48 protein-coding genes and 1 riboswitch (1 of these 49 only partly in view) are annotated in these 50240 nt (G+C 69.0%); of the genes, 22 read left to right on the top strand and 26 right to left on the bottom strand.

Annotation, left to right across the window (positions count from 1 at the left end):
* The first annotated feature begins 171 nt into the window (after positions 1–171).
* On the top strand, positions 172–789 hold the full coding sequence (locus ACFWV2_RS00410; protein WP_384399426.1) for a GNAT family N-acetyltransferase: 618 nt from the start codon (positions 172–174) through the stop codon (positions 787–789).
* A gap of 99 nt (positions 790–888) precedes the next feature.
* Here ACFWV2_RS00410 and trxA read toward each other — a convergent pair whose 3' ends face one another.
* The 7 genes from trxA to ACFWV2_RS00375 all read right to left on the bottom strand — a co-directional run bounded on the left by trxA (position 889) and on the right by ACFWV2_RS00375 (position 10501).
* Positions 889–1218, bottom strand: coding sequence for a thioredoxin (gene trxA / locus ACFWV2_RS00405; protein WP_360788182.1), 330 nt, complete (start codon positions 1216–1218; stop codon positions 889–891).
* 44 nt (positions 1219–1262) lie between these two features.
* Positions 1263–2228: a thioredoxin-disulfide reductase gene (trxB, locus tag ACFWV2_RS00400; protein ID WP_384399423.1), complete on the bottom strand. Its 966-nt coding sequence runs from the start codon at positions 2226–2228 to the stop codon at positions 1263–1265.
* Between the two features lie 149 nt (positions 2229–2377).
* The gene (locus tag ACFWV2_RS00395) at positions 2378–3313 is read right to left on the bottom strand and encodes a hypothetical protein (protein ID WP_384399420.1); all 936 of its coding nucleotides are present in this window, start codon (positions 3311–3313) and stop codon (positions 2378–2380) included.
* Positions 3310–4014, bottom strand: coding sequence for an RNA polymerase sigma factor SigM (gene sigM / locus ACFWV2_RS00390; RefSeq protein WP_384399417.1), 705 nt, complete (start codon positions 4012–4014; stop codon positions 3310–3312). Before sigM ends, ACFWV2_RS00395 begins: the two co-directional genes overlap by 4 nt.
* 25 nt (positions 4015–4039) lie before the next feature.
* On the bottom strand, positions 4040–5725 hold the full coding sequence (locus ACFWV2_RS00385) for a protein kinase family protein (RefSeq protein ID WP_384399414.1): 1686 nt from the start codon (positions 5723–5725) through the stop codon (positions 4040–4042).
* 117 nt (positions 5726–5842) lie between these two features.
* Positions 5843–8083, bottom strand: coding sequence for a murein biosynthesis integral membrane protein MurJ (gene murJ / locus ACFWV2_RS00380; RefSeq protein WP_384399411.1), 2241 nt, complete (start codon positions 8081–8083; stop codon positions 5843–5845).
* A 45-nt stretch (positions 8084–8128) separates the two neighbouring features.
* The gene (locus ACFWV2_RS00375; protein ID WP_384399408.1) at positions 8129–10501 is read right to left on the bottom strand and encodes a DUF6049 family protein; all 2373 of its coding nucleotides are present in this window, start codon (positions 10499–10501) and stop codon (positions 8129–8131) included.
* Between the two features lie 236 nt (positions 10502–10737).
* On the opposite strand from ACFWV2_RS00375, the gene ACFWV2_RS00370 reads away from it, so the two are divergent.
* Positions 10738–12204, top strand: coding sequence for a CCA tRNA nucleotidyltransferase (locus ACFWV2_RS00370; RefSeq protein ID WP_384399404.1), 1467 nt, complete (start codon positions 10738–10740; stop codon positions 12202–12204).
* Positions 12205–12291: 87 nt separating this feature from the next.
* On the opposite strand, the gene ACFWV2_RS00365 is transcribed toward ACFWV2_RS00370, so the two are convergent.
* From ACFWV2_RS00365 to ACFWV2_RS00355, 3 genes are all read right to left on the bottom strand, one after another.
* Positions 12292–13551 carry an MFS transporter gene (locus ACFWV2_RS00365; protein WP_384399401.1) on the bottom strand — a complete coding sequence of 420 codons (1260 nt, stop codon included), beginning with the start codon at positions 13549–13551 and terminating at the stop codon, positions 12292–12294.
* 76 nt (positions 13552–13627) lie between these two features.
* Positions 13628–14710, bottom strand: coding sequence for an inositol-3-phosphate synthase (locus ACFWV2_RS00360; protein WP_384399398.1), 1083 nt, complete (start codon positions 14708–14710; stop codon positions 13628–13630).
* A gap of 49 nt (positions 14711–14759) precedes the next feature.
* Positions 14760–15440, bottom strand: a complete 681-nt coding sequence (locus tag ACFWV2_RS00355; protein WP_360788152.1) for a helix-turn-helix transcriptional regulator — start codon at positions 15438–15440, stop codon at positions 14760–14762.
* Between the two features lie 372 nt (positions 15441–15812).
* Between ACFWV2_RS00355 and ACFWV2_RS00350 the strand changes: the two genes are divergently transcribed.
* Positions 15813–18578 (top strand): transglycosylase domain-containing protein, encoded by a 2766-nt coding sequence (locus ACFWV2_RS00350; RefSeq protein ID WP_384399395.1) that lies wholly within the window; start codon positions 15813–15815, stop codon positions 18576–18578.
* Between the two features lie 115 nt (positions 18579–18693).
* A complete protein-coding gene (locus ACFWV2_RS00345; protein WP_384399392.1) occupies positions 18694–20208 on the top strand; it encodes a glycosyltransferase family 87 protein in 1515 nt (504 codons plus the stop codon).
* Between the two features lie 15 nt (positions 20209–20223).
* On the opposite strand, the gene ACFWV2_RS00340 is transcribed toward ACFWV2_RS00345, so the two are convergent.
* The 3 genes from ACFWV2_RS00340 to ACFWV2_RS00330 form a co-directional block, all read right to left on the bottom strand.
* On the bottom strand, positions 20224–21255 hold the full coding sequence (locus tag ACFWV2_RS00340; RefSeq protein WP_073811701.1) for an alanine racemase: 1032 nt from the start codon (positions 21253–21255) through the stop codon (positions 20224–20226).
* Between the two features lie 82 nt (positions 21256–21337).
* Positions 21338–22456 carry a lipid II:glycine glycyltransferase FemX gene (locus ACFWV2_RS00335; RefSeq protein ID WP_384399389.1) on the bottom strand — a complete coding sequence of 373 codons (1119 nt, stop codon included), beginning with the start codon at positions 22454–22456 and terminating at the stop codon, positions 21338–21340.
* Positions 22457–22570: 114 nt separating this feature from the next.
* The gene (locus tag ACFWV2_RS00330; RefSeq protein WP_384399386.1) at positions 22571–22885 is read right to left on the bottom strand and encodes a hypothetical protein; all 315 of its coding nucleotides are present in this window, start codon (positions 22883–22885) and stop codon (positions 22571–22573) included.
* Positions 22886–23167: 282 nt separating this feature from the next.
* On the opposite strand from ACFWV2_RS00330, the gene rpsF reads away from it, so the two are divergent.
* The 4 genes from rpsF to rplI all read left to right on the top strand — a co-directional run bounded on the left by rpsF (position 23168) and on the right by rplI (position 24884).
* Positions 23168–23458, top strand: a complete 291-nt coding sequence (rpsF, locus tag ACFWV2_RS00325; RefSeq protein WP_015034882.1) for a 30S ribosomal protein S6 — start codon at positions 23168–23170, stop codon at positions 23456–23458.
* Between the two features lie 74 nt (positions 23459–23532).
* Entirely contained in the window at positions 23533–24126 is a 594-nt protein-coding gene (locus ACFWV2_RS00320; RefSeq protein ID WP_384399383.1) for a single-stranded DNA-binding protein, read from the top strand.
* 56 nt (positions 24127–24182) lie between these two features.
* Complete coding sequence (gene rpsR, locus ACFWV2_RS00315) at positions 24183–24419, top strand: 30S ribosomal protein S18 (protein ID WP_005315025.1); 237 nt, start codon at positions 24183–24185, stop codon at positions 24417–24419.
* 18 nt (positions 24420–24437) lie between these two features.
* Positions 24438–24884: a 50S ribosomal protein L9 gene (gene rplI, locus ACFWV2_RS00310; RefSeq protein ID WP_384399381.1), complete on the top strand. Its 447-nt coding sequence runs from the start codon at positions 24438–24440 to the stop codon at positions 24882–24884.
* A 143-nt stretch (positions 24885–25027) separates the two neighbouring features.
* Here rplI and ACFWV2_RS00305 read toward each other — a convergent pair whose 3' ends face one another.
* Entirely contained in the window at positions 25028–26365 is a 1338-nt protein-coding gene (locus ACFWV2_RS00305; protein ID WP_384399378.1) for an MATE family efflux transporter, read from the bottom strand.
* Between the two features lie 424 nt (positions 26366–26789).
* Between ACFWV2_RS00305 and dnaB the strand changes: the two genes are divergently transcribed.
* Positions 26790–28271 (top strand): replicative DNA helicase, encoded by a 1482-nt coding sequence (dnaB, locus tag ACFWV2_RS00300; protein WP_384399376.1) that lies wholly within the window; start codon positions 26790–26792, stop codon positions 28269–28271.
* Positions 28272–28332: 61 nt separating this feature from the next.
* Positions 28333–29715 (top strand): serine hydrolase domain-containing protein, encoded by a 1383-nt coding sequence (locus ACFWV2_RS00295; protein ID WP_384399373.1) that lies wholly within the window; start codon positions 28333–28335, stop codon positions 29713–29715.
* Between the two features lie 65 nt (positions 29716–29780).
* Here the strand turns inward: ACFWV2_RS00295 and ACFWV2_RS00290 are convergent, their stop codons facing one another.
* The 3 genes from ACFWV2_RS00290 to ACFWV2_RS00280 form a co-directional block, all read right to left on the bottom strand.
* Positions 29781–30233, bottom strand: coding sequence for a GNAT family N-acetyltransferase (locus ACFWV2_RS00290; protein WP_384399370.1), 453 nt, complete (start codon positions 30231–30233; stop codon positions 29781–29783).
* Between the two features lie 72 nt (positions 30234–30305).
* Positions 30306–30764, bottom strand: coding sequence for a MarR family winged helix-turn-helix transcriptional regulator (locus tag ACFWV2_RS00285; RefSeq protein WP_384399367.1), 459 nt, complete (start codon positions 30762–30764; stop codon positions 30306–30308).
* A gap of 120 nt (positions 30765–30884) precedes the next feature.
* Positions 30885–31748, bottom strand: coding sequence for a GNAT family N-acetyltransferase (locus ACFWV2_RS00280; RefSeq protein ID WP_384399364.1), 864 nt, complete (start codon positions 31746–31748; stop codon positions 30885–30887).
* Positions 31749–31848: 100 nt separating this feature from the next.
* Between ACFWV2_RS00280 and ACFWV2_RS00275 the strand changes: the two genes are divergently transcribed.
* The gene (locus tag ACFWV2_RS00275) at positions 31849–32502 is read left to right on the top strand and encodes an HAD family hydrolase (protein WP_384400298.1); all 654 of its coding nucleotides are present in this window, start codon (positions 31849–31851) and stop codon (positions 32500–32502) included.
* A 105-nt stretch (positions 32503–32607) separates the two neighbouring features.
* On the top strand, positions 32608–33777 hold the full coding sequence (locus ACFWV2_RS00270) for a globin domain-containing protein (RefSeq protein ID WP_384399362.1): 1170 nt from the start codon (positions 32608–32610) through the stop codon (positions 33775–33777).
* Between the two features lie 8 nt (positions 33778–33785).
* Here ACFWV2_RS00270 and ACFWV2_RS00265 read toward each other — a convergent pair whose 3' ends face one another.
* From ACFWV2_RS00265 to ACFWV2_RS00245, 5 genes are all read right to left on the bottom strand, one after another.
* Positions 33786–34265 (bottom strand): NUDIX domain-containing protein, encoded by a 480-nt coding sequence (locus ACFWV2_RS00265; protein ID WP_384399359.1) that lies wholly within the window; start codon positions 34263–34265, stop codon positions 33786–33788.
* A gap of 35 nt (positions 34266–34300) precedes the next feature.
* Positions 34301–35197, bottom strand: coding sequence for a LysR family transcriptional regulator (locus ACFWV2_RS00260; RefSeq protein ID WP_384399356.1), 897 nt, complete (start codon positions 35195–35197; stop codon positions 34301–34303).
* Between the two features lie 236 nt (positions 35198–35433).
* Complete coding sequence (locus tag ACFWV2_RS00255) at positions 35434–36573, bottom strand: cystathionine gamma-lyase (protein WP_384399353.1); 1140 nt, start codon at positions 36571–36573, stop codon at positions 35434–35436.
* On the bottom strand, positions 36570–36695 hold the full coding sequence (locus ACFWV2_RS00250) for a hypothetical protein (RefSeq protein WP_384399350.1): 126 nt from the start codon (positions 36693–36695) through the stop codon (positions 36570–36572). Before ACFWV2_RS00250 ends, ACFWV2_RS00255 begins: the two co-directional genes overlap by 4 nt.
* 9 nt (positions 36696–36704) lie before the next feature.
* Positions 36705–37082 carry a phage holin family protein gene (locus ACFWV2_RS00245; protein ID WP_384399347.1) on the bottom strand — a complete coding sequence of 126 codons (378 nt, stop codon included), beginning with the start codon at positions 37080–37082 and terminating at the stop codon, positions 36705–36707.
* A 51-nt stretch (positions 37083–37133) separates the two neighbouring features.
* Between ACFWV2_RS00245 and ACFWV2_RS00240 the strand changes: the two genes are divergently transcribed.
* The 4 genes from ACFWV2_RS00240 (at position 37134) to ACFWV2_RS00225 (ending at position 39400) form a co-directional block, all read left to right on the top strand.
* Positions 37134–37451: a cupin domain-containing protein gene (locus tag ACFWV2_RS00240; protein ID WP_360788105.1), complete on the top strand. Its 318-nt coding sequence runs from the start codon at positions 37134–37136 to the stop codon at positions 37449–37451.
* Between the two features lie 141 nt (positions 37452–37592).
* Positions 37593–37811, top strand: coding sequence for a DUF5326 family protein (locus ACFWV2_RS00235; RefSeq protein ID WP_384399343.1), 219 nt, complete (start codon positions 37593–37595; stop codon positions 37809–37811).
* Positions 37812–38048: 237 nt separating this feature from the next.
* Entirely contained in the window at positions 38049–38819 is a 771-nt protein-coding gene (locus tag ACFWV2_RS00230) for an IclR family transcriptional regulator (protein ID WP_384399340.1), read from the top strand.
* Between the two features lie 137 nt (positions 38820–38956).
* A complete protein-coding gene (locus tag ACFWV2_RS00225) occupies positions 38957–39400 on the top strand; it encodes an SsgA family sporulation/cell division regulator (RefSeq protein ID WP_360788096.1) in 444 nt (147 codons plus the stop codon).
* 98 nt (positions 39401–39498) lie between these two features.
* Here the strand turns inward: ACFWV2_RS00225 and ACFWV2_RS00220 are convergent, their stop codons facing one another.
* Positions 39499–40857 (bottom strand): YibE/F family protein, encoded by a 1359-nt coding sequence (locus ACFWV2_RS00220; protein ID WP_384399337.1) that lies wholly within the window; start codon positions 40855–40857, stop codon positions 39499–39501.
* A 71-nt stretch (positions 40858–40928) separates the two neighbouring features.
* Positions 40929–41063, top strand: a riboswitch (TPP riboswitch).
* Between ACFWV2_RS00220 and thiC the strand changes: the two genes are divergently transcribed.
* Positions 41057–42856 (top strand): phosphomethylpyrimidine synthase ThiC, encoded by a 1800-nt coding sequence (gene thiC / locus ACFWV2_RS00215; protein ID WP_384399335.1) that lies wholly within the window; start codon positions 41057–41059, stop codon positions 42854–42856. It overlaps the preceding riboswitch by 7 nt.
* Positions 42857–43005: 149 nt before the next feature.
* Here the strand turns inward: thiC and ACFWV2_RS00210 are convergent, their stop codons facing one another.
* Together ACFWV2_RS00210 and ACFWV2_RS00205 are read right to left on the bottom strand one after the other, a co-directional pair.
* A complete protein-coding gene (locus tag ACFWV2_RS00210; RefSeq protein ID WP_384399332.1) occupies positions 43006–43476 on the bottom strand; it encodes an NUDIX domain-containing protein in 471 nt (156 codons plus the stop codon).
* Positions 43477–43478: 2 nt separating this feature from the next.
* Positions 43479–44225, bottom strand: coding sequence for an XRE family transcriptional regulator (locus tag ACFWV2_RS00205; protein WP_384399329.1), 747 nt, complete (start codon positions 44223–44225; stop codon positions 43479–43481).
* Between the two features lie 152 nt (positions 44226–44377).
* Here ACFWV2_RS00205 and ACFWV2_RS00200 point away from each other — a divergent pair, with 152 nt between their 5' ends.
* The 3 genes from ACFWV2_RS00200 to ACFWV2_RS00190 all read left to right on the top strand — a co-directional run bounded on the left by ACFWV2_RS00200 (position 44378) and on the right by ACFWV2_RS00190 (position 46274).
* Positions 44378–44638: a hypothetical protein gene (locus ACFWV2_RS00200; protein ID WP_384399326.1), complete on the top strand. Its 261-nt coding sequence runs from the start codon at positions 44378–44380 to the stop codon at positions 44636–44638.
* A gap of 318 nt (positions 44639–44956) precedes the next feature.
* Positions 44957–45088, top strand: coding sequence for a hypothetical protein (locus ACFWV2_RS00195; protein WP_384399323.1), 132 nt, complete (start codon positions 44957–44959; stop codon positions 45086–45088).
* A gap of 4 nt (positions 45089–45092) precedes the next feature.
* A complete protein-coding gene (locus tag ACFWV2_RS00190) occupies positions 45093–46274 on the top strand; it encodes a methyltransferase domain-containing protein (protein WP_384399320.1) in 1182 nt (393 codons plus the stop codon).
* A 1682-nt stretch (positions 46275–47956) separates the two neighbouring features.
* Here the strand turns inward: ACFWV2_RS00190 and ACFWV2_RS00185 are convergent.
* The gene (locus tag ACFWV2_RS00185) at positions 47957–48367 is read right to left on the bottom strand and encodes a GntR family transcriptional regulator (RefSeq protein ID WP_384399317.1); all 411 of its coding nucleotides are present in this window, start codon (positions 48365–48367) and stop codon (positions 47957–47959) included.
* Positions 48368–48549: 182 nt separating this feature from the next.
* Here ACFWV2_RS00185 and ACFWV2_RS00180 point away from each other — a divergent pair, with 182 nt between their 5' ends.
* Together ACFWV2_RS00180 and ACFWV2_RS00175 are read left to right on the top strand one after the other, a co-directional pair.
* On the top strand, positions 48550–48927 hold the full coding sequence (locus ACFWV2_RS00180) for a hypothetical protein (protein ID WP_384399314.1): 378 nt from the start codon (positions 48550–48552) through the stop codon (positions 48925–48927).
* Positions 48928–49131: 204 nt separating this feature from the next.
* Positions 49132–50240 carry the 5' portion of a cell division protein FtsK gene (locus tag ACFWV2_RS00175; protein WP_384399311.1) on the top strand. Its footprint extends 304 nt past the window's final position, so the window shows 1109 of its 1413 coding nt (coding positions 1–1109); it begins with the start codon at positions 49132–49134; its stop codon lies off the right edge, out of view.

Below are 50240 nucleotides of genomic sequence, written 5' to 3'. Positions count from 1 at the left end.
GCGCCGCCGGCGCCCCGCCCGGTGCGCCGGGGCCCCGGGCGCCGCCGCCCCCCCTACCCCCCCCCCCACCCCCCCGCCCTTTGTCTGTGAGCGCTGTCCCGCCGATCGACTGATCGATACGATTCTCAGAGGCGTATCCGTACTCGATGGCGAGGGAAGTGAGGAGCAGCCGTGGGGCGTCGGCTCGTACCGCTCACGCTGGACAACCTTCCGGAGCTGCCCCAACGGTGTCGCTCCTGCGTCTTCTGGGAGCTGGACCCGGTCAGCGGGGAGGCCGCGGTGAAGGCCGGGCGGCCGGAGTTGGAGAAGGAAGCCTGGATCTCCGGCGTCCTGCTGGAGTGGGGATCGTGCGGTCGGGTGGTCTATGTCGACGAGGTGCCGGTCGGCTACGTCCTCTACGCTCCCCCGGCCTATGTGCCGCGTTCGACGGCCTTTCCGACGAGCCCCGTGGCCGCCGACGCCGCACAGCTGATGACCGCCTGGATCATGCCCGACTACCAGGGGCAGGGTCTGGGTCGGGTGATGCTGCAGACCGTGGCCAAGGACCTGCTGCGGAGGGGTTTCAAGGCCATCGAGGCATTCGGAGACGCTCGGTGGAAGGAACCCGCCTGTGTGCTGCCGGTGGATCATCTTCTGGCGGTGGGCTTCAAGACGGTGCGACCGCATCCGGCTTTCCCCCGGCTGAGGTTGGAGCTCCGGACGACGCTCTCCTGGAAGGAGGACGTCGAGATGGCCCTGGACCGGCTTCTCGGTGCCGTGCAGAAGGAGCCCGTCCTGCGGCCGCTCTAGCCTCGGGGACACGAGAACGGCCCGCCCCAGGAGGGGGCGGGCCGTTCTGTGTTTCACGTGAAACAGAAGCGCTGTTTCACGTGAAACAACGAGGGAGCATCAGGCCGTGGGCTCGACGAAACCCTCAAGGTCACGCAGGATGGCGGCCTTCGGCTTGGCGCCGACGATCGTCTTCACGACCTCGCCGCCCTGGTACACGTTCAGCGTCGGGATGGACATGACGCCGTACTTGGCGGCCGTGGCCGGGTTCTCGTCGATGTTGAGCTTCACGACCTCGATCTCGCCGTGCTCGGCGGCGATGGCCTCCAGCGACGGGGCGATCTGGCGGCAGGGGCCGCACCAGGCCGCCCAGAAGTCCACCAGGACGGGCTTGTCGCTCTTGAGGACGTCGTCTTCGAAGGAAGCGTCGGTCACAGTCTTCAGGGCCACAGCGGCCTCCTTGATCTCGCGGGGTGTGGTGAGGAGAGACGGGGTCAGACCGCGGGGGTCTCGGCCAGCTTCTCGCTGTCGGCGAGGGCGGCCAGGAAACGCTCGGCGTCCAGCGCGGCGGAGCAGCCGGTGCCGGCGGCCGTGATGGCCTGGCGGTAGGTGTGGTCGACGACGTCGCCGGCGCCGAAGACACCGGTGAGGTTCGTGCGGGTCGACGGGGCCTCCACCTTGAGGTAGCCCTCCTCGTCGAGGTCCAGCTGACCCTTGAAGAGCTCGGTCCGCGGGTCGTGGCCGACCGCGATGAAGAGGCCGGTGACGGGAAGCTGGCGGGTCTCACCGGTCTTCGTGTCGCGCAGGGTCAGACCGCTGAGCTTCTGCTCGCCGTGGATCTCGGTGACCTCGCTGTCCCAGGCGAACGAGATCTTCGGGTCGGCGAAGGCACGCTCCTGCATGGCCTTGGAGGCGCGAAGGGTGTCCCGACGGTGGACGATCGTGACGGACTTGGCGAAGCGGGAGAGGAAGGTGGCCTCCTCGATCGCGGTGTCGCCACCGCCGACGACGGCGATGTCCTGGTCCTTGAAGAAGAACCCGTCACAGGTGGCGCACCAGGAGACACCGCGGCCGGAGAGCGTGTCTTCGTTGGGCAGGCCGAGCTTGCGGTGCTGAGAGCCCGTGGTGACGATGACGGCCTTGGCGCGGTGCACGGTCCCGGCGGTGTCGGTGACCGTCTTGATCTCGCCCGTCAGGTCGACGGCGATGACGTCGTCGGGGATCAGCTCGGCGCCGAAACGCTCGGCCTGGGCCCGCATGTTGTCCATCAGGTCCGGGCCCATGATGCCGTCACGGAAGCCGGGGAAGTTCTCGACCTCGGTCGTGTTCATCAGTGCGCCACCGGCGGTGACGGCACCTTCGAAGACCAGGGGGTTCAGCGACGCTCGGGCGGTGTAGAGCGCAGCGGTGTAACCCGCGGGCCCGGAGCCGATAATGATCACGTTACGGACGTCGCTCACGGATTTCTTCCTCGTCTCTGCAGACTGCCACTGCCTACGGGGGCGTTGTCTCGGTCACTCTCACCCCACCCAACGGATCCTAAGGGGCGTACATTCCCGAGACCGCCGCGCGGCACCGTGACGGGACGAGGACCCGGCACGGAGCGAGGTCAGGAGCGGGGAAACGTCTGGCTGAACAGAAGGTCGGCGGCCGGGCTGCCGCTTGCCGTGGTCCGGTCGGCGCAGGAGGCGTCGAGGACATAGGCCTGGATCCGGTTGCTGTCCAGGGGATCCGCCAGGACCACCAGGTAGGCGGGCGACCCCTGGTACTCGCCCCGCTCGTGCCCGAGTACCGCGTCGGTGCGGCCGGTGCCGGCCAGCACACAGCCGGGGACGGCGGTGTCCCTGTTCCGCTGGGGAGGCGTGGTGCCCGTCTCGGCGGACATGGACTCGGGCCCGATTCCTCGGGGCGTCCTGGCCGTGCCTTCCTCGGCCAGGAGCGCGTGGACGCGGTCCTCGACCGGCGCCCCCGAGAAGGGGATGAGGGGGACACCGGCGGCCGTGGCGGCCTTCCTGGTGTCCGCCGCGTCTCCTCCGGCGTTCATGCTGCCCACCTGGCTGAGGTAGAGGCTCGTTCCCAGGACCACGGCACTGAAGGCGGCACCGAGCGTGGAGAGCAGCGCGATCCGGCGGCGGGGCCTTCTGGTCCGGCCGGGGCCGGTGGCGGCGCCGGGGCGTCCGGCAGGACGGTCCGTGGCGGGGAGCCGGGACGGGGAGTCAACCGTCTCCGACGGGGTACGCGATGTTTCACGTGAAACAGGGGCGTCGCTCTCGGGCGTCGTGGCAGCGAGGAGGGCTTCGGCGGCGAGCGCGGCATCGATACGGCCGGCGATCTCGGCAGGCATGCGGGGCGGCCCGGGCAGGGTACCCAGGAGCCCGCGGATCTCCTCCAGAGAGGTCCGTACATCGGCGCAGAGCGGACAGATGTCCAGATGGCGGCGTACGACGGCGGAGCGGCTCGGTGAGAGCAGCCCCTCGGTCAGGTCGGAGATCTCCGAGACGTCCGGGTGCTGTGTCGTGTCGGCCTTGCCGGTCGTGGAAGTCACGCGCGCCCACCTCCGCCCTTCACAGCAGCTGGATCAGTCGGTCCGGTGTCCGTCGGCCCCGGCACCGGTGGGACGGATGTCCCCGGCGTCCGGTTCCTTCCCCCATCGGCGGCTTCGTTACCCACGGTGTCGGCGCGCAGATGAGTGACCATCGGAAGGAGTCGTGCCCGCCCGCGCGCGCAGCGGCTCTTCACGGTGCCGGTGGGAACGCCGAGGATACGGGCCGCCTCCGCCACCGGGTATCCCTGCATGTCGACCAGAACGAGGGCGGCACGCTGATCGGCGGGGATCGCGGCGAGCGCGTCGAGGACCTGGCGGTGGACATCCTGTCGTTCCACGGGCGCCTCGGCCGACTCGTGGGGTTCGAGGAGCTGCTCGAAGCGGCCGGAGTCGTCGACCGGTGAGGTTCTGCGGGAGGCCGTCTTGCGGGCGCGGTCGAGGCAGGCGTTCACCGTGATGCGGTGGAGCCAGGTCGTGACCGCCGACTGGCCGCGGAAGGTGTGGGCGGCCCGGAAGGCGGAGATCAGGGCGTCCTGGACGGCGTCAGCGGCCTCCTCGCGGTCCCCCAGGGTCCGCAGGGCGACCGCCCACAGCCGATCGCGATGCCGCCGCACGAGCTCACCGAAGGCGTCCGGGTCTCCGGCGACATGGAGGGCCAGGAGCTCCTGGTCGCCTGTGGCCTTGTCTATCGGATCGTCCAACGGTGAGCCCCTCCTTGTGCGGCGGTCAGCCCATGATCTTGATCTCGGTCAGCCTGCCGCGGAACCCGCCGTCGTCGTTGGGCAGCTTCGTCAGCCAGACCAGAACGTAGCGGGTCGTGACGGGCTTGGTGGGTTTGAGCGTGACGTCGGTGCCGTCGCCGGACGTCTGGGTCGTGAAGTCGTCGAGCGTGTAGGGCGCCGAGGAGGCATCGGCGGCCGCGGTGCGCAGCTCTACCGAGGTGTCACCCGTGAAGGCCAGCTCGACCGAACTGATCTCCTGGGCCTTGCCCAGGTCGAGCACGAGCCCTACGCCGGCTTTCAGGTAGCCGAACTCGGCGTTGGCGTAGTTCACGGTGTGCCAGGACGTGCTGGGGTCGCCGTCGTAGGCGTTCTCTATGGCCTGGCCGTTCTCCACACCGTTGCCCAGCGGGTCGAAGTCCTCGGCGGACTTGATGGCGATCGGCTTGGGCGGTGGCGGCTTCTCGTCGGCGGTGGGCGTCGTCACCGGCGCCTTGGGGGCGGCCTCGGGGCCGAGGAGCCGGTCCGCGATCTGCCAGCTGCCCAGGCCGAGGGCGGCGATGAGAAGGGCGGAGACGGCCCACTTCAGCGCCGTGCCGGTGCGGCTCTGGAGCGGAGGAGGCGGGACGATCACCGGCTGGGTGGGCGCGGGGCGCTGCTGGGGGCGCCCGTAGGTGCCCTGCTGGTACGTCGTGCGCTGGTACTCGGGCGGTGCGGCGAACTCGGGCTCCGGCGGCTTCACACGGGGCATCGCGGCCACGGCCTTCGCCAGCTCGTCCGGGGTGGTGCAGGGCGGCTCCTGACGCGAGGCGGTGGCCCCGTCGTTGACCAGGGCGCGCATGGCGATCTCGGAGAGGCCCCGATGGACGCCGGCACGGACCTGGTCGGGCGCGAGGAGGCCGACGCCCTTGGGAAGCCCGGAGAGCCCGTACGCGTCACTGTCGTACGGCCAGCGCTGGGTGAGCGCGGCGTACAGGAGTGCGCCGATCGCCTCGGTGTCGGTGCGCTGGGGCCGCTCGGCGGTGATGCCGCGCAGGGCGGCGTTCACGGCAAGGCCGCGGATCCGGTACTGGCCGGTGGAGCTGCGCAGGACGGCGCTGGGGGTGAGCCGGAGGTGTGCGAGGCCTTCGCGGTGGGCGGCGGCCATGGCCTGGGAGACCTGGCTGACGAGCTGGTAGGCGTCGTGGGGCTCCAGCGGGCCGAGCGCGAGCAGCGCGGTCAGCTCGGTGGAGTCGGGCAGCCACTCGTGCACGACGTACACGAGGTCGTTCTCCTCGACGGCGTCGAGGACCTGGACGAAACGAGGGTCGCCGAGGAGGGCCGAGGAGCGGGCCGCGGCCAGGACCGAGCGTGCCCGGGGGTGGTCCGCGGGCAGCAGGTGGACCCCTACGGCACGCCGCAGTTTCTCGTCGACGGCACGCCAGCTGCTGAAGCCGTCCAGTCGGGTGACGCACTCCTCCAGCCGGTAGCGTCTGGCCAGCTTGTGGCCGCTGTGCAGTTCGGGAGCCGTCAGGGAGGGCTGTTCGCCGCTCTGTCGTTCGACCGCCTTCTTCTCCGTGGCCTCGGCGCTCTGCTCCGCCGTCTTCTGCTCTTCCGCCACTCCGTCGGTCGCGGCCGTGTCCGCCTTGGCGGTCAGCGGGTCGTCACCGCTGTTGTCGGCCACGTCGACGGCAGCCGTGCTACGTTCCGCCACCGTCGTTCCTGCCTCCCCATCCGTTGCGCCACATCCAACAGCCAAGCCAATTGTGCCCACAGTCGGACGCTATGCACGACACGCGGTTCCCCCCGATGGTTGTGCGGGACCCGCCGTTCAGCGTCCGAGGCGTCCGCGCACCATACCGACCAGGGTGTTCAGCTCCGCGATCCGCATCCGCTTGGCGGCGACGAAGAAGACTCCGAGGAGCACCGCTCCGCCGACGAGCAGGGCCACGAGTGAGCCCAACGCGCCTTCGCCGAGGAGCTTCAGCAGACCGAATCCGACGGCGCCGGAGACGATCGCGGCGGGGACGGAGGCCATGCAGAGGCGCGCGTAGGTCCGCATGACCTGGGTGCCGTCCAGGTCGCCTCCCAGCCGCTTGCGGAGGCGGCGCCATGCGATGCCGACACCGACGGCGTAGGCGAGTCCGTAGGAGGCGGCCATACCGACGACGGCCCATCGGGCGGGCAGGACGACGTAACAGAGCGCGGAGGCGGCTGCGTTGACCGCGGCGACGATGACCGTGTTGTAGAAGGGCGTCCGGGTGTCCTCGTAGGCGTAGAAGCCGCGGAGCACGACGTACTGGACGGAGTAGGGGATCAGGCCGAGGCCGAAGGCCATCAGGATGAAGCCCATGCTCTGGGCTGCCTCGAAGCCGCTGGAGGCGTACAGCAGGGTGCACATCGGGACGCCGAGCGCGAGGAAGGCGAAGGAGACGGGGACGATCGCTACGGCCGAGTTGCGCAGACCCTGCGAGATGTCGTCCCGGACGGCACCGGGGTCGTCGTCGTGGGCGGCGCGTGAGATCCGCGGCAGCAGCGCGGCCATGACGGAGACGGTGATGATGGCCTGCGGCATGCCCCAGATCAGCTGGGCGTTCGAGTACGCGAGGAAGCCGGCGCCGTTCTGTCCGGACTCCGCACCGGCGGCCGTGGCCAGCTGGGTGACGACCAGGACGCCCGCCTGGTTGGCGAGGACGAAGAGGACGGTCCATTTGGCGAGCTTGACCGTCTTGCCGAGCCCGTGGCCCTTCCAGTCGAAGCGGGGCCGGAAGCGGAAGCCCGTCTCACGGAGGTACGGGATCATCGCCAGCGCCTGGACGACGAGTCCGAGGAGGGTGCCGATGCCGAGCAGGCGGATGCCGTCGTCCGGGATGGTCTGCACACCCATCTGGGACTCGGCGGAGGTGCCGTAGACCCAGATGAACAGGCCGAAGGTGACGATCATGACGATGTTGTTGAGGACCGGGGTCCACATCATCGCGCCGAACTTGCCGCGGGCGTTGAGGATCTGACCCATCACCACGTGAACGCCCATGAAGAAGATCGTGGGCAGGCAGTAGCGGGCGAAGGTCACGGCCACGCTGTTGGCCGCCGTGTCGTCGGCGATGGTGTTCGACATCAGCCGGATGAGCAGCGGAGCCGCGAAGACGGCGAGGGCCACGATGGCGGCGAGGGCCACCATGACCAGGGTGAGCAGACGGTTGGCGTAGGCCTCGCCGCCGTCCTCGTCGTTCTTCATCGAGCGGACGAGCTGCGGGACGAAGACGGAGTTGAGGCCGCCGCCGACGGTGAGGATGTAGATCATCGTCGGCAGGGTGTAGGCGATGGTGAAGGTGTCACCGAGCAGGGCCGCGCCGAGCGCGCCGGTGATCACCAGGCTGCGGACGAAACCGGTGAGCCGGGACACCAGGGTGCCGGCCGCCATCAGCGCGCTCGACTTCAGCAGCCCGGAGGCGCGGCCGGACTTCTTGGGGGCGGGCGCGGGCATGGGGTCCGGCTCCGGGGCCGGCGGGGGGACCTGGCCGGGCGTCTGCTGGTCGCGGTAGAGGTGCGCGAAGGCGTCCGGTTCGGGCACCTCATCGCCGGCCCGGGTGACGAGGTCGTCTACGCCGGTGAACTGGACCGTGCGCGCGTCGTCGCCGTACGGCAGGTGGCGCGAGGGGCCTTCGGGCTCCGGCGCCGGGGTGTGCGCCCACACCCGGGGGTCGGGGGCGTGCGGGGGCGGGGCAGGCTGCTGGTAGAGCGGCTGCGGCTCCTGGTAGGTGCCGGGTGGCGGCGGCGGGTGCGCGGCGCGGTCGTAGAGCGCCTCGGTCACCGGGTCCTGCGCGGAGAGGTCCTGGGCGCGGTACGGGTCATGGGTGTACGCGTCCTGGACGTAGGGGTCCTGGGCGTACGGGTGCTGCGGGTGGACGCCCTGTCCGTAGGGGTCCTGCTCCGGTGGGTGCTGCGGGTGGGCGCCCTGTGGGGGCGGCACCGGCGGGTAGCCGGAACCGGGAGGTGCCGGGGGCGTCCCACCGGACGGCGCGGTGCCGCCCGGGCCCTGGCCGCGGTCACCGTCGTACGGCGCGTTCATGGTTACCCCACCTCATCGTCCCCGGCCGACCGGCCACGACATCGCTCAACGGTCCACTTTCTCACCCGCGCCCGACGGGTCGGCGCTTTCGGGCCCGGTGTCCGGTGTCGGGTCACTCGGCTGCACGGGTTCGTCGTCCCCGTCGGTCTCCGCCGGCCGTGTCTCCGTCTCCGGGTCCGTCTGCTCGTCCTCCGCCTCCGTGCCTGGCTCCGCCGCCTCGGCTTCCGCTTCGGCGTTCAGGGCGGCGCGCCGCTTGCGCTGGCTGTACATGCGTACGCCTGCCAGAACGAGGAGGAGGACTCCACCGGCGATCACGAGCATCACCGTGGCGGTGATCTCGGAGACCTTCACGTTGAAGGTCATCGGCTGTCCGTACGGGGTGCCGTCGTCGGTGTAGAGCTGGGCCGTCATCGCCACCTGGCCGTTGACGTTCGCCGATACCGGGAACTTCACCGACTGGCTGTGCCCGCCGTTGATCTTCACGGGCAGCTCGGCGAGCCCGTCGTCGCCGTTCAGCTTCAGCCGGTTCTTGTTGCCGGAGGTGAGCCGGAGCACCAGATGGGCGTCCTGCAGCAGCTGGTTCTGGACGGTCACGGGGATCGTCGCGCTACGGCCGGACAGGGTGAGGTCCGACTTGTCCACCAGTTGGACCCCCTTGGTGAGGGTCTGCAGATACTCCAGGACGTTGCCCCGGTAGATCGCCGCCGCTCTCGCCTGACCACGCCACGAGGTCGACATCTCGCGGTTGATCGCGTTGCCGAAGGGGGTCACGACGCGATACGGCAGGGTCAGGACGACCTTGAAGTCGTCCAGCTCGTCGCGGGTGGTCTTCATGTCCCGGAAGGCCTGGACCGGCAGCTCACGGTCGCGCAGCTTCTTCGGGTACCGGGAGCTGCCGGGCACCGCGGTGGAGGCGTCGGGGTCCGGCTTGGCCGCCGCTGCCGCCAGGAGGTCGACCGGCTCGCTCCAGCGCCGGCCGGAGAGCCCGTGAAGGGCGGTCGCCATGGTCTGCGCCTGGGCGACGGACGGCATCCGTTGTGGGGCGACCACGATGCTGCGCCGGACCTCCGGCTGCTCCAGGGTGATCGCGAGGGACTGGGCGAGGAACTCCTGGACCGCGAGCGTGGACTTCTCCGCCCGGACCATGTCCCCCTCGAACGCGGTCGACAGGAGCGCGTCGCTCACCACGGCCGTCGTGCTGCCGTTGCCGAGGGGACGGGCGGCCGTGGGCGTGTACGAGAGGTCGTCGCGGACGCTGTCGCTGCGGGCGATCACCTTGTCGGCACCGGCCGAGGTCGCCACCGCCACGATCGACGGGTCGACGGCCCCGTCGGCGGGCCAGGCGAAATCCGTGGCGGGCTGTACGTGGAGGATCGTCTCCACCGTTCCTCTGGCGAGGGCGGTCGCCGACTGGAGGTGCCCCAGCGAGCCGGGGACGTCCTTGCCGCGGTGGGCCAGGGAGGCGAGGTCGGGGTCCGCGAAGGGAAGGGCGACGACCTTGCGGCCCTCGATCGCCTTCTCCAGCGCGTTCAGCCACCGCTCCGCGACGGTCTGGTTCGGGCCGGGGACGTGCAGGGTGCCGTTGCCGTCCTTGACGCGGTAACCGTTCGCCATGGCGTCGACGGAGGCCAGCAGATCCGGGTCGACCACCCACGTGACGGGGAGGTCCTTGCCCAGCGAGACCAGCTGGTCGAGCCGTCCGCCCGGCTTCAGCTCGGCCGCCAGGGCGTCGTCCTCGAAGACCGGGGTCTGCTGATCGTCCGTGGCCGTCTCCGCCGAGACATGAGCCGAGGAGATCAGCGGCCACAGATAGGTGAGCTGGGTCTTCTTCTCGGTGGCCTCGGGCTGGTAGGGCACGAAGGTCCGCTCGATGCCGAGCACCCGGTCGTAGCGCTGGTCCGTGGTCTGCCCGGTGAGGGAGACGCCCAGCTGATAGACGCCCGCCTCGTCGAGTCCGAGCTTGGAGACCGGTACGGAGAGGGAGAACTCCGCACTGAGTCCGGCGCCCAGCCGGGGGATGGCGATGGCGGGGGCGTCCTCGAGTGCGGCAGGGTCACTGTCGCGGCGGAAGCCGGTACGTCCTGCCACCTGATCGATCTGGCTGCGGCTCGTCATCCGCGGCCCGACGTGCAGGTCCACGGTCGCGTCGGTGACGGTCTTCCTGCTCCGGTTGGTGACCGTCCCGGTGACCCTGACGGTGTCCCCTTCGACGGGCGCGCTCGGAGTCAGCGTGTCGAGGGACACATCGACGGTCTTCGAGCCGGTGGCGTCCTCGGCGGCGGCTGCCGGAGAGGTCACCGCCGGGGCCTGGAGGAGTCCGGCGAGGAGAGGCGCCCCGAAGGCGACGGTGATCGTGCGCCGCAGCCATCGGCGGGCAGGTGAGGGACCGGTTCCCTGGATGTCTGCCGCCTCGGCCACGCGTTCGCCCGTCCTCGTCGTTGTCTGTGGTGCCTGTGGTGTAGGTGGTTCCCGGTTGCTGTGTCCAGGCATGGTAACGAGGCACGCTGGGAGCAAGTGCCGGGGACTGCTCCAGCCGGTCTCCGGTCGATCTTCCTCCGACCTCCCGACGGGCCTCCGGCCGGCGCGTCACGAGCCCCGGCGCTCCGGAAAAACGGGGACGTCACCGCGAGCCGGGGCACGTACCCTTTTCTGTTGTGCCGAACGCCAACGAAGACACCCCGACCGCACTGAGCCAGGTGCAACGCCGCGCGGTCAGCGAACTGCTGCGTGTGTCCCCTGCCGCCGACGACCTCGCCCGCCGTTTCCAGGAGGCCGGGTTCAGCCTCGCGCTGGTCGGAGGCTCGGTACGGGACGCCCTGCTCGGCCGGCTCGGCAACGACCTGGACTTCACCACCGACGCCCGCCCCGAGGACGTACTGAAGATCGTCCGGCCCTGGGCCGACGCCGTATGGGAGGTCGGCATCGCCTTCGGGACGGTCGGCTGCCAGAAGGACGCCCGCGTCGGAGACGCTGTCCAGCGCTTTGAGATCGAAGTCACCACCTACCGCTCGGAGGCGTACGACCGGACGTCGCGCAAGCCCGAGGTCTCCTACGGCGACTCCATCGACGACGACCTCGTCCGGCGTGACTTCACCGTCAACGCCATGGCCGTGGCGCTGCCGGAGAAGGAGTTCATCGACCCGTACGGCGGCCTGGAGGATCTCGCCGCCCGGGTGCTGCGCACTCCCGGTACGCCGGAGGAATCTTTCTCCGACGACCCCTTGCGCATGATGCGGGCCGCGCGGTTCGCCGCCCAGCTGGACTTCGAGGTCGCCCCCGAGGTCGTCACGGCGATGACGGAGATGTCCGGCCGGATCGAGATCGTCTCCGCCGAGCGTGTCCGCGACGAGCTCAACAAGCTGCTGCTCTCCGCCCACCCCCGCAAGGGCCTCGGGCTCCTCGTCGACACCGGGCTCGCCGATCATGTGCTCCCTGAGCTGCCCGCGCTGCGCCTGGAGAGCGACGAGCACCATCGGCACAAGGACGTCTACGAGCACTCCCTGACCGTGCTCGACCAGGCGATCGACCTGGAGGAGAACGGCCCGGATCTGGTGCTGCGCCTTGCGGCCCTGCTTCATGACATCGGCAAGCCGCGCACCCGTCGCTTCGAGAAGGACGGCCGGGTCTCCTTCCACCACCACGAGGTGGTCGGCGCGAAGATGACCAAGAAACGCATGACCGCGCTGAAGTACTCCAACGAGATGATCAAGGACGTCTCGCAACTGGTGGAGCTGCACCTTCGCTTCCACGGGTACGGGACCGGTGAGTGGACCGACTCGGCCGTCCGCCGCTACGTCCGTGACGCGGGGCCGATGCTCTCGCGTCTGCACAAGCTGACCCGCTCGGACTGCACGACCCGCAACAAGCGCAAGGCGACCGCGCTCTCCCGCGCCTATGACGGCCTGGAGGAGCGCATCGCCCAGCTCCAGGAGCAGGAGGAACTGGACGCGATCCGCCCCGACCTCGACGGGAACCAGATCCAGGAGATCCTGGGCATCGGCCCCGGACCCGCCATCGGCCAGGCGTACAAGTTCCTGTTGGAGCTGCGTCTGGAGAACGGCCCGATGGAGCACGAGCGGGCGGTCGGCGCGCTCAAGGAGTGGTGGGCCACGCAGAGCTGAGTCGTGCCGCGTCGGGGTGCGGGGATGTTTCACGTGAAACACCGCCGGCCCACGACAGCGAGAGGGGGTGGTGTTTCACGTGAAACATCACCCCTTCGTCCTTCCCCGCCCCAAGGCCAGAGCGATCGCCGCGTAGATCACGCCCACGAGCACGACCAGCAGAGTGGATCGGCCGTCGGGCGGCAGCATCAGCGCCGCGACCCCCGCCGCAGCCACGAAGGCGACGTTGAACAGCACGTCGTACAGCGCGAAGACCCGGCCGCGGTAGGAGTCGTCCACGGTGGTCTGCACAACCGTGTCCGTCGCGATCTTGGACCCTTGGGTGATGAGCCCCAGGAGGAAGGCGGCGACGAGGAAGGGGACCGGGGCGAAGGTCAGGGCGAGCACCGGTTCGAGCACGGCGGCCGCCGCCGCGCACACCGTCATCCAGCCGAAGGGGCCGAGCCGTCCCACCGCCCAGGGGGAGACGACGGCGGCCGCGAAGAATCCCGCGCCCGAGACGCCGACGGCGAGTCCGAGCAGCGCGAGCCCTTCGGACTCCGTGGCACCCCAGGCGTAGCGGCAGAGCATGAGCACGGTGACCAATAGGGCGCCATAACAGAAGCGCATGAGGCCCACCGCGGTAAGAGCGCGGGCAGCCGGCCGTCGCTCGGCGAGGTGACGCAGCCCCCCGGCCAGGCCTCGGGCCGTCGAGGCCAGCGCTGAGCTGAGGCGCTGCGGTAGGAGGTCCGGATCGGGACCGAGAAGCTCTCGGGACATCCGCAGGGAGGCGAGGGCGGCGCAGAGATAGAGGGCCGCACCGAAGCCCACCACGACCGCGTCGGACCGGGAGGCGATCAACTGGATGCCGAACGCGAGTCCGCCGCCCACGGTCGCGGCGAGGGTGCCGGCGGTGGGGGAGAGCGAGTTCGCCACGACCAGCCGTTCGGCGTCGACGACACGCGGGAGTGAGGCCGAGAGGCCGGCGAGGACGAAGCGGTTGACGGCTGTGACGGAGAGCGCGGAGACGTAGAAGAGCCAGTCGGGAACGGAGGCGATGACGAGCACGGCGGTGCCACCGGCGAGCAGGGCGCGCAGCAGGTTGCCGTACAGGAAGACCTGGCGCCGCTGCCAGCGGTCCAGGAGCACGCCGGCGAAGGGCCCGACGAGCGAGTACGGGAGCAGCAGGATCGCCATCGCGGAGGCGATCGCCGCCGGGGAGGTCTGTTTCTCGGGGGAGAAGACGACGTACGTGGCCAGGGCCACCTGGTAGACACCGTCGGCGCACTGGGAGAGCAGCCGGACGGTGAGCAGGCGGCGGAAGTTCGTCAGGCGCAGGAGTACGCGCAGATCACGTACGACGGACATGGCAGCAAGACTCACATACGAAGAGGGCCCCCGGGCAAGTGCCTCGGGGACCCTCTGTCGACAAACGGGGCGGAGCTTAGCGCTCGACCTCGCCCTTGATGAACTTCTCGACGTTGGCGTAGGCCTCGTCGTCGAAGTACTGCACCGGCGGGGACTTCATGAAGTACGACGACGCGGAGAGGATCGGGCCGCCGATTCCGCGGTCCTTGGCGATCTTCGCGGCACGCAGGGCGTCGATGATGACACCCGCCGAGTTCGGGGAGTCCCACACCTCGAGCTTGTACTCGAGGTTCAGCGGGACGTCACCGAAGGCGCGGCCCTCAAGACGCACGTACGCCCACTTGCGGTCGTCCAGCCACGCCACGTAGTCCGACGGACCGATGTGGACGTTCTTCTCGCCCATCTCGCGGTCGGGGATCTGCGAGGTGACGGCCTGGGTCTTGGAGATCTTCTTCGACTCCAGACGGTCCCGCTCCAGCATGTTCTTGAAGTCCATGTTGCCGCCGACGTTGAGCTGCATCGTGCGCTCAAGACGGACACCACGGTCCTCGAACAGCTTCGCCATCACGCGGTGCGTGATGGTCGCGCCGACCTGCGACTTGATGTCGTCGCCGACGATCGGGACGCCCGCCTCGGTGAACTTGTCCGCCCACTCCTTGGTGCCGGCGATGAAGACCGGAAGGGCGTTGACGAAGGCGACCTTGGCGTCGATGGCGCACTGGGCGTAGAACTTCGCGGCTTCCTCGGAACCCACCGGCAGGTAGCAGATGAGAACGTCGACCTCGCGGTCCTTGAGGATCTGGACGATGTCGACCGGCTCCTCGGCGGACTCCTCGATGGTCAGGCGGTAGTACTTGCCGAGACCGTCGAGCGTGTGACCGCGCTGGACCGTGACGCCCCTGTTCGGGACGTCGCAGATCTTGATGGTGTTGTTCTCGCTGGCGCCGATGGCGTCCGAGAGGTCGAGGCCGACCTTCTTCGCGTCGACGTCGAAGGCGGCGACGAACTCGACGTCACCGACGTGGTAGTCGCCGAACTGGACGTGCATCAGGCCGGGCACCTTGGCCGCCGGGTCGGCGTCCTTGTAGTACTCGACGCCCTGAACCAGCGAGGCGGCGCAGTTGCCCACGCCGACGATGGCTACGCGAACCGAACCCATTCCGGTTGCTCCCTGTTGTGATCGTGGAATCCCTGCTGTGCGCAGGGATTCACTTGGCGGTGTCGTCGGACGGATCCGGCCGGGTACTGCCCCCGTGCCGGGGCAGGCCGCCCGTTTCTCCAGAATCGTTGTCGTGCAGAGCGGGGGCGTCGGAACCGGATCGCTGATCCCGTCCTGCCCGCTCGCTCTCGATGAGCTCGTTCAGCCAGCGCACTTCGCGCTCCACGGACTCCATACCGTGGCGCTGCAGCTCAAGTGTGTAGTCGTCGAGGCGCTCGCGGGTCCGGGCCAGGGAGGCGCGCATCTTCTCCAGGCGCTCCTCCAGCCGGCTGCGGCGCCCTTCGAGGACGCGCATCCGCACCTCGCGCTCGGTCTGCCCGAAGAAGGCGAAGCGTGCGGCGAAGTGCTCGTCCTCCCAGGCGTCCGGGCCGGTGTGGGAAAGGAGCTCCTCGAAGTGTTCCTTGCCCTCGGGGGTCAACCTGTAGACGATCTTGGCTCGGCGTCCCGCGAGTGACGCGGCGAGGGCCTCTTCCGGAGCGCTGCCCGGTTCCTCGATCAACCAGCCGTTGGTGACCAGCGTCTTGAGGCAGGGGTACAGCGTTCCGTAGCTGAAGGCCCGGAAGACGCCCAGCGAGGTGTTGAGGCGCTTCCGCAGCTCGTACCCGTGCATCGGCGCCTCGCGGAGCAGGCCGAGGACGGCGAACTCGAGGATGCCGGAGCGTCTGCTCATTCGTCGCCTCCTCTTCCGCCTTCGGGGCCCTTATGCCGTGCTGATGTATCGGCTCGATACATCAGCACGATAGAACGGCCTCCGTGTCCCGACAAGCGGGACCGCCGTGACCGGCGTCACATCCTCGATTCACAGCGTTCGACTTGCCTGATTTGGGGTGAAGTCCGGTGCCAGGTGGGTTTTGGCCGTGCGTAGTCTGTGCGGCATGCAGAACACCGGGAACCGAGCATCGCCATGGGGCGTCAGTGCTCCGGGTGACCGGCTGCGGTACGGGGGGACCTCCGATGGGGTTCCGGCCGTGCGCATTTCGGGGGGACCGGAACTCAACTGCCGCTTCCAGGCGTATGTGCCTGCCCGAGGAGTAGTCGTTCGATGAGCGAGCATCGTCGCAAAATGCCGCCGCAGCAGCCGCCGACGGGCGGTCGCGCGGCGGCACGGCGCGCTGCCCAGCAGCCGGTGGGCCGCAGGCCGGCCCCGGTCCAGGAGTTCGGTACGGGGGCCCCTTCGGCCTCGTACGGGCCTGCTTCCTCCCATGGAGAGGAGCAGCGTCCTTACGGGGGCCGCGCGGAGGCCCGTAGGGCCGCGCAGCGCGGCAGCCGTCGGAGGGGGGCCGACACCGGCCCCGGAGGCCCGGGTGGTTCCGGTGGCGGACGGCGTGGCGGCGGTGGCGGCCGTGGCAGTGGCCCGGGGCGTGGCCCCGGCGGCACTCCGCCGGGCAAGAAGCGGATGATCGACTACCCCCGTCACGGAAAGTACGGATGGCGTCGCTGGATGCCGTCGTGGAAGCTCGTGACGGGTACGTTCCTGTTCTTCATGGCGAGTCTGATGGGCGCGGCCGCCCTCGCGTACTCGCGGGTGGAGGTGCCCGACGAGGCCCTGACCGCGACCTCGCAGAACAACATCTACTACTGGGCCGACAAGACCCGTATGGTCGCGACGGGCAGCGGCACGAACCGCCAGATGGTCCCGTTCGAGAAGATCCCGAAGTCCATGCAGAACGCGGTGATCTCCGCGGAGAACAAGACCTTCTGGACCGACTCCGGTGTCGACCCCATGGGCATCGGCCGCGCCGTGTGGAACATGGCCAAGGGCGGCGAGACCCAGGGTGGTTCGACCATCACCCAGCAGTACGTGAAGAACAACCGGCTCGACGACCAGTCCCAGACCCTCAGCCGGAAGGTGAAGGAACTCTTCATCTCGATGAAGGTCGGCGACACGGTCACCAAAGACAAGATCATGGCCGGTTACCTGAACACCGCGTACTACGGACGCGGCGCGTACGGCGTCCAGGCGGCGGCCCGTGCCTACTTCAACAAGGACGCGGCGGACCTCGACCCCAGCCAGTCGGCGCTCCTCGCCGCGGTGCTGAAGGGCGCGACGTACTACGACCCCGCCGGCTACCCCGAGATCGACACCGAGGCCACTGCCCAGAAGAACACCGAGCGGGCCACCAAGCGGTGGAAGTGGATCCTCGACGAGATGGAGAAGGACGGGCACCTCCCGGCCGCGGAGCGCGCGAAGTACCAGACCTTCCCCAAGGTGGAGAAGCCGAAGAAGAGCGCCAACCTGAGCGGGCAGATCGGCTACCTGGTCAGCACCGCCAAGGCGAACATCAAGGCCCAGTTCGGTATCACCGAGCAGGACCTGGAGCGCGGCGGCTACGAGATCTACACCACCTTCGAGAAGAAGAAGGTGGATGCGCTCGAGGACTCGGTCTCGAAGATCCTGAAGGAGTACATCGACCCGAAGAAGCGCCCCAAGACGGACACGAACGTCCAGTTCGGCGGCGCGTCCGTCGACACGGCGACCGGGAAGATCGTCGCGATCTACGGCGGCGTCGACGCGACCAAGCACTTCAACAGCAACGCCGACAACACCGGCGCCCAGGTCGGATCGACCTTCAAGCCCTTCGTGCTCGCCGCCGCGATGAAGGACGGTGTCCGGGACAGGGACCTGGATCCGGTCCAGGACGCGTCCACCCGCACCATCGTGGACCCGGACAAGAGCCGCTACTCCGGAAAGAACGGCCTGACGGTCCGGAAGTACAACGGCGAGGTCTGGCACGACGAGAAGGGCGAGGAGTGGCGCCAGACCAATGACGACGACGCCAGCTACGGCAACATGACCCTGCGCGAGGCCATGATCCGTTCGGCCAACTCGCCGTACGTGCAGCTCGGCATGGACGTCGGCATCGACAAGGTCCGCGAGGCCGCCGTGAAGGCGGGCCTGCGCCCCGAGTCGCTCGTCCAGGGAGAGGTGCCCTCCTTCTCCCTCGGTATCTCCAGCCCGAGCGCCATCCGCATGGCCGGTGCCTACGCGACCTTCGCCAACAAGGGGCAGCAGAACGACCCCTACTCGGTGGAGACCGTGAAGAAGGACGGCCTCGTCATCAAGCAGCACGAGGGGAAGGCCGAGCCGGCCTTCAGCCCGGCCATCGCGAGCAACGTCACCGATGTCCTCCGGGACGTCGTGGAGGACCCGAAGGGCACCGGCCGGAAGGCCGCGATCCCGGGCCGTCACGTGGCCGGCAAGACGGGTACGACCGACGGCAACAAGTCGGCCTGGTTCGTGGGATACACCGCGCAGCTGTCGACCGCGATCGACATGTACCGCTTCAGCGACGACGAGACGCAGGAGAAGCGCGAGTTCCAGGAGATGTACGGCACGGGTGACCAGCCGCAGATCCACGGCTCGTCGTTCCCCTCGCGGATCTGGAACGACTACATGACCGAGGCCGTCGCCGACGATCCGAAGGTCAGCTTCCCCAAGCCGGAGAAGCTGGAGAACGCCGAGCCCGTCTTCGGCGGCGGCGCCACGAGCCCTACGCCGACCCCGACGCCCACGCCGACACCGACCGAGACGACGCCGAGTCCGACTCCGACGACGACTCCCCCGACCACGCCGTCGACGACTCCCCCGCCGACCACCAAGACGCCGAAGCCGGGCAAGACGACCTGCGACGTCTGGGGCTGGAACTGCGACAACACCCAGGAACCGGGTGACCCCGGCGGCAACACCGGGCAGCCCTCCACCACGCCGCCCACCACCGGCACACCGACGCCGACCGGCACACCGACGGACGACGACGGCAACGGCAACGGGAACGGCAAACCCGAGGACGGGACCTGGATCCCCTGATCCCTCCCGCCGGGGCAGTCCCCGAGGGCCGCCGCGACCGCTCCGTACCTTCCCGTACGGGCCGGCCGCGGCGGCCCTCGCCGTTTTCCCGGAGACGTACGGCAGGATGTCCCCCATGCCGAGCCTCCAGAAGACGAGCGCGCCGCAGGACCGGTCGCAGGGCCGCTCGCCGACGGTCATCCCCACCCACCGGGACAAGGTGGCCGCCGCGGGCAGTGAGCTGATCGGTGGCCCCTACGGCCGTCGGGCGGCGACCGGCACCGGACAGCTGACGCCGGTGCGGGTGATCGCCCTCGTGGCCATCGGCATGTTCGCGCTCGGCATGGTGCAGAAGCTGCCCTGCTACAACTGGGCCTGGTTCCGCGGCACGACCTCCCAGTACACCCACGCCTGCTACTCGGACATTCCGCACCTCTTCTCGGGGCGCGGCTTCGCGGACGGTCTGGTGCCGTACTTCGACCGGCTGGGCGGCGACATACCGTTCCTGGAGTACCCGGTCCTGACGGGCCTTTTCATGGAGGTCGCGGCCTGGCTGACGCCGGGCGGCGGCGACACGATGCAGCAGGAGCGGGCGTACTGGCTGGCCAACGCCGGTCTGCTGATGGTCTGCGCGGCCGTCCTCGCGGTCTGTGTGGCACGGACGCACCGCCTGCGCCCCTGGGACGGTCTCCTCGTCGCCCTGGCGCCCTCGATCGCCCTCACCGCCACGATCAACTGGGACATACTGGCCGTCGCGCTGACCGCCGCCGCGGTCCTGATGTGGTCGCGCGGGCGGCCGCTGGCCTTCGGCATCCTGCTCGGCCTGGCCACCGCGTCCAAGCTCTACCCGGTCCTGCTGCTCTGTCCGCTGCTGCTGCTCTGCTGGCGGGCCGGGAAGTGGCGGGAGTACGGGGCGGCGGTGCTCGGCGCGGGCGGCGCGTGGCTGGTGGTGAACCTGCCGGTGATGCTGCTGGCGCCCGAGGGCTGGAAACAGTTCTACGTCTTCAGCCGCCAGCGGAACGTCGACTTCGGTTCCGTGTGGCTGCTGGTCGGCCAGCGGACAGGCGTCTCGATCCCGCCCGAGCGGGCCAACCTGTACGCGCTGCTGCTGATGCTGGCGGCGGTGGCCGGTCTCGCCTACCTGGCGTTCACGGCCCCGCGCAGGCCCCGCTTCGTCCAGCTGGCCTTCCTGATCGTCGCCGCGTTCGTGCTGACCAACAAGGTCTACTCGCCGCAGTACGTCCTGTGGCTTGTCCCGCTGGCGGCCCTCGCCCGCCCGCGCTGGCGCGACTTCCTGATCTGGCAGGCGTGCGAGGTCATGTACTTCGCGGCCGTCTGGATGTACCTGGCGTTCACGACCAGCGGCAACAAGCAGGGACTGCCGGTCGACGGCTACCAGTTCGCGATCGTCCTGCACCTGGCCGGCACGCTCTACCTGTGCGTGATGGTCGTACGCGACATCCTGAGGCCCGAGAAGGACCCCGTCCGGCAGGACGGCGCCGACGACCCCTCGGGCGGCGTCCTGGACGGCGCGGAGGACGTCGTCGTGGCGGGCAGGGCGGCGCGTCCGGCCCGGCACGCGGCCCAGACCATGGAGGTCGGGCCGCGGGTGGAGTGGGGAACCCCCGGGGAGCAGGCCTCCCGGGGGTGAGCGGGACCGGCCGGGTCAGCGCTCCACGATCCGGTCGAACTGGGTCGTGGTGTGGCGCAGATGCGCCACGAGCTCGTCGCCGACCCGGGGCTCCTGCGCGTCGGCGGGCACGAACAGGATCGACACCTGCATGTGCGGCGGTTCGGCGAACCAGCGCTGCTTCCCCGCCCAGACGAAGGGCGACAGGTTGCGGTTGACGGTGGCGAGGCCGGCGCGGGCGACGCCCTTGGCGCGCGGCATGACGCCGTGCATCGCCTTGGGGGCCTCCAGACCGACGCCGTGCGAGGTACCGCCCGCGACGACGACGAGCCAGCCGTCCGACGCCGCCTTCTGCTGGCGGTAGCCGAAGCGGTCGCCCTTGGCGACCCGGGTCACGTCGAGGACCGCGCCCCGGTACTCCGTTGCCTCGTGGTCGCCCAGCCACAGCCGGGTGCCGATCCGGGCGCGGAAGCGGGTCTGGGGGAACTGCTGCTGCAGCCGGGCCTGCTCCTCGGCCCGCAGGTGGCTGACGAACATGGTGTGCAGCGGCAGCCGGGCGGCCCGCAGCCGGTCCATCCAGCCGATGACCTCCTCCACGGCGTCGGTGCCGTCGGGGCGGTCGAGGGGCAGGTGCAGCGCGAAGCCCTCGAGGCGTACGTCCTCGATGGCGGCGTGGAGCTGCTGGAGCTCCTCCTCGCGGACGCCGTGCCGCTTCATCGAGCTCATGCACTCGATGACGACCCGGGCCCCCACCAGGGCGTGGACGCCGTCCACGGAGGACACCGAGCGGATGACCCGGTCGGGCAGCGGAACCGGTTCCTCACCCCGGCGGAAGGGGGTGAGGACCAGCAGGTCGCCGCTGAACCAGTCCTTGATCCTCGCGGCCTCGTACGTGGTGCCCACGGCGAGCATGTCGGCCCCGAACCGGGCCGCCTCGTCGGCGAGGCGCTCGTGCCCGAAGCCGTATCCGTTGCCCTTGCAGACCGGGATGACACCGGGGAACTGGTCGATGACGTTCTTCTGGTGCGCGCGCCAGCGAGCGGTGTCGACGTAGAGGGAGAGCGCCATGGCCGGCCCGGAACCTTTCTGATGGCAGCGGTGTATCAAAGGTATGTACGAGATTACGGAAAGGTCAGTGACGCCACACGGGTCAGCGGCGCGACATGTAGATGTCGAGCGCCTTGTGCAGCAGCTTGTTCAGCGGGAAGTCCCACTCTCCGACGTACTCCACGGCCTCGCCGCCCGTGCCCACCTTGAACTGGATGAGCCCGAAGAGGTGGTCGGTCTCGTCGAGCGAGTCGGAGATGCCGCGCAGGTCGTAGACGGTCGCGCCCATCGCGTAGGCGTCGCGCAGCATCCGCCACTGCATCGCGTTCGAGGGCCGGACCTCACGGCCGATGTTGTCGGAGGCGCCGTAGGAGTACCAGACGTGCCCCCCGACGACGAGCATCGTGGCAGCGGAGAGGTTCACACCGTCGTGGCGCGCGAAGTAGAGCCGCATGCGGTTGGGGTCCTCGTTGTTGAGGACGGTCCACATGCGCTGGAAGTACGAGAGCGGGCGCGGCCGGAAGTGGTCGCGGACGGCCGTGATCTCGTACAGCCGCTGCCACTCGGCCAGGTCCTCGTAGCCGCCCTGGACGACCTCGACGCCGGCCTTCTCGGCCTTCTTGATGTTGCGGCGCCACAGCTGGTTGAAGCCCTTGAGGACGTCGTCGAGCGAGCGGTTCGCGAGCGGGACCTGGAAGACGTAGCGGGGCTGCACGTCGCCGAAGCCGGCGCCGCCGTCCTCGCCTTGCTGCCAGCCCATCTTCCGCAGCCGGTCCGCGACTTCGAAGGCACGCGGTTCGACATGCGTGGCCTGGACGTCCTTGAGCCGCTTCACGTCCGGGTCCTGGATGCCGGACTTGATGGCGGCCGAGTCCCAGCGGCGGATGACGACCGGCGGGCCCATCTTCACCGAGAAGGCGCCCTGATGCTTGAGATGCGCCAGCATCGGCTGCAGCCAGTCGTCCAGGTTGGGCGCGTACCAGTTGATGACCGGGCCCTCGGGCAGATATGCGAGGTAGCGCTTGATCTTCGGCAGCTGGCGGTAGAGCACCAGACCGGCGCCGACGAGCTGGCCGTCCTTGTCGAACCAACCGAGGTTCTCCGAGCGCCATTCGGTCTTCACATCAGCCCATGCGGGGACCTGGCAGTGGCTTGCCGAGGGCTGGCTCTGGATGAATGCCAGATGCTGCTCACGGCTGATGGTCCTCAGGGTCAGGCTCATGCGGGGCGCTCCTCGCAGGTGTGTCCCCATCGGTCAGGGGCTCCGGCTCTCGCGCCGAAGCCTACTGTGACCGGGGAGCGCCCCGTATGGGCATGTGTGCCCTGACGTGCCGGGCTAGCCGGCGATGCCTCCGAAAAGGCCGCCGTGGGCCATGCCGAGGAAGAAGCCCACGGCTGCCGCGCCGAGTCCCACGATCAGGGCGAAGCGCTCGCGTGTCGTCACGGAGATGAACTGTCCGTAGGCGCCGGTCAGGATGCCGATCAGGCCCGACCAGGAGCTCAGCAGATGCAGGTGGTGGAACTGCGCGGTGACGAAGGCGAGGACGCCCAGCACCAGGGTCACGGCGACCAGGGTGTCCTGGAGCGGATGGGGTTTGCCGTCGGTCGCGAAGAGGGAGTGGCCCGGGTCGGGTCGCATTGTCTGTGCCATGGAGCACCTCCTGGCGTGTCTGCCGGAAGGCGGCGCATCGTAGCGCCGCCGACATCCGATGTGTCCAGATTGCGTCCCCTCACCAGTGAATTTCAACCGGAGGGGGTTGTCCGGGTACGCTGTACGGTCTGCACCGGTGTCTGCCCAGGTCCCTCGTGGATCCGACGGTGTCCCTCGCTCGCGAGGGGACTGTCAGTGGTGGCGGATACCGTTGTCTACGCATCACGACCCTCCTGCCACGGAACGACCGTGGCCGCTGAGTCCAAAGGAGGTGGGTTCCACATGCGTCACTACGAAGTGATGGTCATCCTCGACCCCGATCTCGAGGAGCGCGCTGTCTCCCCGCTGATCGAGAACTTCCTTTCTGTCGTCCGTGAGGGCAACGGAAAGGTCGAGAAGGTCGACACCTGGGGCCGTCGTCGTCTGGCCTACGAGATCAAGAAGAAGCCCGAGGGCATCTACTCGGTCATCGACCTGCAGGCCGAGCCTGCGGTCGTCAAGGAGCTCGACCGACAGCTCAACCTGAACGAGTCGGTCCTCCGGACCAAGGTCCTCCGTCCCGAGACCCACTGAGCTTCTAGCTCAGTGGTCATCGGGTCCGAGTAGCAGCAAAGCAGCCAGAAGCAATCCCGCCGAGAGGTTCCCCCATGGCAGGCGAGACCGTCATCACGGTCGTCGGCAATCTTGTCGACGACCCCGAGCTGCGCTTCACCCCGTCCGGTGCGGCGGTCGCGAAGTTCCGTATCGCGTCCACCCCCCGCACCTTCGACCGTCAGACCAATGAGTGGAAGGACGGCGACAGCCTGTTCCTCACCTGCTCGGTCTGGCGTCAGGCGGCGGAGAACGTCGCCGAGTCGCTTCAGCGAGGCATGCGCGTCGTCGTGCAGGGCCGGCTGAAGCAGCGGTCCTATGAGGACCGTGAGGGCGTCAAGCGCACGGTCTACGAGCTGGATGTCGAGGAAGTCGGCCCCAGCCTCAAGAACGCCACGGCCAAGGTCACCAAGACCGCCGGTCGTAGCGGCCAGGGTGGGTTCGGCGGCGGTGGCGCCCCGCAGGGCGGCGGAGGCAGCTGGGGTGGAAACTCCGGCGGTGGCCAGCAGGGCGGTGGCGGTGCTCCCGCCGACGACCCGTGGGCGACCGGCGGTCCTTCCTCTTCCGGCGCTTCCGGCGGTCAGCAGGGCGGCGGAGGCAGCTGGGGTGGAAACTCCGGCGGCGGCTACTCGGACGAGCCTCCCTTCTAGGGCACGCCCTCGAAGCAGCTCGTACCCCCACTTCTTGATCACACAGGAGAAACACCATGGCGAAGCCGCCTGTGCGCAAGCCTAAGAAGAAGGTCTGCGCGTTCTGCAAGGACAAGACCGCGTACGTGGACTACAAGGACACGAACATGCTGCGGAAGTTCATTTCCGACCGTGGCAAGATCCGTGCCCGCCGCGTGACCGGCAACTGCACGCAGCACCAGCGTGACGTCGCCACGGCCGTCAAGAACAGCCGTGAGATGGCGCTGCTGCCCTACACGTCCACCGCGCGATAAGGGAAGGGTGACCGGAAAATGAAGATCATCCTCACCCACGAGGTCTCTGGCCTCGGTGCCGCTGGCGACGTCGTCGACGTCAAGGACGGCTACGCTCGCAACTACCTGGTCCCGCGTGGTTTCGCGATCCGCTGGACCAAGGGTGGCGAGCAGGACGTGGCGCAGATCCGCCGCGCCCGCAAGATCCACGAGATCGCGACCATCGAGCAGGCCAACGAGATCAAGGCCAAGCTCGAGGGCACGAAGGTGCGCCTGGCCGTTCGCTCCGGCGACGCCGGCCGCCTCTTCGGCTCCGTGACCCCGGCCGACATCGCCTCGGCGATCAAGTCCGCGGGTGGCCCCGACGTCGACAAGCGTCGCGTCGAGCTCGGCTCGCCGATCAAGACCCTGGGCTCGCACCAGGTGTCCGTGCGTCTGCACCCCGAGGTTGCCGCGAAGCTCGGCGTCGAGGTCGTCGCCGCGTAACGCTGCCCTTGGCAGTCTGCGCTCAGCAGTGAGGAAGGGCCGCACCCCTCGGGGTGCGGCCCTTCCGCCTTCTCGGAGAAGCGGGATGAGCGCGGGAAGCACGGCGTTTCACGTGAAACACCGTGTTTCACGTGAAACGTGCCTCACCGGGTGGCGCCGGTGACGATCCAGCGCCCGGAGCGTGAACGCAGCCAGAGCGTCGCCATCCGGACCGCCATCATCAGCGTCATCGCCCCCCACAGTGCCGTCAGCCCGCCGCCGAGCGTCGGGATCACCAGGGCGACCGGGGCGAAGACGGCGAGGGTCAGCAGCATGGCCCAGGCCAGATAGGTCCCGTCCCCCGCACCCATGAGGACTCCGTCGAGAACGAAGACGACGCCGGAGATCGGCTGGGAGAGCGCGACCACGAGCAGAGCGGGAAGCAAGGTGTCCTGGACCGTGGTGTCGCCGGTGAAGAGAGGAATGAACAGGGGGCGGGACGCGATGATCAGAACACCCAGCACCACGCCGGAGGCCACGCCCCACTGGACCATACGGCGGCAGACCTGACGGGCGCCCTCGGCATCGTCCGCGCCGAGATAACGGCCGATGATGGCCTGGCCCGCGATGGCGATCGCGTCGAGGGCGAAGGCCGTCAGGCTCCACAGGGACAGGATGATCTGATGGGCCGCGACCTCCGCGTCACCGAGGCGGGCAGCGACGGCCGTGGCGATCAGCAGGACCGCGCGCAGCGAGAGCGTACGGATGAGGAGCGGAGCGCCGGCCTGGGCAGAGGCGCGGATACCGGCCAGGTCGGGGCGGAGGGAGGCTCCATGGCGGCGGGCACCGCGGACGACCACGACGAGGTAGGCGGCGGCCATGCCGCACTGGGCGATGACCGTGCCCCAGGCGGAGCCCGCGATGCCGAGGTCGGCACCGTAGACCAGGCCGACGTTGAGGGCGGCGTTCGCCGTGAAGCCGGCGATGGCCACGTAGAGCGGTGTACGGGTGTTCTGGAGGCCGCGCAGGACGCCGGTGGCGGCCAGGACCACCAGCATCGCGGGGATCCCGAGGCTGGAGATCCGGAGGTAGGTGACGGCGTAGGGGGTCGCGGTGTCGGAGGCCCCGAAGACGTCGACGAGCCAAGGGGCGCCGGGCAGGGTCAGGGCGACGACGGCGGCGCCGAGGAGCAGGGCGAGCCAGATGCCGTCCATGCCCTGCCGGATGGCGGCTTGGAGGTCTCCGGCTCCGACCCGGCGGGCGACGGCGGCTGTGGTGGCATAGGCGAGGAAGACGAAGACGCTGACGGCGGTGGACAGCAGTGCCGCGGCGATCGCGAGGCCCGCCAGTTGCGGGGTTCCGAGATGGCCGACGACGGCGCTGTCGACCATGAGGAACAGCGGCTCGGCGACCAGAGCACCGAAGGCCGGCAGGGCGAGGGAGAAGATCTCGCGGTCGTGCTGGCGGCGGATGGCCTTGGAGGTCGCGGGGGCCTGGGTCATGAGGTCAATCTAATCTTCCACAGGTAAGAGATGCAATGGGCAAGTAGTCCTTACTTGCGGAGGCTGGCGGGCTTCGGAAGTGGGTTGTTTGTTCTGATCTTGGTCCGGTGGGAAAAGTTTTTCTCCCCCACAGCCCGTGGATCGAAAAAGACCAGGTCAGGAGCGTGGGGCGGCAAGTCCTATGAGTTTGTCCACATGGCTGTCCCCCGCTGCGTGCACAGGTTCCGGCGAGTTCTCCACAGCATCTGGCCCTTCACCCACAGGGCCTGTGGATAACCAGATTGGCTGACGCCCCTCGCGGGCCTACCGTGGACCGGCGCCCGACGCGCCAAAAGCGGTCGCGAAGCCACTCTTTGATCAAGGCCGTGGCGTAGGAAAGAGTGGCATGGCGAGGTCCGCGGAGCGGACGGGAGGAGGTGGCTTGGTGAGCGTTACCGAGCCCTTGGACGACCCCTGGGCCGACAGCGGACCCAGTGACCGGCTGCCCGCCCGTTCCCGCGGCGAAGGGCGTGGCCGCGGCAGAGGGCGTGACGACCAGCACGAGCGGGGCGGCGACGGCCCGTGGGACGGCGGGCTGTCCGGCTTCGAGCGTGTTCCCCCGCAGGACCTCGACGCCGAGCAGTCCGTCCTGGGCGGCATGCTGCTCTCCAAGGACGCCATCGCGGACGTCGTGGAGATCATCAAGGGCAACGACTTCTACAAACCCGCCCACGAGACCGTCTACGCCGCGATTCTCGACCTCTACGCCAAGGGTGAGCCGGCCGACCCCATCACCGTCGGCGCCGAGCTCACCAAACGCGGCGAGATCACCCGTGTCGGCGGCGCCTCCTACCTCCACACCCTGGTCCAGTCGGTACCGACCGCGGCCAACGCCTCGTACTACGCGGAGATCGTCCACGAGCGGGCCGTCCTGCGCCGCCTCGTGGAGGCAGGCACCAAGATCACGCAGATGGGATACGCGGCCGACGGGGACGTCGACGAGATCGTGAACTCGGCCCAGGCCGAGATCTACGCGGTCACCGAGCAGCGCACCACCGAGGACTATCTGCCGCTCGGCGACATCATGGAGGGGGCGCTCGACGAGATCGAGGCGATCGGCTCCCGCAGCGGCGAGATGACCGGTGTGCCCACCGGCTTCAGCGACCTCGACTCGCTCACGAACGGCCTGCATCCCGGCCAGATGATCATCATCGCGGCCCGTCCCGCCATGGGTAAGTCGACCCTCGCCTTGGACTTCGCCCGGGCCGCGTCCATCAAGCACAACCTGCCCAGCGTCATCTTCTCGCTCGAAATGGGCCGCAACGAGATCGCGATGCGTCTGCTCTCGGCCGAGGCCCGGGTAGCACTGCACCACATGCGCTCCGGCACGATGACCGACGAGGACTGGACCCGTCTCGCCCGTCGGATGCCGGACGTCTCGCAGGCGCCGCTCTACATCGACGACTCCCCGAACCTGTCGATGATGGAGATCAGGGCGAAGTGCCGCCGGCTCAAGCAGCGCAACGGCCTCAAGCTCGTCATCATCGACTATCTGCAGCTCATGCAGTCGGGCGGATCGAAGCGGCAGGAGAGCCGACAGCAAGAGGTCTCCGACATGTCGCGAAACCTGAAGCTCCTCGCCAAGGAGCTGGAACTGCCCGTGATCGCGCTCTCGCAGCTGAACCGTGGCCCCGAACAGCGCACCGACAAGAAGCCGATGGTCTCCGACCTCCGCGAGTCCGGCTCCATCGAGCAGGACGCGGACATGGTGATCCTGCTCCACCGCGAGGACGCCTACGAGAAGGAGTCTCCCCGCGCGGGCGAGGCGGACATCATCGTGGGCAAGCACCGTAACGGCCCGACGGCCACGATCACGGTGGCCTTCCAGGGCCACTACTCCCGCTTCGTGGACATGGCCCAGACCTGACGTTCGTGTCCGCCGACAAACCGGGGAGCTTCGGGGAGGGGCGTCGCGTTGGATGGGGGCCATGACGACATCTTTCGAAGCCTTGCTGCCCGGTACCGAGCGGGCTCTGCTGCATCGGGTCGCCGTCGCTCAGTCCGAGGGGCGGGCACCGTCCTTCGTGGGGGCGGTGGTCCGGGACGGGGCGCTGGTCTGGAGCGGGGCGCGCAGTTGTGTGGACGGGCACGCTCCGGACAGTGACACGCAGTTCAGGATCGGCTCCCTGACCAAGGTATTCACCGCGGTGCTGGTGATGCGACTGCGCGACGAGGGGCTCCTCGGACTTGACGATCCGCTGGAGCGGCACCTCAAGGGCACGGGCGTGGGGGAGGTGACGGTCGCTCAACTGCTCGGGCACAGCGGTGGACTCGCGGCCGAGACCCCCGGGCCGTGGTGGGAGCGTTCGTCCGCCGCGCTGCGGCCGGAGCTCTCGGACGTCCTGGGGGATCAGCCGTTCCTCTCGACGCCGGGGCGACGGCACCACTACTCCAACCCCGGCTACACGCTGCTCGGTTCGCTGGTCGAGGCCGTGCGGGGGGTGTCCTGGGAAGAGGCCCTGCGGCGCGAGGTCCTGGAGCCTCTGGGTATGGGCCGTACGACCGTCGATCCCGTCGCCCCGCACGCGGGCGGTTGGGCGGTGCACCCCTGGGCCGATGTGATGCTGCCGGAGCCGGCCGAGTCCCTGGGGCTGATGGCGCCGGCGGGGGTGCTCTGGTCGACGGCGGCGGACCTCGCCCGGTTCGCCGCGTTCCTCGCGGCGGGTGACGAGCGGGTGCTCGCGGCGGCTTCCGTGGAGGAGATGAGGGCGCCCGCCTCCCCGGCCGGTGAGGGGGAGTGGGAGGGGGGCTACGGGCTCGGTCTTCAACTGCTGCGCAAGGACGGCCGGACCTTGATCGGTCACACCGGATCCCTCCCCGGCTTCGTCGCCGCCCTGTGGGTGAGCGTGGAGGACGGGCTTGCGGCGATCGCCCTTGCCAATGCCACCTCAGGGCCGCTGACGGCGGCTGTGGCCGCCGATCTGGTGCGGATCGTGGCAGAGGCGGAGCCGAGGTTCCCGGAGACGTGGCGCCCCCTTCCGGAGGCCGAGGTCGACGAGGACCTTCTCGCTCTCACGGGCCCCTGGTACTGGGGCACGTACGCCTACGGACTGCGGCTCGGTTCCGAGCGGGGAGTGGTGCTCGAACCTCTGCGAGGAGCCGGGCGGCGCGCGCGCTTCAGGGCGCTGCCCGAGGGAGGTTGGGTCGGGCTGGACGGCTACTACGCGGGGGAGATGCTCCGGGCGGTCAGGCGGGCCGACGGCAGCGTCAGCCACCTCGACCTCGGCTCGTTCGTCTTCACGCGGGAGCCGTACACGCCTGCGGACGCCGTGCCGGGCGGGGTGGACGAGGCAGGGTGGCGCGGTCTCTGAGCGTCGTGCGGTGTTTCACGTGAAACGGCGGGCCGGGGCCTGTGCCCCGGCCCGCTCGCTCCGTCTCAGAGGCTCTTCTTGAAGCCCACGTGCGAGGCGTCGAAGCCCAGGCGCTGGTAGAAGCGGTGGGCGTCGGTGCGCGTGGCGTCGGAGGTCAGCTGGACGAGCTGACAGCCCTGGTGCCGGGACTCCTCGACGGCCCACTCGATGAGCTGGGTTCCCAGGCCGCCACCCCGCTCGTCGGCGTGGACGCGGACGGCTTCGATGAGGGAGCGCACGGCGCCCCGGCGGGAGAGCCCGGGGATGATCGTCAACTGGAGGGTGCCGACGACCTTGTCCGCGCGGACGGCCACGACGAGGTGCTGGTGGGGGTCGTCCGCCAGACGCTCGAAGGCGGCGAGGTACGGGCCGAGGTCGTCCGGCGATTCGCGCTGGGCGCCCAGAGGGTCGTCCGCGAGCATCGCGACGATGGCTTCGACGTCCGCCGCCGCAGCGGGACGTATCTCAAGATCGCTCATGGCCCGCAGCGTACGCCGGTCCGTTGTCGATGCCGCTCATGCCCATGTTCCGTCCCTGACTGCCGACTCGCGTCAGGCAGGAACGCCCACGCCCTCCACGACCTGGACCAGAGGGGCCAGTTCCGGGTTCTTCGCGGCTTCGTCCAAGGCTTCGCGGAGCGCGCTGTCGTTGGTGGGGCGGGCCTCTTCCAAAAGCTTCAGACCGGCTTCGGTGACATCGGTGTAGATGCCGCGCCGGTCGGTGGCGCAGAGGTACCGGGTGAGCAGTCCGCGGTCTTCGAGCCGGGTGACGAGCCGTGTGGTGGCGCTCTGGCTGAGCACGACCGCGTCGGCGACCTGCTTCATCTGGAGGTGGCCACCGGGGCCGCTGTGCTGGCGGCTGAGCACGTCGAGCAGCGAGTACTCCCGCACGCTCAGACCGTGCCGGCTCTCCAGGGCGCGCTCGATGTGGGACTCGATCCTGCCGTGCAGCAGGGAGAGCGCGCACCAGCGCTGGGAGAGGGCGGTGAGGGCGGGGTCCGTCGCGGTCATGGTCTCTCCTCGGTCTCGCCTCGGCACCGGAGTGGCTCGTGACCCAGGGTAGACGATGGAACGCAATAATGCGCGCGTGCAAGTAAATATCGCCCGGGCCCGCAAGGGTCGCGGGCAGGGCTACCCGGCGGCGACGGTCAGGGGAGCGAAGCGGCGGCGCCAGTCACCGGGGAGGTCGGGAAGGGAACGGACCATCACCGCGTTCGAGGCGATCGAGTCGACGCCGTTCTCCTTCATCCAGCTCAGCAGTGCTGTGTGGCGGACGTCGATGTCCGTGCGCAGCGGCCGGTCGGTGGCGGCCGCCAGTGAGGCGATCAGGGCCTTGGCCGTCTCGGAGTCCCGGGCGATGAGCGGTCCGACGACATGGGTGTCCATATTGGGCCAGGCGGCGGCGAAGCCCGTGATCTCGCCGTCCTGCTCCGCGACCCGGAGGTGGTCCGCGAACGCGGGAAGCCTGGTGATGATGTGGGTACGGTCGAGGCCGAAGACCTCGTGGTCCAGTCGCAGGATCGCCCGGAGGTCCTCCGCCGTCGCAGGGCGCACCGGGACGGCCGGGGCGGGCGTGGTGAAGGTGAACCGTCCCAGCACCATCTCCGCCCGGCTCGTCTCGGTGAAGCCCAGCTGCTCGTACAAGGGCTGGCCGTTCGCGGTGGCATGCAGGGTGAGGGGCGTTGTCCCGGCTTCCGCGACGACGTGTTCCATGAGCCGGCGTCCCACCCCTCGGCGGGCGTACCGCTCGGCGACGAGGACCATGCCGATCGCGGCGAGCTCCGGGCCGTACGGCGTGACGACGGAGCAGGCGATCAGCCCGGCTCCGGAGGGGGCGTCGATGCCGTAGCCGGTACCGGCGGTGAGCAGCAGTCCCCATTTGTGTTCCTCACGATGCCAGCCCCGGTTCTCAGCGAGGTCGGCGCAGGCGGAGAGGTCGCCCGAGGTGAGGTGCCGGATGGGGAGCTGCGCGAGGGCGGAGGGGGAGATCGGCATGCCGTCAGGCTGTCCGACCCGGCGATCTTCCGTCCACCTCTTTACCGGATCTGGCCGATACCCGAGGAGGCGTTGATTTCCACCCCGCGACATGAGGACGATGTTTCACGTGAAACCGCGTAGACAGCGACTGCACCTCTTCGACCTCGACGGCACCCTGATCCGGGGGTCGGCCGCAGCGGTGGAGATCTCCCGGCAACTGGGGGTGGGCGACGAGATCGCTGCGCTGGAAGAGGGCTTCCTGCGGGGCCTGACACCGGACGAGTTCGCCGTCAGGGCCCGTGAGCTGTGGGCCGCACTCACCGAGGACCAGGTCGCGGCCGCGTTCGAGGAGGCACCCTGGCTGATGGGCATCCGTGAGGTCTGGGCCGACATCCGGGATCGGGGCGACCGCTGTGCGGTCATCTCCCTCTCCCCCGACTTCTTCGTCGAGCGGCTCCTCGACTGGGGTGCCGACGCGGCACACGGCTCGCGCTGGCCGACCATCCCCTTCACCGAGCCGATCCACCGGCCGAGCATCCTCGACGCGAGGGCCAAAGTGCGGATCGCGGGCCGCCTCTGTGAGGAGTTCGGGGTGGACCCGTTTGACTGCGTCGCTTATGGAGATTCGATGTCCGACGCGAAACTCTTCGCGATCGTGCCGGAGACCGTGGCCGTGAACGCGGATCACCATCTCGCAGGGCTCTCCCGCCACAGCTACGACGGCGGTGATCTGCGCGAGGCCTACGCTCTGGTTCAGAACAGCGCAGCCTAGCCAGAAACCAGGCCCTTTGGACCCAGAACACCGCTTTCCGTCCGACGGGCCGGAGGGAACGGGCATGCTGCGATCACGGAAGCCGTCCAGCGCGAGGCGAGGCACATGATGGATGCTCCGACCACCACGAAGGTAACGGAGGACACGGACGAACCCCGAATATCCGGCGAGCCCTCCGCCGACGCGGTACTCGTACGGCGCACCCTGGAGGAGATCGCCCCGGTCGCCGACCGGGTGACCTCGTACTTCTACGCCCTGCTCTTCATCAGGAACCCCGAGCTGCGCGAGATGTTCCCCGTGGCGATGGACACCCAGCGGGACCGGCTTCTGAAGGCTCTCCTCACCGCGGCGGAGCGCATGGACGACACCCCCGCGCTCACGGCGTACCTGGAGAACCTCGGCCGCGGGCACCGCAAGTACGGCACCCGGTCCATCCACTACCCGGCCGTGGGCGAGGCTCTCATCGGAGCGCTCGCCAGGTACGCGTCGACGAGCTGGGACGGGGAGACCGAGGCGGCATGGGTCCGTACGTACACGACGATCTCCCAGATCATGATCGACGCGGCCGCGGAGGACGAGGTGGCGGCGCCCGCCTGGTGGCATGCCGAGGTGGTCTCCCATGAGCTGCGGACCCCGGACATCGCCGTCGTCACGCTCCGGCCCGACCAGCCGTACCCCTTCCTCGCGGGGCAGTACACGACGCTGGAGACCCCGTGGTGGCCCCGGATCTGGCGCCACTACTCCTTCGCGTCGGCGCCCCGGCCCGACGGACTGCTCTCCCTTCACGTCAAAGCGGTCCCGGCCGGCTGGGTGTCCAACGCGCTGGTCCACCGGGCACGCCCCGGGGACGTGCTGCGTCTGGGCCCGCCGGCCGGCTCGATGACGGTCGACCACGCCACCGACACCGGCCTGCTCTGTGTGGGCGGGGGCACCGGGATCGCGCCGATCAAGGCCCTGGTGGAGGACGTGGCGGAGCACGGGGACCGGCGGCCGGTCGACGTCTTCTACGGGGCGCGCAGCGGTCACGACCTGTACGACATCGACACGATGATGCGGCTCCAGAAGACCTTTCCGTGGCTCTCCGTCCACCCGGTCACGGAGGAGCAGGGGCGGCTTCCGGAGGCCGTCTGCCGCTACGGCCCCTGGAGCGGGCGCGACGCCTACCTCTCGGGTCCGCTCGGCATGGTCCGTCGCGGAGTGGACGCGCTCCGGGGAGCGGGGATTCCCGTGGAGCGCATCCGCCATGACTTCCTCGCGGAACTCACCCCGGCGTAGGGTTCCGGTCAGCCGAGGTCGGGGGCGTGCATCGCGCGGACGCCCTCGATGTTGCCGTCGAGGTAGTGGCGCAGGGAGAGCGGCACGAGGTGCACGGCGGCGATGCCGACCCGGCTGAAGGGCACCCGGACGATCTCGTACTCGCCGACCGGTTCCTCCATCTCGGGGCCGTGGCGCAGCGAGGGATCCATGGAGTCGAGCCGGCACACGAAGAAGTGCTGGACCTTCACCCCGGAGACCCCGCCGTCGACGATGTGCTCGACGGTGTCGACGAAGCAGGGCACCACGTCGGTGATCTTGGCGCCCAGTTCCTCGTGGACCTCGCGGTGCAGGGCTTCGACGACGGTGGTGTCGGAGGGTTCAACGCCGCCACCGGGCGTGAGCCAGTAGGGATCCATCCCCGGCTTGGTGCGCTTGATGAGGATGAGGTCGTCCCCGTCGAGCAGGATGGCGCGTGCGGTGCGTTTGATCACGGGCCGTTCGTTCATGGGAAGAAAATGGCCCGTCCCAGGTGTCCTGAAACTCACCAGCCCGCCGCGGCTCGCAACAGTTCCTCGTGAGCCCGTGCGATCGGCGACAGCGCGAGCGTCCCCGCACGCACGACCAGGAAGTAGGTGCGCAGCGGAGGGACCGGCGGGTCGAGCAGCGCCACGAGCACGCCCTGCTCCAACGCCTCCTCGCAGAGGTAGCGGGGCAGGACGGCGAGCCCGGCCCCGGAGGCGGCGGAGTCCCGCACCGCCCGCAGATCGGGGGCGATCACCGTGGCGGCGACCGTCGGCTCGGACTCGAAGACGCCGGTCCAGTAGCGGGAGACGAACGGCAGTGACTCGTGCACCTCGACCACGGGGAGCTGTTCGAGGACGGTCGCGCCCTCGCGGCGGAGCGCGTCGGGGGACAGCCGGGCCGCCCAGTGGGGCGCCGCGACCAGGACGTACTCCTCGTCGCAGAGGGGGGTGGAGATGAGCAGGCCGCCCCGGGGGCGGGCGGTGGCCACGGCCAGGTCATGGTGGCCCGCGGCGAGGCCGTCCAGGATCTCCTCCGTGTTCCCGAGGAACGACGCCCGTACGGCGAGGCCCCGGCCGACGAGGGGAGTGAGGGCGGGCAGCACACGGAACGCGGTGAACTCCGGGAGCCCTGCGACATGGAGGGTGCGGACGCCGCTCTCCTCGTCGAGGCCGGTCCCGGCGATCTCGACGAGGGCGTCCAGGTGCGGAGCGGCCCGGTGCGCGAGTTCGTCGCCGATGGTGGTCGGGGTGACTCCACGGGCCCGCCGGAGGAAGAGCGGCCGGCCGAGTTGTCGTTCGAGGGTGCGAATCTGACTGGTGACGGCCGGCTGGGAGAGGCCGAGGAGCGCGGCCGCGCGGGTGAACGAGCCGGCCCGGTGCACGGTCACGAACGTGCGCAGCAGGGCCAGGTCCATGTCCGTCCCCTCCCGGCCGGGCGGCCGTTCGACTCAGGCGGTCGGCTGACTGCGCCTCAGGAACGTCCAACTATAAATAAGTCGATAGGTCTCTGTCGCTACCGTGATTGGACACTGACGCTCGGTCAACTAGCCTTGCACAGGCGGTCTCCGCGCGTGGAGCGCGGCGTTCCGAGCCACGAGGGGGGAGGCTCGGAGCGCCCCGCTCCGCGTATCCGCGGCCGGTGGCAACGGACTCAGCCGGCGGCTCCGGTCTCGTCGAGGGCCCGCAGTACATCGGCGATCAGGTCCTCCGGGTCCTCGGCGCCGACGGAGAACCGGATGAAGCCCTCCGCGACCGCGTCCCCGCCCCAGCGCCCGCGCCGCTCCGCCGTGGAGCGCACGCCGCCGAAGCTGGTGGCGTCGTCCACGAGCCGCAGCTCTTCGAGGAACCGGTCGGCCCGCTTCCGGTCCGCGAGCTCGAAGGAGACGACGGACCCGAAGCGCCGCATCTGCCCGGCCGCGACCGCGTGCGAGGGGTCGCCGGGCAGTCCGGGGTACCGCAGCCCGGTCACGTCCGCGCGCTCGGTGAGCGTCCGGGCGAGCGCGAGGGCCGTGGAGCACTGGCGGTCGATCCGCAGGTGGAGCGTGGCGAGCGAACGGTGGGCGAGCCAGGCCTCCATCGGACCGGGAATGGCCCCGACGACCTTGCGCCAGCGCCGCACCTCCGCCGCCCGCTCGGGGTCGCGGCAGCTGACGTGGCCGAGCAGGATGTCGCCGTGCCCGGTCATGCCCTTGGTGTCGCTGGCGACGGAGAAGTCCGCGCCCAGCACCAGGGGGCGCTGGCCGAGCGGGGTGGCGAGGGTGTTGTCGACGGCCACGAGTGCCCCCGCTGCATGCGCCTCCCGCACCAGGCGTCGGATGTCGCAGACATCGAGGCCGGGGTTGGACGGGGTCTCGATCCAGAGGAGCCGGGCCCCGTCGAGCACGGCGAGCTGGCCGTCGCCACCGGTCGGCGCGGTGCGGACCTCGATGCCGTACGCCCTCAGCTGCTCGTGCAGCAGGGGCAGGGCCTGGTAGCCGTCGGTGGGCAGCACCACCGCGTCGCCCGCCTTCAGCTGCGAGAGGAGGACGGCGGAGATCGCGGCCATGCCCGAGGCGAAGACCAGCGTCTCGACGCCCTCCTCCCCCGGCGCCTCCAGCTCGCCGATGGCCCGCTCCAGATGGGTCCAGGTGGGGTTCTCGTCGCGGCCGTAGGTGTACGGCCCCGTCGGCTCGCCCGGCAGGTGGAAGTGCGCGGCGAAGACCGGCCCCGGCAGCGTCGGCTCGTACTTCACGGGTTCGGGAAGCCCCGCCCGCACGGCACGCGTGCCGTCGCCGTAGTCCTTGTCGGTCACGGTGTCCGCTCCTCAAGCTCAAGGCGTACGGCGGCGAGCAGTCCCGCGCTCGCGGCCTGCGCCGTGTCTGCACACCCCTCGAAGCCCTCACGCCCCCGGGAGGAGGCCGTGCGGTAGGTCATGGCCCCCACTCAGTCACCGTCGGGGAGTACGACGTTCAGCGCCCACGAGACGACGGAGATGATCAGGCCGCCCAGGACGGCGGTCCAGAAGCCCTCGACGTGGAAGCTGAGGTCGAACTGCTCGGCGAGCCAGGACGTGAGGAGCAGCATCAGGGCGTTGACCACGAGGGTGATCAGGCCAAGCGTCAGGATGAAGAGGGGCAGCGTCAGCAACTTGACGAGCGGCTTGACCAAGAAGTTCACGAGCCCGAAGACCAGGGCGACGAGAATGAGGGTCAGGGCCTTCTTGCCGGTGCTCTCACCGGTCAGGGTGATGTCCTGGAGCAGCCAGATGGCGACTCCCAGGGCGCCCGCGTTCGCGAGCGTCTTGACTACGAAATTCATCATGTGTCTGATCGTGGCAGACATGATCGGGCCGAGGGCAGGGGCGTACGGGCGATGAAGGCATTCCGACTGGACGAACTGGAGGCGGAGCGTGCCGCGAACAAGGGCGCGTATCTCCAGTTCCTGCGGGAGCGGAACATGTCGGTGGGCCTGTACGCGCTGGACGCCGGGGAGCTCGACCCCCAGCAGCCGCACCGTCAGGACGAGGTGTACTTCGTCGTGAGCGGCCGGGCGGCGATCACGGTCGGGACGGAGACGACCCAGGTGGCTCGCGGCAGCGTGGTCTACGTGCCGGCCGGGGTGGAGCACAGGTTCCACCACATCAGCGAGGACCTGCGGGTGATGGTGGTCTTCTCCCCGCCGGAGAGCTGAGGGTCGGGGACCCGGACCCCCTAGGGGGCGGGTCAGGGGAGAGCGGGGGCCACGGCGGCCCCATAGGCCTCTTACGGCCCCTAGCCTTGAGGTTGTTCGGCGCGGAGTGCGCGGAACGGACTTCGAGAGCGAGGTAGGACGATGGCCGTACAGGAGATTCTCGCGGGGATGCCCTGGTGGGTGAAGTGGGTCGCCGTACCGGCGCTCGCCCTGCTCGTCTTCGGCGGGCTGATCACCAGCGTCCTGGCCTTCGTGGTCGGACTGCTGTTCAAGGTGCTGCTCTTCGTGGCCCTCGTCGCCGGACTGATCTACGTCGTACGGAAGTTCAGTGCCTCCGGCCGCTCGCGTGAGGAGTGGTAGCACAAGCTACTGATCGGTATGGGGGCGACGGAGGGTATTAGCCCGGCCGGGGGAACGCACTGGTCGAATCGGGGCGGGGGCCCAGGGGCTGCCCTTAGAGTGGGATCTCTCCGCCGCTTTGGGGACTACAGGTGTAGATCTCCCTACTGACCAGCGGTTTCCCAGGCCCGGCGGGCGCGCGGGGGCGGCCCCCGCGGGCGGGTGCGATGCATCCGTCGTCACGCCTGGGGGTGACCTTTGGCCACGGCTACGCATACGGCTGCGCCTACCCTGATCGGCTCGGTTCAGCGCGCGCTGAGACTTCTGGAGGCCGTGGCCTCCCATGAGGGCGGCGCGCCGGCCAAACAGCTCGCCCGTGAGACGGGCCTCCCGCTGCCCACCACGTACCACCTGCTCCGCACCCTGACGCACGAGGGCTATCTGCGCCGCGAGAAGGGTGTGTTCGTGCTGGGTGAGGCCGCGGCCCGGCTGGCCGGCGGCGAAGCCGTGCAGAATCGTCGCATCAAGATCGAAGACTCCCTTGCCCGCTGGCGGGACGAGATCGGTGTGCCGGTGTACTTCGCCCTCTATCGCGAGGGGGAGGTCGAACTCGTCGCGGTCGCCGACACTCCTGCCGCCCCCGCCGTGGAGGAATGGGCCGATTTCCGGCAGACCGCCCACGCCCATGCGATCGGTCAGTGTCTGCTGAGCCAACTCGATGTGAAATCCCGTCAAGACCACCTCGACCGGTATCCGGTGGAAGCCATCACTCCGTTCACTGTGCGTAACCGCCGTGTGCTTCTGGAGCGTCTGGATGGTTTGGGGCGAATGGAGCCTCTGGTGGAGCGTCAGGAATATGCGCTCGGCACGGTTTGTGCCGCGATCCCCATCACCGCGGGCTCCGCGGCGGCCGCCATGGCCATTTCTGTCCCTCTTCACCAAGAAGAACGGTTGCTCCCCGCAGTCGAACGACTACGCACAGAGATCGGACGGCTCTTCAGTTCCCTCGCTTTCTCTATCAGTATCTGAAAAATCACTCCTTGTGATCTGCTAGCGCGTACAGCACGATTGCGTCAAGAGGGCACGGGGGATCATTCCTGGCCGTTTCGGTCACAGCTTTCAGCAGCGGTGTTTACACAACTGCTCCATCTACTGCGGGGTACACGATGCGAGAGTCCGTTCAGGCGGAAGTCCTGATGAGCTTCCTCGTCTCCGAGGAGCTCTCCTTCCGGATCCCGGTCGAACTGCGATATGAGACCCGGGATCCCTACGCGGTGCGGATGACCTTCCACCTTCCCGGGGACGCTCCCGTGACCTGGGCCTTCGGCCGGGAGCTGCTGCTCGACGGCATCGCCCGGCCGAGCGGGGACGGCGACGTGCACATCGCCCCGACGGAGCCCGAAGGCCTTTCGGACGTCTCCATCCGGCTCCAGGTCGGCGGCGACCGTGCCCTGTTCCGGGCGAGCGCGCCGCCGCTCGTGGCCTTCCTCGACCGTACGGACAAGCTCGTCCCGCTCGGGCAGGAACGGAGCCTCGGCGACTTCGAGGACAACCTGGAGGCCGCTCTCGGCCGGATCCTGGCCGAGGAGAGCGCGGGACCGGCCGCCTGAACCGGCGCCCGCCCTCTCGTACGTCTGCAACCACGCGGCTCGTACGTACCCACCATCCCGGGTTCGTACGTCACCCGCCATGACGTCGCGCGTACGAGTCACTTGGCGCGGCGGCGCCGTCCGCCCCGTGCCGTCGCGGGCCGGGTCCCCCCGGAAGCCGGTCGGTCGGCGGAGACCACCAGGGCCGCGAGCGCCGTGGTGACCGGCACGGAGGCGACCAGGCCGATCGACCCCACCAGGGTCCGCACGATCTCCTCGGCGATCAGCTCGCTGTTGGCCACCGTCCCCATGCTGCTCTGCGCGATCGAGAAGAGCAGCAGCAGCGGGAGGGCGGCACCGGCGTAGGCGAGCACAAGCGTGTTCACTACCGAGGCGATGTGGTCGCGTCCGATCCGGATGGCGGCCCGGTACAGGGCGCGCGGCCCCATGCCCGGGTCGGCCTGGTGCAGCTCCCAGACGGCCGAGGTCTGGGTGACCGTCACGTCGTCGAGCACACCGAGCGAACCGATAATGATTCCGGCCAGGAGCAGGCCGGACATGTCGATGCTCGGGTACAGGCCGTGGATCAGACCGGTGTTGTCGTCGGTGTTGCCGCTGAGCGAGGCCCAGCCGATGAAGAGCGAGCCGAGCAGGCCGATCAGCAGCAGTGAGATCAGCGTCCCGAGCACCGCGACCGAGGTGCGGGCCGAGAGGCCGTGGCACATGTAGAGGGCGATCAACATGATCGCGCTCGACCCGACCACCGCCACCACCAGCGGATTCGATCCCTCCAGGATCGCCGGCAGGATGAAGAACGTCAGCACCAGGAAGCTCGCGACGAGCGCGATGAGCGCCATCACGCCGCGCATCCGGCCGACGAGCACGACGACGAGGGCGAAGATCCCGGCCAGCACCGCCAACGGCACCTTGCGGTTCACGTCGGTCACCGAATACTGCAGGTCACGCGGGGCGTCGGGGGCGTACGCCACCACCACCCCCTGGCCCCGGTCCAGTTGGCGGGGCGCGTCCGGCTGCACGATCTCGGTGAACCTGCGTCCCTTCTCCGGGCCGCTGACCAGTTCGACGGTCGCCTTCTCGCACTGTCCCCGCTGGGACTCGACGGCCTCGCGCCCCTCCGGGGTGGAGGTGTCACCGGTCGGCGGGACCTGCGCGGCGTTCACGTCCTTGCAGTCGACCTGCTCGACGGCGACGACCCTGCCCTGCTCGGTCTGCCGGTCGAAGCCGACCCCGGTGCGGTCGTGCGCCGGGGCACCGCCCGGCCACAGCACCGCGAGGCCGACCACGACGGCGGTGGCGAAAGGGATCAGGACGGCCGCGATGACCTTGCGCAAGTGCCGGGACACCGGGGCGGCGGGGCCGTGGCTGTGGCTGTGGCCGTGCCCCTGGCCGTGCCCGTGGGAGGGGCCGGGACCGGGGTCGTGGCCGTGCGGCTCGGGAGTCTGCTCGGGGGAAGTCACCGACCGATCATCGCAAGAACGGCGGGGGCCCACTGTTCAGCACGCCAGGGATGACGCTAGCGTGGTGGCACCTTTGCACACGCGGGAGCTCGGAGCACCGGGCTGAGAGGGCGCTGATCACCGTACGCGCGTACGGGAAGAGGCTGCGCCGACCGCCGAACCTGTTACCGGGTAATGCCGGCGTAGGGAGATCGGTCTCATGACCATTCAGGACGCACGCACGCCTGCCTCCGACCAGGACGGCACCTCTGTCGACGGCGAGCGCACGCCGGGCTGGCACAAGGGGTACGTCCAGGGCTCGCGCCCCGACCTCAGGGTGCCGGTCCGTCAGGTACACCTCACCAACGGCAAGGACGTCACGCTGTACGACACGTCCGGCCCGTACACCGACCCCACCGTCGACACCGACGTACGACGGGGCCTCCCGCCGCTGCGCGAGAACTGGATCATCGGCCGCGGCGACACCGAGGAGTACGCGGGCCGCCCGGCCCGCCCCGAGGACGACGGCATCAAGCACACCTCGCCGCGCGGCGGCGGGCTCAAGAACCTCGACGCCGTCTTCCCCGGCCGCCCGCGCCTGCCGCGCCGGAGCCGCGACGGCCGGGCGGTGACGCAGCTCGCGTACGCCCGCCGGGGCGAGATCACCCCGGAGATGGAGTACGTGGCGATCCGGGAGAACGTCTCCCCCGAGGTCGTACGGGAGGAGATCGCCGCGGGCCGCGCGGTGCTCCCGGCGAACGTCAACCACCCGGAGATCGAGCCGATGATCATCGGCAAGCGGTTCCTGGTGAAGGTCAACGCCAACATCGGCAACTCCGCCGTCACCTCCTCCATCGAGGAGGAGGTGGAGAAGATGACCTGGGCGACCAAGTGGGGCGCCGACACGGTCATGGACCTGTCCACCGGACGCAACATCCACACCACCCGCGAATGGGTGCTGCGCAACTCCCCCGTGCCCATCGGCACCGTGCCGCTCTACCAGGCCCTGGAGAAGGTCGACGGCCGGGCCGAGGAGCTGACCTGGGAGATCTACAAGGACACGGTCATCGAGCAGGCCGAGCAGGGCGTGGACTACATGACCGTGCACGCCGGCGTACTCCTGCCGTACGTGCCGCTCACCGCGCGCCGCAAGACCGGCATCGTCTCGCGCGGCGGCTCGATCATGGCCGCCTGGTGTCTCGCCCACCACAAGGAGAACTTCCTCTACACGAACTTCGAGGAGCTCTGCGAGATCCTGGCGGCGTACGACGTCACGTACTCGCTCGGCGACGGGCTGCGCCCCGGCTCGATCGCGGACGCCAACGACGAGGCGCAGTTCGCGGAGCTGCGCACGCTCGGCGAGCTGAACACGATCGCCAAGCGCCACCACGTGCAGACGATGATCGAGGGCCCCGGGCACGTCCCGATGCACAAGATCAAGGAGAACATCGACCTCCAGCAGGAGATCTGCGAGGAGGCGCCGTTCTACACGCTCGGCCCGCTGACGACGGACGTGGCGCCCGCGTACGACCACATCACCTCCGGCATCGGCGCGGCGATGATCGCCTGGTGGGGGACGGCGATGCTCTGCTACGTCACGCCCAAGGAGCACCTGGGCCTGCCGAACAGGGACGACGTGAAGACGGGGGTCATCACGTACAAGATCGCGGCGCACGCGGCCGACCTCGCGAAGGGGCACCCGGGCGCTCAGGAGTGGGACGACGCGCTCTCGGACGCGCGGTTCGAGTTCCGCTGGGAGGACCAGTTCAACCTGGCGCTCGACCCGGACACCGCGCGGGAGTTCCACGACGAGACGCTGCCCGCGGAGCCCGCGAAGACCGCGCACTTCTGCTCGATGTGCGGTCCGAAGTTCTGCTCGATGAAGATCAGTAGAAGCATCACAGAGCAGTTCGGCGGCGACGCGGACGCCACCCCGGATGAGATCGAGGCCGGGATGCTGGAGAAGTCCAAGGAGTTCGCGGCCTCCGGCAACCGCGTCTACCTTCCGCTGGCTGACTGACCTGCGCAAACGAGGCTGACCGACGGCATTCCGGGGGGAGTCGTCGGTCAGCCTTCGTTGTTCTGTGGACTGATCCTTTGACGTCGGAGCGTCCACCAGCACATGTTGGGGACGCTCCGATAGCCGTGCAGCCAGTAGGAGTAGATGGGTTAGCCGAGATAGGGCCGTTCGCGGTGCTCCATGTAGTGGCTGAGCCTGAGTCGCTGCGTGTGGTGCATGGGAAGTCGGTCCAGCTCGTCTGGAGGAACGAACCGTAGCTCCGTCGACTCGTCCGAGATTGCCAGCTCGCCGCCGACGATTCGTGCGGTGAAGCAGACGTTGAACTGCCGGCGCACCTCTCCATCCGAGTAGGCGATGATGTGCCTCGGGTCGGTGTACGTGCCCACTAGCCCGGTGACCTCCACGTCCAAGCCGGTCTCTTCCTTGACCTCACGGACGGCCGTGCCGGGAAGTGAGTCAGTGAGGTCCATGCCCCCGCCAGGGAGGGCCCAGAGATCGTTGTCGCGTCGACGCTGGAGCAGGATGCGCCCCTGGGCGTCGGTGACGACGGCTGAGGCCGCGACAACCATGCTGTTCGGCTTGGGAGCGTTCGGGTCGTCGTAGTACTCGGTCCGTCCCATGGTCACCCCTCATGCTGTACGGGGGTCGCTGTGGACCACACCGCGTTGAAGCTCTCGGCGTAGGTGTCGAACATGCCGCCTTCGCCGCTTCGCCGAAGGTGCCACACCGGGGCCCCGTATGCATTGACCCCCCAGACGTGGGCATTGACCAGCAACTGATCGTCGGCGCGGTAGAGCGAGTTGTAGAGCGTCGTGGCGTGGGTCCGGACGTCGATGCCCGACACGCCGACCAAGGGCCGGTAGTGCATGAGCGCCAGTTGGCAACGGGACTCGATGCCGTGGCCGAACTTCTCCTCCTGGCCGCGCGCCCGAACGTTCTCACTCTCCGCGTCGCCTACAGCGATCCGGATCGCACAGCCCTCTGCGGCTCGCTCCCGAAAGAGATCGTTCAATCGGGGGTACGCCTCATGCAAGAAGATTGCGGCGTAGACCAGCACGTCAATGCGCTCGCGTGCCTGGGCCAACATGTCCACGAACGCTGACACGGGGACATCCGCCCTCTGCTCATAGAGCGTCACGAGTTCCGGGCTTATCGCTCGCGCCGCGCGCGCCTGCCGGAGTGCCGGCCAGAGTGCGTGCACGTCTTCTCCTAAGGTCTCTGCCGCCCGCATGGCCGTGACCCGGCGTGGCGTACGACTGAGATTGACCCACCGTTCAACGGACTTGGGGTCAACATCGACCTCTATCGCGAGGGCGGCGTACGTCCAGCCTCCGTCCGCCATGACGGCACGAAGTCTCTCGTTCGGCATGAGTCTCCCCCTGATCCTTGGGACGGCACTAGGGACGTTCTACCGGACGTGGGACGTCCCGAAGTGGGGTTTGGTGGAGGTTCCTCCGTCCTTCTGGCCGACGCGATGATCGCGGAAAGCGTCTGCGGCATCGAAATGGAGCGGCACAGGTGATGACGACACAAAATGCAACGCCCTCGCCGGACCTAGACCACCCGCAGTCTCGGCCTGGCATCGGTGATGTGGCTAAGGACATGGTCAGTGGGCGTATCGGCGTCGTCATGGGCGATGTTGGCGGCCGTGTGCAGCTGCGGCCGTTGCGAGGGGGCATCGAGTGGGAGGCCATGCCCCGTGACGTCGTGGTGCCCAGGGCGCGGGAAGAGCTGAGCGCGCGCCTGGAGGCCAAGAACAGCAACAGTCGGTCGGGTCTGTGATGCGGGTCATCGGCCGGTACGCGGGGGTGCTGTTCATCATCTGCATCAGCGGTTCGTGTGGCCTGGTGCTCGGCATGGCGCTGGGCACCAGCCCATAGACCGGTTCCCCTGGGCGGGTGCCAATTTCCGTGGCTCCCCCGTCCCGTCCAGGGGGACCTCCCACACACGCCTCCTGGCCGCTTTCGAGCTCAGCTCGGTGGCCGGCGGCGACTAACGATGATCTCCCGTCCTCGGTCTTCCGGCCGCTATGGGTCGTGACGGGGAGGCCGAGGGCGGGTTGCACCACGTTCGTTGACAGCGACTACCAAGGGAGCATCCATGGGATGGGGAACTGGTAAGGGCGGAAGCGGCGGCGACGGCAAGCACTCGGGCGGCAAGGACCCGGGCACCTCCAGGCCGTCGCCGGACACCAAGTCGCCCAAGGCCGACCCGAAGCACAAGAAGGACTGAGGCCGTGACCAAGCAGGACGAGGCGGCCGAGCAGATCGCGATGCGTGGTCTGCTCGGCGAGGTCACCGCGGATCTCGGCGCGCCACTTGCGCGGGTGTGGGAGGAGGCATTCTGGGCGGTGCCCCGGCACCGGTTCCTGCCGGACCGTGTATGGCTCGGCACCGACCTGTACCCGTGCGACCGGAGTACCGATCCGGGCGGATGGCTGAGCGCGGCCTACGAGGACGACTCGGTGGTGACCCAGATCAACGACGGCAACGCCCCTGCCGTATCCGAATCGTGGGCGTCGTCTTCGGCATCCGCTCCCTCGATCGTGTTCCGCATGCTCGACATGCTGGACGTGAAAAGCGGTCACAAGGTGCTGGAGGTGGGTACGGGAACGGGCTGGAACGCCGGTCTCCTCGCCCACCGCGTCGGAGCGGACAACGTGGCCACGGTCGAGGTGGACCCGGTCCTTGCTGTACAGGCGGCGCTGAACCTCAAGAGGGCGGGTCTGGAGCCGGAGGCGATCTGCGGTGACGGCGCGGCTGGCTACCTTGCCTCGGCACCGTACGACCGGATCATCGCCACCTGCTCCGTGCGGGAGGTGCCCCGTGCCTGGGTGGAGCAGACCCGGCCGGGTGGGGTGATCCTCACGCCGTGGGAGACCCCGTGGGTGTGTTACGGGCTGGTGCGCCTGGTCGTGGACGCCGGCGGCCAGGCTTCGGGCTGGTTCCACCCGCACTCCGCGTTCATGCTGATGCGCAACCAGCGCACGGACCTGCGGATCTTTCAGGATGTGGTGCGGGATGACCATGTGCCGGATGAGTCCTCGACCGGTCTGTCTCCGTGGGCGGTCACGGGCAACGACTTCGCTGCCCAGTTCGCGATCGGCCTCCAGACGCGGGATGTGTGGAGGTCCTGGCACGACGACCCGGCCGTGGACGGAGTCGCCTCGCGGCTCTGGCTCGCCACCACGGACGCCACCTCATGGGCGGCGGTCGACTGGGACGGACAGAGCGAGGACCGGTTCACGGTGTGGCAGTACGGGCCGCGCCGGCTGTGGAACGAGGTGGAGGCGGCTCACGCCTGGTGGCACAACGTCGGCAGGCCGGGCCCGGAACGCTTCGGCCTGACCGTGAGGCCCGACGGCACGCACGCGCCGTGGTTCGACCGGCCTGATCAGGTGGTGCCCCGTACGGGCTGAGCTACGACAACTAGAGACCGGACCACCCCTTGGCCTGGACAGCATCGGGGGTGGTCCGGTCGTGGAATCCCTGTTCAGGACCCCGGTGCCGATGGTACCGGGGTGGTCGTCGTGCCCGCAGAAGGGGCTGATCCCAACCCCGCTTTTGACTTGGCGAGTTGGAGAGGAGCGCGCGGCGTGTGGGTTGAGTGGGCTTGTTGGCCCGGGGAGTTGACGGGTGGTGCACGTGGCATCGCGTCCGGCTGGAGCGGCTTTGGCCGGTGGCCTGCCCGGTCTGGGGTCGGGCATGTTCAGGGGGCCGTACGCTGGCCCGGCAACTCGGGCAGGCTTTGCCCCTGCCCGGAATTTGAACGAGTGGCCCCCTGGACTTGCCCGACGCGGGACCCGGACCGGGGAGGTGGGTAAAGCCGTGGAAGCCGGTCGCCCCAGCCACAGAGCCTCGGCCACGTGCGGCCCTTCGGGGGATGCCGGCGGGATCGGCTCGTCGGGGCTGGCGTGTAGGTGGGCCAGGGCGTGGACATCCGCCGGGTGCCTCGCGGGGCGCTGCCTGGTGGTGCGACTGCGGGCGGTTGGGTTGCTTCCTGACTCATCCGGTTCGCCTTCGGGCTTTTGCGGCGCGAGTGGACCGGCCGCCGGAGCGGTGGCGGAGACAAGGAGCGGCGGCGGCCTGAGGCCGCCGCGCCGCGCGGCCCGCGTGCGGGCCGCCTTGATCCAGTAAAGAAACTCTTAACAGCCCTGCTGCCGTAGGGGCTTGGCCGCGCCATGGCGAAACGATCCGGCGCAATCTGCGCATCTCTGACCAATCTGGGATCCATATGTCCTAGTGGTGACGATTCGTGTGGGTCTGCTCTCCGGATCGGCAGAACTTATCCACAGGCTCGGGATTGCAGGGTGGTCCCCGGTAAGTGGCTCGGGCTCACCACGGTGAGGTCGTGACCGTTTCGCGCCCTGTAGGAGGTCGCTTTAGTGAGCGCGGTGGTGAGTGGGGACTGCTGTGGTGGATTCGTCGGCCGCAGGTGTCACACAAGGCCCGCTTTTCGCACTTGCGGCAGGTGAAGGACGCGAGACAGGTGCGGAGGGAACGCATGAGGTGCGGACAGCGTCAGGGCTGCCTTCTGGGGCGCGAAATGGCGAAACATACCCCGGGATCGCCGGTTAGCCAAACCGGTGATTCTCCGGAACATGGAGGGCCGGAAGCGAAAGGAGGTCGGAAGACGTGATGCCGCTCGATGCCGCATGGGATTTCTTCCCGGGAGTGTGGCCACGGTGTAGCCGTGACATCGGCGGGCCCGGTTCTCGCTTGCGTGGTCCGTCGTGCGGGACGGCCTCAACGGTTGTTTCCCGTCCGGTGGCACCCGTAGGCGATGACGGCGAACAGGGGCGGCGAGGGCGGCTAGACCTGGAGGTCGGAGCGCTTTCGGCTGGCGGGCTTGCCTGGGACGGTGTCCGGCTTGCCCGCTGGAATGGGCAAGCCCTCAAAGGTGAACGGGCAAGCCGTGGGTCAGCTTTCGGGCAAGCCCCGGTGAGTTGTATCGAGCGCGTCAGCAAGGAACGGCACGACATGAACGGGGCGGGAATGAAGAAGCACGAGGCGGCGGAGATTGCGGCTCGCCTGGCGGAGATGGAACAGAAGGTGGCTCGCCTGGAGGAGTTGGCTCGTCAGGTCGATGCGCAAAAGGCTGCTACGACTTCTTCGGCTTCTCGGTGACTCCGGCGAGCTGCTGAAAGATGCTCAAGAGGCTGTCCAATCTTGCGTCGATCGCGTTCAGACGCTCAGACAGCTCGACGTATTCGGGTGTGGGCATGTGCCGGTCCGGTCCCTGCTCGCTGGTGTTGGCCTTCGGGCTGGTGCTGGCCGGCAGGGTGTCGACGACGAAATTGCCCACACCCGGCTTGGAGTAGATCAAGCCCTCGTCTCGCAGGACGCGGAGGGCTGAGCGGGCGGTCATGTTCGCGATCTCGTACTCGGCTTCGAGGTCGCGGGATGACGGGACGCGCTCACCCGGCTTGATGCGGCCAGACCGGATCTGCTTGCGGATCTCGTCGGCAACCAGCTGGTAGGGCGGGGTGTGGGAGTCCCTCGGCAGAGTCATGTGTCGAGGGTAGCCCGCCTAGCACACCAACCGCACTAGGACGCCTGAACATGGACTCCTACACCTACTGAGCTAGCTAGATCTCTGCGCTAGGTGCGCTAGGTGCTTGACGGGGGTGTCGGGCGTAGTGCACTGTTGTCACCACGCCGCACCGAGCGGCGTCGAATGAAAGGAAGTTCCTTATGGCGCGCATCCGCGTTGGCTTCACCAGCACGACCCGTCACATGCTCGGCGTGCTGCCCACCCCGAAGTTCACCGACATGGAGAAGACCCAGCTCGCCACCGACCGCGAGACCGGTGAGCCGCTGTACACGGTCACCGTCTTCGCGATGGAGGACGGCGCCGCTGAGGCCATCAAGGTCACCGTTCCGAAGAGCGGTCTGCCGAACGGGCTGAACGTCGGGGCGTTCGTGCGGCCGCTGGACCTGTTCGCCACTCCGTGGGCTCGGGTCTTCAACGGTCAGCTTCAGGACGGCATCGCCTACCGGGCCTCGGGCCTGGAGGTGCTGGCCATGCCCGCGCCTACGGTCGCGGACGAGCCGTCCGAGATCGCCGCGTGACGGGCGCTGTCGGGTTCCGGTTCGGCGCTGAGCGCAGCTATCCGCTCGCTCACGCCGGACCGGACCCCCGGTTCTCCGAGTCCCTGATCAACTCCGTGGCCGCCGTTCTCGTCGGCTACGGCTACCCGCCCTTCGAGTCCCTGGAGGACTGGGCGGGCCTCGAATCGGCCCTCGCGACTACCTCTACGAACGGAAGGAGACGACGTGACTGTGGGGGAGGTGACGGGCTACGCCCCGGTCGTGGTCGGGGCGGGCCTGGTCCTCGTCGCCGTATGGGCGGTCGTTTGGCTCGTCCGCTACCTGATGGCGGACACCGAGACACGGGCCAGCATCCGGCAGGCGATACGGGTTCGTCGCACGTGGAAGCGGCTCGCGCCGATGGCGGGGCTGTCGGTCACGGACAAGACCCCGCCTGCGCTGGCCTCGCTGACGAACACGGACGGCAAGCCGCCCAGGCCACGGGTGCTCATTCCCGCGTTGAATGTGAAGCCCGACCGGTTCGGCGTCGTCGTCCGGGCGAACTGCCTGCCGAAGGTGGGTCTGGAGGAGTTCCAGAAGGCGGCCCCGTATCTGGCGGACGCCTGGCGGTGCACGCGGGTGTCGGTCGTCCAGGACAAGCCCGGACAGGTGATGATCCGTGGTGTTCGTGTTGATCCGCTGTTGATGCCGACCACGCATGTCCCCTCCGGGCAGGCCCCGGAAGAGTTGGTGCGGTGGGAACTCGGCCTGGACGAGTACGCACAGCCGATCGCCGTGAACTTGGCCGAGGTGCCCGGTGTGACCATGGCCGGCCTGCCCGGCTTCGGCAAGACCTCGACGGTCAACCGCTTCATCTGTGACTGCGCACCCTCACCCGCCGTACAGATCGCCGTAGCTGATGGCAAGGTGTCCGCCGCGTACGAAGGCGACTACGCCGACCTGGTCAGCCGGTTGTTCGCCTTCGTCGGTGACGACCTGGACGACGCGAACGCTCTGTTCAAGCGGCTCGTCAAGCTCCGCCGGGACCGGTCCGCCGTGATCAAGACCGTGCTCGGGCGCAAGGACATGTGGCACGTCGGCCCGTCTGCCGCCTGGCCGTGGACGGTGCTGATCATCGACGAGGCGCACACGTACTTCCGCGACCACAAGGGATCCGACAAGGAGTCCAAGCGCCTCGCCGCCCTGGCGGCCGAGAACACCCGGCTCGTGGAAGAGCTGGTCAGGAAGGGGCGCAGCGTCGGAATCCTCGTCATCCTCATCACGCAGAAGCCCACGGGCGATGCCATCCCCACGTCCATCCGGGACGTGTGCCCGGTCGGTATGTCCTTCGCACA

Source organism: Streptomyces sp. NPDC058671 (genome assembly GCF_042716475.1).
In the GTDB taxonomy this organism is placed as follows: Bacteria; Actinomycetota; Actinomycetes; order Streptomycetales; family Streptomycetaceae; genus Streptomyces.
The sequence above is the reverse complement of the archived record's forward strand: the minus strand, read 5'-3'. Positions and strand labels throughout refer to the sequence as shown.

Coding starts and splice junctions, on each gene's coding strand:
- murJ (WP_384399411.1), bottom strand. CDS start 8,083: ATGAACGCGCCGTACGACGGTGACCGCGGCCAGGGCCCGGGCGGCACC.
- ACFWV2_RS00365 (WP_384399401.1), bottom strand. CDS start 13,551: ATGTCCGTCGTACGTGATCTGCGCGTACTCCTGCGCCTGACGAACTTC.
- ACFWV2_RS00360 (WP_384399398.1), bottom strand. CDS start 14,710: ATGGGTTCGGTTCGCGTAGCCATCGTCGGCGTGGGCAACTGCGCCGCC.
- ACFWV2_RS00355 (WP_360788152.1), bottom strand. CDS start 15,440: ATGAGCAGACGCTCCGGCATCCTCGAGTTCGCCGTCCTCGGCCTGCTC.
- ACFWV2_RS00350 (WP_384399395.1), top strand. CDS start 15,813: ATGAGCGAGCATCGTCGCAAAATGCCGCCGCAGCAGCCGCCGACGGGC.
- ACFWV2_RS00345 (WP_384399392.1), top strand. CDS start 18,694: ATGCCGAGCCTCCAGAAGACGAGCGCGCCGCAGGACCGGTCGCAGGGC.
- ACFWV2_RS00340 (WP_073811701.1), bottom strand. CDS start 21,255: ATGGCGCTCTCCCTCTACGTCGACACCGCTCGCTGGCGCGCGCACCAG.
- ACFWV2_RS00335 (WP_384399389.1), bottom strand. CDS start 22,456: ATGAGCCTGACCCTGAGGACCATCAGCCGTGAGCAGCATCTGGCATTC.
- ACFWV2_RS00330 (WP_384399386.1), bottom strand. CDS start 22,885: ATGGCACAGACAATGCGACCCGACCCGGGCCACTCCCTCTTCGCGACC.
- rpsF (WP_015034882.1), top strand. CDS start 23,168: ATGCGTCACTACGAAGTGATGGTCATCCTCGACCCCGATCTCGAGGAG.
- ACFWV2_RS00320 (WP_384399383.1), top strand. CDS start 23,533: ATGGCAGGCGAGACCGTCATCACGGTCGTCGGCAATCTTGTCGACGAC.
- rpsR (WP_005315025.1), top strand. CDS start 24,183: ATGGCGAAGCCGCCTGTGCGCAAGCCTAAGAAGAAGGTCTGCGCGTTC.
- rplI (WP_384399381.1), top strand. CDS start 24,438: ATGAAGATCATCCTCACCCACGAGGTCTCTGGCCTCGGTGCCGCTGGC.
- ACFWV2_RS00305 (WP_384399378.1), bottom strand. CDS start 26,365: ATGACCCAGGCCCCCGCGACCTCCAAGGCCATCCGCCGCCAGCACGAC.
- ACFWV2_RS00295 (WP_384399373.1), top strand. CDS start 28,333: ATGACGACATCTTTCGAAGCCTTGCTGCCCGGTACCGAGCGGGCTCTG.
- ACFWV2_RS00290 (WP_384399370.1), bottom strand. CDS start 30,233: ATGAGCGATCTTGAGATACGTCCCGCTGCGGCGGCGGACGTCGAAGCC.
- ACFWV2_RS00285 (WP_384399367.1), bottom strand. CDS start 30,764: ATGACCGCGACGGACCCCGCCCTCACCGCCCTCTCCCAGCGCTGGTGC.
- ACFWV2_RS00280 (WP_384399364.1), bottom strand. CDS start 31,748: ATGCCGATCTCCCCCTCCGCCCTCGCGCAGCTCCCCATCCGGCACCTC.
- ACFWV2_RS00275 (WP_384400298.1), top strand. CDS start 31,849: ATGTTTCACGTGAAACCGCGTAGACAGCGACTGCACCTCTTCGACCTC.
- ACFWV2_RS00270 (WP_384399362.1), top strand. CDS start 32,608: ATGATGGATGCTCCGACCACCACGAAGGTAACGGAGGACACGGACGAA.
- ACFWV2_RS00265 (WP_384399359.1), bottom strand. CDS start 34,265: ATGAACGAACGGCCCGTGATCAAACGCACCGCACGCGCCATCCTGCTC.
- ACFWV2_RS00260 (WP_384399356.1), bottom strand. CDS start 35,197: ATGGACCTGGCCCTGCTGCGCACGTTCGTGACCGTGCACCGGGCCGGC.
- ACFWV2_RS00250 (WP_384399350.1), bottom strand. CDS start 36,695: ATGACCTACCGCACGGCCTCCTCCCGGGGGCGTGAGGGCTTCGAGGGG.
- ACFWV2_RS00245 (WP_384399347.1), bottom strand. CDS start 37,082: ATGATGAATTTCGTAGTCAAGACGCTCGCGAACGCGGGCGCCCTGGGA.
- ACFWV2_RS00240 (WP_360788105.1), top strand. CDS start 37,134: ATGAAGGCATTCCGACTGGACGAACTGGAGGCGGAGCGTGCCGCGAAC.
- ACFWV2_RS00235 (WP_384399343.1), top strand. CDS start 37,593: ATGGCCGTACAGGAGATTCTCGCGGGGATGCCCTGGTGGGTGAAGTGG.
- ACFWV2_RS00225 (WP_360788096.1), top strand. CDS start 38,957: ATGCGAGAGTCCGTTCAGGCGGAAGTCCTGATGAGCTTCCTCGTCTCC.
- thiC (WP_384399335.1), top strand. CDS start 41,057: ATGACCATTCAGGACGCACGCACGCCTGCCTCCGACCAGGACGGCACC.
- ACFWV2_RS00210 (WP_384399332.1), bottom strand. CDS start 43,476: ATGGGACGGACCGAGTACTACGACGACCCGAACGCTCCCAAGCCGAAC.
- ACFWV2_RS00205 (WP_384399329.1), bottom strand. CDS start 44,225: ATGCCGAACGAGAGACTTCGTGCCGTCATGGCGGACGGAGGCTGGACG.
- ACFWV2_RS00200 (WP_384399326.1), top strand. CDS start 44,378: ATGACGACACAAAATGCAACGCCCTCGCCGGACCTAGACCACCCGCAG.
- ACFWV2_RS00195 (WP_384399323.1), top strand. CDS start 44,957: ATGGGATGGGGAACTGGTAAGGGCGGAAGCGGCGGCGACGGCAAGCAC.
- ACFWV2_RS00185 (WP_384399317.1), bottom strand. CDS start 48,367: ATGACTCTGCCGAGGGACTCCCACACCCCGCCCTACCAGCTGGTTGCC.
- ACFWV2_RS00180 (WP_384399314.1), top strand. CDS start 48,550: ATGGCGCGCATCCGCGTTGGCTTCACCAGCACGACCCGTCACATGCTC.